Source organism: Brevibacillus parabrevis (assembly GCF_003710905.1).
In the GTDB taxonomy this organism is placed as follows: Bacteria; Bacillota; Bacilli; order Brevibacillales; family Brevibacillaceae; genus Brevibacillus; species Brevibacillus parabrevis.
Map to the genome: position 1 here is coordinate 57,672 of NZ_RHHV01000016.1, position 55,587 is coordinate 113,258.

51 protein-coding genes (1 of these 51 cut by a window edge) are annotated in these 55,587 nt (G+C 53.4%); 6 read left to right on the forward strand and 45 right to left on the reverse strand.

Annotated features, from left to right (window positions below; all coding sequences use genetic code 11):
• The 3 genes in view from fdrA to EDM60_RS22390 are tightly spaced (at most 8 nt apart) and all read right to left on the reverse strand, a layout consistent with a single transcriptional unit that may run on beyond the window.
• Positions 1 to 422 carry the 5' end (the start) of an acyl-CoA synthetase FdrA gene (gene fdrA / locus EDM60_RS22380; protein ID WP_122965950.1) on the reverse strand. Its footprint begins 1,126 nt before the window's first position, so only the first 422 of its 1,548 coding nucleotides appear in the window; its start codon is at positions 420 to 422; its stop codon lies beyond the left edge, outside the window.
• Positions 404 to 1,306: an oxamate carbamoyltransferase subunit AllH family protein gene (locus EDM60_RS22385; protein ID WP_122965951.1), complete on the reverse strand. Its 903-nt coding sequence runs from the start codon at positions 1,304 to 1,306 to the stop codon at positions 404 to 406. Before EDM60_RS22385 ends, fdrA begins: the two co-directional genes overlap by 19 nt.
• A gap of 8 nt (positions 1,307 to 1,314) precedes the next feature.
• The gene (locus EDM60_RS22390) at positions 1,315 to 1,923 is read right to left on the reverse strand and encodes an ankyrin repeat domain-containing protein (protein ID WP_122965952.1); all 609 of its coding nucleotides are present in this window, start codon (positions 1,921 to 1,923) and stop codon (positions 1,315 to 1,317) included.
• Positions 1,924 to 2,115: 192 nt separating this feature from the next.
• Between EDM60_RS22390 and EDM60_RS22395 the strand changes: the two genes are divergently transcribed.
• Positions 2,116 to 3,810 (forward strand): PucR family transcriptional regulator, encoded by a 1,695-nt coding sequence (locus tag EDM60_RS22395; protein WP_122965953.1) that lies wholly within the window; start codon positions 2,116 to 2,118, stop codon positions 3,808 to 3,810.
• A 139-nt stretch (positions 3,811 to 3,949) separates the two neighbouring features.
• Here EDM60_RS22395 and EDM60_RS22400 read toward each other — a convergent pair whose 3' ends face one another.
• From EDM60_RS22400 to EDM60_RS22420, 5 genes are all read right to left on the reverse strand, one after another.
• The gene (locus tag EDM60_RS22400) at positions 3,950 to 4,555 is read right to left on the reverse strand and encodes a stalk domain-containing protein (RefSeq protein ID WP_122965954.1); all 606 of its coding nucleotides are present in this window, start codon (positions 4,553 to 4,555) and stop codon (positions 3,950 to 3,952) included.
• A 67-nt stretch (positions 4,556 to 4,622) separates the two neighbouring features.
• Complete coding sequence (locus tag EDM60_RS22405) at positions 4,623 to 5,252, reverse strand: hypothetical protein (protein ID WP_122965955.1); 630 nt, start codon at positions 5,250 to 5,252, stop codon at positions 4,623 to 4,625.
• An 18-nt stretch (positions 5,253 to 5,270) separates the two neighbouring features.
• Positions 5,271 to 5,879: a zinc metalloprotease gene (locus tag EDM60_RS22410; protein ID WP_122965956.1), complete on the reverse strand. Its 609-nt coding sequence runs from the start codon at positions 5,877 to 5,879 to the stop codon at positions 5,271 to 5,273.
• Positions 5,880 to 6,141: 262 nt separating this feature from the next.
• Positions 6,142 to 6,699: a nitroreductase family protein gene (locus tag EDM60_RS22415; protein WP_122965957.1), complete on the reverse strand. Its 558-nt coding sequence runs from the start codon at positions 6,697 to 6,699 to the stop codon at positions 6,142 to 6,144.
• A gap of 114 nt (positions 6,700 to 6,813) precedes the next feature.
• A complete protein-coding gene (locus EDM60_RS22420) occupies positions 6,814 to 7,071 on the reverse strand; it encodes a hypothetical protein (protein ID WP_122965958.1) in 258 nt (85 codons plus the stop codon).
• Between the two features lie 213 nt (positions 7,072 to 7,284).
• Here EDM60_RS22420 and EDM60_RS22425 point away from each other — a divergent pair, with 213 nt between their 5' ends.
• On the forward strand, positions 7,285 to 8,223 hold the full coding sequence (locus EDM60_RS22425; protein ID WP_167470364.1) for an alpha/beta hydrolase: 939 nt from the start codon (positions 7,285 to 7,287) through the stop codon (positions 8,221 to 8,223).
• A gap of 126 nt (positions 8,224 to 8,349) precedes the next feature.
• On the opposite strand, the gene EDM60_RS22430 is transcribed toward EDM60_RS22425, so the two are convergent.
• From EDM60_RS22430 to EDM60_RS22580, 29 genes are all read right to left on the reverse strand, one after another.
• Positions 8,350 to 9,090, reverse strand: coding sequence for a GntR family transcriptional regulator (locus EDM60_RS22430; protein WP_122965960.1), 741 nt, complete (start codon positions 9,088 to 9,090; stop codon positions 8,350 to 8,352).
• A 187-nt stretch (positions 9,091 to 9,277) separates the two neighbouring features.
• Positions 9,278 to 10,015, reverse strand: coding sequence for a PIG-L deacetylase family protein (locus EDM60_RS22435; RefSeq protein WP_122965998.1), 738 nt, complete (start codon positions 10,013 to 10,015; stop codon positions 9,278 to 9,280).
• A 10-nt stretch (positions 10,016 to 10,025) separates the two neighbouring features.
• Positions 10,026 to 11,036 carry an N-acetylglucosamine kinase gene (locus tag EDM60_RS22440; protein ID WP_122965961.1) on the reverse strand — a complete coding sequence of 337 codons (1,011 nt, stop codon included), beginning with the start codon at positions 11,034 to 11,036 and terminating at the stop codon, positions 10,026 to 10,028.
• Complete coding sequence (argH, locus tag EDM60_RS22445) at positions 11,036 to 12,544, reverse strand: argininosuccinate lyase (protein ID WP_122965962.1); 1,509 nt, start codon at positions 12,542 to 12,544, stop codon at positions 11,036 to 11,038. The genes EDM60_RS22440 and argH overlap by 1 nt, the downstream gene beginning before the upstream one ends.
• Positions 12,545 to 12,763: 219 nt before the next feature.
• Positions 12,764 to 15,295: an NEW3 domain-containing protein gene (locus EDM60_RS22450; RefSeq protein WP_122965963.1), complete on the reverse strand. Its 2,532-nt coding sequence runs from the start codon at positions 15,293 to 15,295 to the stop codon at positions 12,764 to 12,766.
• Between the two features lie 134 nt (positions 15,296 to 15,429).
• The gene (locus EDM60_RS22455; RefSeq protein ID WP_122965964.1) at positions 15,430 to 17,967 is read right to left on the reverse strand and encodes an NEW3 domain-containing protein; all 2,538 of its coding nucleotides are present in this window, start codon (positions 17,965 to 17,967) and stop codon (positions 15,430 to 15,432) included.
• A 91-nt stretch (positions 17,968 to 18,058) separates the two neighbouring features.
• Positions 18,059 to 19,786, reverse strand: coding sequence for an ABC transporter permease (locus tag EDM60_RS22460; RefSeq protein WP_063227864.1), 1,728 nt, complete (start codon positions 19,784 to 19,786; stop codon positions 18,059 to 18,061).
• Between the two features lie 14 nt (positions 19,787 to 19,800).
• Positions 19,801 to 20,877: an ABC transporter ATP-binding protein gene (locus EDM60_RS22465; protein ID WP_122965965.1), complete on the reverse strand. Its 1,077-nt coding sequence runs from the start codon at positions 20,875 to 20,877 to the stop codon at positions 19,801 to 19,803.
• A 107-nt stretch (positions 20,878 to 20,984) separates the two neighbouring features.
• A complete protein-coding gene (locus EDM60_RS22470; RefSeq protein WP_122965966.1) occupies positions 20,985 to 22,115 on the reverse strand; it encodes an extracellular solute-binding protein in 1,131 nt (376 codons plus the stop codon).
• A gap of 22 nt (positions 22,116 to 22,137) precedes the next feature.
• Positions 22,138 to 23,316, reverse strand: a complete 1,179-nt coding sequence (locus tag EDM60_RS22475; RefSeq protein ID WP_122965967.1) for an ROK family protein — start codon at positions 23,314 to 23,316, stop codon at positions 22,138 to 22,140.
• Between the two features lie 266 nt (positions 23,317 to 23,582).
• Entirely contained in the window at positions 23,583 to 24,743 is a 1,161-nt protein-coding gene (locus tag EDM60_RS22480) for a cytochrome P450 (protein WP_122965999.1), read from the reverse strand.
• Between the two features lie 150 nt (positions 24,744 to 24,893).
• Positions 24,894 to 25,775 carry a LysR family transcriptional regulator gene (locus EDM60_RS22485; RefSeq protein ID WP_122965968.1) on the reverse strand — a complete coding sequence of 294 codons (882 nt, stop codon included), beginning with the start codon at positions 25,773 to 25,775 and terminating at the stop codon, positions 24,894 to 24,896.
• Positions 25,776 to 25,972: 197 nt separating this feature from the next.
• Positions 25,973 to 27,094 carry an aminotransferase gene (locus EDM60_RS22490; protein WP_122965969.1) on the reverse strand — a complete coding sequence of 374 codons (1,122 nt, stop codon included), beginning with the start codon at positions 27,092 to 27,094 and terminating at the stop codon, positions 25,973 to 25,975.
• Positions 27,095 to 27,153: 59 nt separating this feature from the next.
• A complete protein-coding gene (locus EDM60_RS22495) occupies positions 27,154 to 28,203 on the reverse strand; it encodes an ornithine cyclodeaminase family protein (RefSeq protein ID WP_122965970.1) in 1,050 nt (349 codons plus the stop codon).
• A gap of 131 nt (positions 28,204 to 28,334) precedes the next feature.
• Entirely contained in the window at positions 28,335 to 29,066 is a 732-nt protein-coding gene (locus EDM60_RS22500; RefSeq protein ID WP_063227860.1) for an IclR family transcriptional regulator, read from the reverse strand.
• A gap of 27 nt (positions 29,067 to 29,093) precedes the next feature.
• A complete protein-coding gene (locus EDM60_RS22505) occupies positions 29,094 to 29,780 on the reverse strand; it encodes an amino acid ABC transporter permease (protein WP_122965971.1) in 687 nt (228 codons plus the stop codon).
• Positions 29,781 to 29,845: 65 nt separating this feature from the next.
• Entirely contained in the window at positions 29,846 to 30,661 is an 816-nt protein-coding gene (locus EDM60_RS22510) for a transporter substrate-binding domain-containing protein (RefSeq protein ID WP_122965972.1), read from the reverse strand.
• A gap of 27 nt (positions 30,662 to 30,688) precedes the next feature.
• Positions 30,689 to 31,411: an amino acid ABC transporter ATP-binding protein gene (locus EDM60_RS22515; protein WP_063227857.1), complete on the reverse strand. Its 723-nt coding sequence runs from the start codon at positions 31,409 to 31,411 to the stop codon at positions 30,689 to 30,691.
• A 315-nt stretch (positions 31,412 to 31,726) separates the two neighbouring features.
• Entirely contained in the window at positions 31,727 to 32,734 is a 1,008-nt protein-coding gene (locus EDM60_RS22525; RefSeq protein ID WP_279635109.1) for an aromatic acid exporter family protein, read from the reverse strand.
• Between the two features lie 94 nt (positions 32,735 to 32,828).
• The gene (locus EDM60_RS22530; RefSeq protein ID WP_173599586.1) at positions 32,829 to 33,236 is read right to left on the reverse strand and encodes a zinc ribbon domain-containing protein; all 408 of its coding nucleotides are present in this window, start codon (positions 33,234 to 33,236) and stop codon (positions 32,829 to 32,831) included.
• Between the two features lie 221 nt (positions 33,237 to 33,457).
• Complete coding sequence (gene hemQ, locus EDM60_RS22535; protein WP_122965975.1) at positions 33,458 to 34,210, reverse strand: hydrogen peroxide-dependent heme synthase; 753 nt, start codon at positions 34,208 to 34,210, stop codon at positions 33,458 to 33,460.
• 125 nt (positions 34,211 to 34,335) lie between these two features.
• Positions 34,336 to 35,094 (reverse strand): glucosamine-6-phosphate deaminase, encoded by a 759-nt coding sequence (gene nagB, locus EDM60_RS22540; RefSeq protein ID WP_122965976.1) that lies wholly within the window; start codon positions 35,092 to 35,094, stop codon positions 34,336 to 34,338.
• Between the two features lie 15 nt (positions 35,095 to 35,109).
• Positions 35,110 to 35,991, reverse strand: coding sequence for a MurR/RpiR family transcriptional regulator (locus EDM60_RS22545; protein ID WP_122965977.1), 882 nt, complete (start codon positions 35,989 to 35,991; stop codon positions 35,110 to 35,112).
• Between the two features lie 296 nt (positions 35,992 to 36,287).
• A complete protein-coding gene (locus EDM60_RS22555; protein ID WP_122965979.1) occupies positions 36,288 to 36,653 on the reverse strand; it encodes a YisL family protein in 366 nt (121 codons plus the stop codon).
• Between the two features lie 157 nt (positions 36,654 to 36,810).
• Positions 36,811 to 37,815 (reverse strand): proline racemase family protein, encoded by a 1,005-nt coding sequence (locus tag EDM60_RS22560; protein WP_122965980.1) that lies wholly within the window; start codon positions 37,813 to 37,815, stop codon positions 36,811 to 36,813.
• A gap of 36 nt (positions 37,816 to 37,851) precedes the next feature.
• Positions 37,852 to 39,291 (reverse strand): aldehyde dehydrogenase family protein, encoded by a 1,440-nt coding sequence (locus tag EDM60_RS22565; RefSeq protein ID WP_122965981.1) that lies wholly within the window; start codon positions 39,289 to 39,291, stop codon positions 37,852 to 37,854.
• A gap of 15 nt (positions 39,292 to 39,306) precedes the next feature.
• Entirely contained in the window at positions 39,307 to 40,191 is an 885-nt protein-coding gene (locus EDM60_RS22570) for a dihydrodipicolinate synthase family protein (RefSeq protein ID WP_122965982.1), read from the reverse strand.
• Between the two features lie 28 nt (positions 40,192 to 40,219).
• Entirely contained in the window at positions 40,220 to 41,245 is a 1,026-nt protein-coding gene (locus EDM60_RS22575) for a proline racemase family protein (protein ID WP_122965983.1), read from the reverse strand.
• Positions 41,242 to 42,435: an NAD(P)/FAD-dependent oxidoreductase gene (locus tag EDM60_RS22580; RefSeq protein WP_122965984.1), complete on the reverse strand. Its 1,194-nt coding sequence runs from the start codon at positions 42,433 to 42,435 to the stop codon at positions 41,242 to 41,244. The genes EDM60_RS22575 and EDM60_RS22580 overlap by 4 nt, the downstream gene beginning before the upstream one ends.
• Positions 42,436 to 42,624: 189 nt before the next feature.
• Here EDM60_RS22580 and EDM60_RS22585 point away from each other — a divergent pair, with 189 nt between their 5' ends.
• On the forward strand, positions 42,625 to 44,334 hold the full coding sequence (locus EDM60_RS22585; RefSeq protein ID WP_122965985.1) for a sigma-54 interaction domain-containing protein: 1,710 nt from the start codon (positions 42,625 to 42,627) through the stop codon (positions 44,332 to 44,334).
• Between the two features lie 403 nt (positions 44,335 to 44,737).
• Here the strand turns inward: EDM60_RS22585 and EDM60_RS22590 are convergent, their stop codons facing one another.
• The 7 genes from EDM60_RS22590 to EDM60_RS22620 all read right to left on the reverse strand — a co-directional run bounded on the left by EDM60_RS22590 (position 44,738) and on the right by EDM60_RS22620 (position 52,323).
• Positions 44,738 to 45,454: an ABC transporter ATP-binding protein gene (locus EDM60_RS22590; RefSeq protein ID WP_122965986.1), complete on the reverse strand. Its 717-nt coding sequence runs from the start codon at positions 45,452 to 45,454 to the stop codon at positions 44,738 to 44,740.
• The gene (locus EDM60_RS22595; RefSeq protein ID WP_122965987.1) at positions 45,451 to 46,221 is read right to left on the reverse strand and encodes an ABC transporter ATP-binding protein; all 771 of its coding nucleotides are present in this window, start codon (positions 46,219 to 46,221) and stop codon (positions 45,451 to 45,453) included. Before EDM60_RS22595 ends, EDM60_RS22590 begins: the two co-directional genes overlap by 4 nt.
• Entirely contained in the window at positions 46,187 to 47,191 is a 1,005-nt protein-coding gene (locus tag EDM60_RS22600) for a branched-chain amino acid ABC transporter permease (protein WP_122965988.1), read from the reverse strand. The genes EDM60_RS22595 and EDM60_RS22600 overlap by 35 nt, the downstream gene beginning before the upstream one ends.
• Before the next feature lie 3 nt (positions 47,192 to 47,194).
• Complete coding sequence (locus EDM60_RS22605; RefSeq protein ID WP_122965989.1) at positions 47,195 to 48,097, reverse strand: branched-chain amino acid ABC transporter permease; 903 nt, start codon at positions 48,095 to 48,097, stop codon at positions 47,195 to 47,197.
• Between the two features lie 49 nt (positions 48,098 to 48,146).
• A complete protein-coding gene (locus EDM60_RS22610) occupies positions 48,147 to 49,286 on the reverse strand; it encodes a branched-chain amino acid ABC transporter substrate-binding protein (RefSeq protein ID WP_122965990.1) in 1,140 nt (379 codons plus the stop codon).
• A gap of 21 nt (positions 49,287 to 49,307) precedes the next feature.
• Positions 49,308 to 50,972, reverse strand: a complete 1,665-nt coding sequence (locus EDM60_RS22615; RefSeq protein WP_122965991.1) for a peptide ABC transporter substrate-binding protein — start codon at positions 50,970 to 50,972, stop codon at positions 49,308 to 49,310.
• Positions 50,973 to 51,255: 283 nt separating this feature from the next.
• The gene (locus EDM60_RS22620) at positions 51,256 to 52,323 is read right to left on the reverse strand and encodes a M24 family metallopeptidase (protein ID WP_122965992.1); all 1,068 of its coding nucleotides are present in this window, start codon (positions 52,321 to 52,323) and stop codon (positions 51,256 to 51,258) included.
• 192 nt (positions 52,324 to 52,515) lie between these two features.
• On the opposite strand from EDM60_RS22620, the gene EDM60_RS22625 reads away from it, so the two are divergent.
• Genes EDM60_RS22625 through EDM60_RS22635 form a run of 3 tightly spaced genes read left to right on the forward strand, consistent with a single transcriptional unit; the run spans position 52,516 to position 54,322 of the window.
• Positions 52,516 to 52,788 (forward strand): (2Fe-2S)-binding protein, encoded by a 273-nt coding sequence (locus EDM60_RS22625; RefSeq protein ID WP_063227839.1) that lies wholly within the window; start codon positions 52,516 to 52,518, stop codon positions 52,786 to 52,788.
• Positions 52,785 to 53,120 (forward strand): (2Fe-2S)-binding protein, encoded by a 336-nt coding sequence (locus EDM60_RS22630; protein WP_122965993.1) that lies wholly within the window; start codon positions 52,785 to 52,787, stop codon positions 53,118 to 53,120. The genes EDM60_RS22625 and EDM60_RS22630 overlap by 4 nt, the downstream gene beginning before the upstream one ends.
• On the forward strand, positions 53,117 to 54,322 hold the full coding sequence (locus tag EDM60_RS22635) for an NAD(P)/FAD-dependent oxidoreductase (protein WP_122965994.1): 1,206 nt from the start codon (positions 53,117 to 53,119) through the stop codon (positions 54,320 to 54,322). Before EDM60_RS22630 ends, EDM60_RS22635 begins: the two co-directional genes overlap by 4 nt.
• Positions 54,323 to 54,643: 321 nt before the next feature.
• On the opposite strand, the gene EDM60_RS22640 is transcribed toward EDM60_RS22635, so the two are convergent.
• Positions 54,644 to 55,465 (reverse strand): DUF2161 domain-containing phosphodiesterase, encoded by an 822-nt coding sequence (locus EDM60_RS22640; RefSeq protein ID WP_122965995.1) that lies wholly within the window; start codon positions 55,463 to 55,465, stop codon positions 54,644 to 54,646.
• Between the last annotated feature and the right edge of the window lie 122 nt (positions 55,466 to 55,587).

Sequence of the window (55,587 nt, forward strand, 5' to 3'; positions counted from 1 at the left end):
TGCAGATCGTTTTCCAACGCTTTTCTCGCTTCTCTCGCCGCGAAAGCGCCATTGACGGAAATGATGGCGAGATTCGCTTCGGGGATGCTCGCCGCAGCAGAATCGATAGTCGGGTACTTGATCTCGCTCGCGCCTTTGCTGCCGCCTTTTTTCTTGGTGAACAGCTCTTCGATTTGCACATACGCGCTCTCGGCCAGCTCTTCTGTCGCCGCCTTGACGACGATCATCAGGTCGCTGCTTTTCGCCGCTTCCAGCTCCGGCGTGAGTAAGCCGACGTTTTTCAGCACTTCCTTGTTCATCTCCGTACCCATGGCAATCACTGCCTGTTCCACGCCCTCAATCTGATTCGCTTTGGTGGACAAAGACATCAGCGACACGGAATCAAAATACGTGCTTTGCTTGATTACAACTTTGGTAGACATACATTCCCTCCGGCTTCTAGATTTCGTTCCAAACCGCAAATCAGTCCCAGGGCCATATCGGTGCCTGAAGAAGAACCGATGCCCACGACTTTTTCTAGGGCTGGCAGCAGCTCTTCGCGCGAACCTTGCGTCAAGCAGCGAAGCAAGTCGACCAGCGACTCCCTCACTTTTCCGCTCGCTGCCTTTTTTAGCGTGATGGAACTGATTTCATTCGTCAGCTCTCTGGACGACTCGACCACTTTTTCAAAAAAACGGCATGACAAACAGCAGGGAATGTTCTGCATCTTGTATACAATGCACAATCCCACCAAAAAATCGTCTCCCGATGGCGTCAGCCCCGGCCCCAGTCCGACAAGCCGGACAGCCTGCTCGCTGGCTGACTCGCTGTTGCCCTTCGCCAGCTCGATTGACAGCGCCTCGGCACGCTCATTCAGCATGCGGGACGTCTCCCTTTCGAACAAACTGGCAGGGCGGGAAGACATTTTCATGCCTCCCGTTTTTCCCTTCGCGTCCACATACTGCTTCATGAACGCTACATTTTCGCGCAAAACGTCTATGTCACAAGGATAGGAAGGCAAGTGCGCTTCCCACTTTGTTGCTTGCCTCATGCAGATGAAGACGCCCGATCCGACAATCAGCTCGTCGCCTTTCCCGTAAACAGGATCGCCTTCCGCCACCTCCATGCCAGAGAGGGAAGGCAGATCGATCACCAGTGTGTTAGGACCGTTGTCCAGCTTGTTGCAGGCAATCGTGTACAGCTCATTGTCGTCGAGACATTTCAGATTGATCGTTCGCTCAAAAACACTGTGCACGAACCCGTGAAACGAGGAGCTTGCCAGCTTCTTGCAAAAATCCGCATCGCCAGACAATGCCTGAATGCGCATAGCTTGTGTTACTTCGCTCCTGCTGCGAGCAAAATTTGTTCGATTTCGGTGTAGCCTTTTCTTCTGGCAAGCTCAAGCGGTGTGACCCCGTATTTATCCACCATTTGCACGTTGACGCCATGCTCGATCAAGAGCTTGATGATCGTCTGCTGTTTTTCGCCGCCATCGCCCAAAATGATCGCTTCGATGAGCGGTGTCCAGCCGACGAAGTTCGTATGGTTTACATTGATATCTGTCGTGGTAAGCAGCTCGCGCACGATGTCTACATGGCCTTTTTCGCAAGCTGGCGTCAGGCCGACACCGCCAAAACGCGTCAAAAGTTCCAGGTTTGTGCCCGCTTTTACCATCATTTGCACAAGCTCCAGCTTGTTGTGAATGCAAGCGTACAAAAACGGGTTGAAGCATGTTTCATCCTGCAAATCGATATCCGCACCAGCTTCGATCAAAAATGAAACCGCATCCAAATGATCGTGCATCGCAGCCGTCAAAATAGCGGTACGCTTCTGTCTGTTTCGCGCATTGATGTCGACGCCTTGCTCCAGGTGCTGTTTCAGCGCCTCGATGTTTCCCTCTGCGGCAGCTTCGAGAAAAGCCTGCACTACGCTTTGGTCTGTCATGGTCGCCCTCCCATTTTCTCGTGGTGTTCACCGTTTTTTCTCGCAAAAAAATTGGACAAGCCTTCTGTCTTACAGCATTATTTTAGACAGGGGGCATGAAAACGTCATTGTGTATCGAAACTAAAAAAACGCGAAGGTCATTGTGCACATTGCATAAATAGCTTCTGTCCCGACACGAAGGAGTGATCCCGGATGTTGACCATAAAAGATTTGCTCCAGATCAAATCCATCGAAGGCATCAAGATCATTGCCGGAGAACAAGGCATCGACAATGTCATATCCATCGTCAACATCATAGAGAACCCTGATGCCTTCGACTGGCTGTCTTCCAACGAGCTTTTGCTGTCTACCGGGTACATTTTCAAGGACAATCCCGAACTGCAAAACAAAATCATCAAGGAACTGGCAGAAATCAACTGCTCGGGGCTGTGCATCAAAATGCAGCGTTACTTTGATCAAATCCCGCAAAACATGATCGACCTCGCCAACCAATACGGCCTGCCGCTTTTGGCGCTGCCTTTTGAATACACGCTGTCCAAAGTAATCGCCATCATCAACGAAAAAGCATCGGGACGTTACGATTTGCTGAACCGCAAGACGCTGGACATGCACAACGCGCTGTTTCGGATCGCGCTGGAAGGCGGCGGCCTGGACCGCATCTCCTCCGAGCTGTCCGAGACGATCAACAATCCGGTTCTGTTCCTGGATCGGGACTGGCATCTGCTGCAAGCGACAGAAGTCGCCGAGAATCCGATACCGCTCGCCTCCTGCCTGACGCTGAACAAGAACAGGCCCGTTTTTACCCGAGAGTTTACCGATTCTGTCCCGAAAAATATCAGCCAGATCAAAAAATCGATCAAGCGGATTTACCACGCGAAAAACCAGGACGTCAAATGCCGAATCTTGCCTGTCGCCGTCGCCAACTACATATATGGCTACATCGTTGTCTGGCAAACGGTTCGCGAGCTGAATGAATTTGACTACATCGTGCTGGAGCAAGCTTCTACCATCGTAGCGCTGGAGCGGATCAAGGCGCGGGAAATCGAGGAAGTGAAGCTGAAGATCAGGCAGGACTTTTTCGACGATCTTTTGACGGGCAAAATCACCTCGGCTGAATCGATCCAGACATTGTGCGATCTGCACGGACTCAATTCGGCTTACACGTACTTCTGCATGGTCATCAACATCGAGCCTGTCGAGCTGGAAGAGATGGCCGATATGGTCGATCGCAAATACGAGCTGGACCGGATCGCCAAAAAATGCGTGGATCTGGTCTACGACTACTCAAGCAAAGCGCCTGGAGAGGTCACTTGCTTTTACCGCAACAACCGGATCATCATTTTGCTCGGGCAGCATGAGCATCGCCCGCTGATTTCCGTCAGCGAAGCCAAGCAGTTTGCTGGCGAGCTGTACAGCGCTCTTGCGGAGAAAATCAAGAAGACCTTGTTTTTCATCGGCATCGGCCGATCCTACAAGACGATTGCTTCCTTGCACAAAAGCTTTTCCGAAGCGCACGAAGCGATCCGGCTCATGCAGCGCTTCAACAGCAAAGGCGATGTCTCGCATTTTGAAGACTACTCGGTCTATCATTTTCTCGATTCCAACATCAAGGACAGCGAGTTGGAGGACTTTTTCCTCAAGCGGCTCGGCAAGCTGTACGAGCACGATCAACAGTTCGGCACGAGCTTCATGGTGACGCTGGACCAATACTTTTTGCATAACCAAAATGTCAGCGAAGCGGCAAAAGCGATGTTCATCCATCGCAACACGTTTATTTACCGGATTGAAAAGATTAAGGAACTGCTGAACATGGATTTGAAAAATTCGGAGGAGCTGTTGCAAATTCAGCTTGCTTTGAAAATCGGGAAGCTGCTGCATAAAGACTGAAAAAGCTCTCTGCTCACACAAGAAACAGCAGCAAAAGAAACAGGCGAACAGAAACGGGAAAAAGCTATCTCCCAGGTCAGATTACCTGTAGGAGATAGCCCTATCGCTTGTCGCTTACGGATTAAGCGCTCTTGAGTAGTTAACTTTTCTTATCTTTTAGCTTTGCTATTGCTGCGTCTACTTTTTTATGCAAATTTAATTCTGTGTTAAAAGGCACATAAAAGATCAAGGCATTATCAACCTCATAAATAAACGGAACGATCATATCTGTCCTCTCTCTTATTACTTCAAATTCCAACCGCCCTCTTACTCGCTCTTCATAAGATTCATAAACGTATATATGAAGATGCTCCATCTCACCAATTTGATAACTCTCCGGTGTTTTTTTATTCAATGGAAAGTACGATAGTTTTGCAGGATTTAACGGTAACCCGTTGTCTTTAAATGCCTGTTTAATTTCCTCTGAACTAAGCAACCTTGTAATCTTTGCTTTCATTACTTCTACATTTTGCTTTTCGGGATTCCATTTCGTTGTGTAGCCTAAACTTTCAGCGAGTGGCCTCAATGGAACATAAGTTGTCCCTTTATAATTTAATGCTTGCTTTGCAAGAGGAAGCTTTTGACCGTCAACTATTACATCCTTAATATTAAAGCTGACAGCAATTTGATGTAGAGGTTCAGCAAAAACACTTATGGAAGTAAATAGCACACCTCCGACAATAAAGCCTGATAAAAATTTTCTCATATGGTATTTCACCTCTTTACGATAATCAAAATACGTTGGAGTACATAGCCAACGGATTATTTTTTATTTATTCCCAATTATACTTCTGAACTACTTTATCTTTTAATTTTTGAAAATGATTCAAATTATCCCCAATAATTTCTTCATTTGCTACATCATCATATGTTGCATCTTCAAAATCTGTTATAAACGTACGATTTTTAACATTATCGTTAATTGAGTGATCGTACTTTCCTTGATACATTCCGACAATTTGGTAGGAGTTTTCTTTTGGAGTATCTCGTAAGAACAACGTGTACTCTCCTTCTTCATTCATTAAATTATAACCTTCAACCGTAACAAACTCATTTTTCTCGCTATCTATTGCAGCTGGCTCGAAGACCAGCACATTGTCCTCTTTCTCAAGATCGCCTTTGATAACTTTAATAATCTTAACTTTTGATTTCGAAAAAGGTACAAAATCGGTGACAGAATCTCCGAGAATCGTTTCTCTTTCTCCGGTAAATTTGGCATTTACAATTATTGGGGATTGATTCTCTAATTCTTCAATATCTTCATAAACTTTATAATCGGCATGGTAAGAAAATATTTTCATTCCTTCCGTTTTCGCCATAAGCGTACCAGATGTGTAATTAATGCCAACAATTGCTGCAGCCATTGCAATTATTCCAATAGTTAGTTTAGTCCTTTTATTCATTTTATTATATCCTCCTCATTAATACTTCCATTGAAGGTTCGATATATCTAATTGCTGAAGGTCAGGATAGCTGATTTGTCCTGAAACCATGACTGATTTTACACCATCATACTGATGCTCCATTGCAAAGGCATGACCAATTTCATGAATAGTAGTTTTATTGCGCTCATCCGAAGTAAATTTGTGCTGTTTCATCATATAATCATTCAACCAAATTTTTGCATAAGCCCATGTTTCATAATTAGATGCGCGCTCATAGCTAGTAGTTTTGGGATCAATTTTAAACGGGATCATAATCCCGAATGCATCTCTTGCATACTCACTAGAATTTTTTTCATCTATCACTATGCTTAACATTTCACCATCACCACTTGATAATTTCCTAAATCCAATATTTGCATCACTAATTGAATCAAATTCATTTATAGCATCATCGACATATCTAGAGTACCCAAGTCTATCTACAGCGTTACTAGTTGAATATGTTAATTTTGAATACTTATTATTGAGAAATCCACCTCCTGGCCAAAAAGCGTCAGCATTTGTTTTTCCTTGAAATCCAGATACTGGAATCGAAAAGACACTTGCCACAAAAAGAAAGGCAACTAGCGATGTCATTTTCCTCATAAAAACATACACCCCATTTTTTGTAAAATTTTACTTTTAATATAACCAAGTATATTCACTTTCTGCAACTACTGTATATTTACAAAATTCGACATTACTATTTGTATAAATACAAGTTTCTATCGTCATTTCGATATTCTTCACCATTATTTCGTTGTACTTTCTTAATAAGGTAAAAACTGAGATTGGCCCCTTTTCAAAGCCTAAATAAAAAACCTCAAAAGCTGCTTTACAGGCAACTTTTCAGGTTTTTAAACTATCGTTACAGCCAAGTCGTCTTCTCTTCCGCAGCCACACGGTTTGTCACAGGCGCATCCGCTTCCGGGTAGCCGATGAACAGCGTGCCTACAACCTTTTTGTTTTCCGGCGAGCCGAGAAATTCCAGCAAGCGCTCGTCGCGCACCAAGCCGATTCCTCTCGTGCGCCAAACCATGCCAAGTCCAAGCTCCTTCGCCGCGAGCCACATGGAGTGAATCGCGCAGCATACAGCGTATTCGTTGTCTTCCGATGAAGCCTCGTCGCCCGGAATTACATCCGATGTGACGACGATGACCAGCGGTGTTTTTTCCAAAACAGCCAAAGAGTCCTGGACGAGATTCGGCTTGGTCGGAAAACGCTCCAGCAAAAACGCCTTGGCGATTTCCTCAAACCGTTGCTTTGCCTCTCCTCTGATAACGTAAAAATGCCACGGCTGGCGCAAACGGTCATTCGGGGCCAAAACGGCGCAATCGAGCAGCGCCTGGATTTTCTCTGTTTCGACTTCTTTCGGAATATAGTTGCGGACGGCTCTTCTCTCTTTCAATGTTTCGACTACGGACACGACTGTTACCTCCTCGCTTTCTTTCCATTCATAAATTTCCCATTTCATTATATCGAATGGCAAATCGGTTCGTATAGAGCGGCCGGAAGATTACGCTCCGAACCCCGTTTTTTTTCATTTAGAATGAATCGCCATATGCGCCGTGTGCTCGTCTTCTTTTTTCACGTAAATATCGTACTGGGTACGATCCTCGCGCGGAAACATCCCTGCGCTGTCTGCTCCCAAGTGACTCCGACCATATGAGTACGAACGAGTCCGAAACTTCACCCCGTGGGCGGACAACTTGTGGACGATTTGCAAATATCGCTCGTGACCGAACGCCGTATAAACTAGGCACTTGTATTTGGAAAAGAGCGTGAGAAAAAAGTTCATGAACGCACCTCCCTCCCTTTCATCTGGCACATGCCAAACAATGGCTGAATCAAAATTAATAATTGACAGAAAATTATCCACTCGTTACTATGAATTATACAACTAACCATACAACTATACGTGTATTAGTCTTCTTGTTGTATGAACTTTGGAAAAGGAGGTTGCGATGCACAAGCCGTCAACACGTCAAAACGTCAAATCCAAGGAGGACTTATGAACAAGCCAAAATATGTCTCTGCCAACATCCTACTCGCTCTCATTCTGCTTTTTGCGGGCTTCCAGCAAAGTACATTCGCCCAGGACAAGATTTCTGCAAACCAAACAGCTGCGATTACAGCAACAGAAAGTCCCGTCTCCATCGCCAACAAGTCGTACGTCGTTCCCGGAATTTTGACAGTGCCTTCCACAGCAACAAAAGAACATCCAGCTCCTGCTGTGCTGCTCTTGCATGGCACGGGCGGAAACAAAAACGAGCTGGGGGATATTTACAAAAAACTGGCAGCCAAGCTGGCCGCAAACGGGTACGCATCTTTGCGCATCGATTTTGTCGGCGGTGGCGACAGCAAGGTCCCTTATGTCTACAACAACTTTGACGATTCCGTGCTCGATGCCAATCAAGCTATCGCTTTTCTCGCAAACAACCCGCTGGTCGACAAAACAAGAATCGGCGTTCTCGGCTGGAGTCAAGGTGGCCGGATTGCGCAAGTAGTGGCAGCGAGAAACGAATCGGTCAAAGCGCTCGTGACGTGGGCATCTGCTTCTTCCAACGGCGCGACAGACTTCGAAGATATGTTCAAGTATGAGGAGCAGGCAATAAAAAATGGCTACTACGATTTCGTATTGCCATGGGGCAGCAAGCTTCGCCTTGGCAAGCAGTGGTTTGTGGCGATGAAAAATTCAAAAGCAATGGAAGAAATCAAACAGTACACAGGCCCGCTGTTAGCCATTCACGGCTCTTTGGATGTCATTGTGGCTCCTGCCAAGTCACGCGAATTGCTGAAAAACGCAGGCAGCAACGATGCGACTTTGCGCATTTTGGACAAGGCAGATCACGGATTTCTCCTTGTCAAAGGCGACAGCCTCAATCCTGACCAGTCCACACCGGAAGAACTGCTCAAAATAACGGTCGATTGGCTTGCCGAAAAATTATAGCAACCTCTCTCTAACGATAGCGAAAATCCCATCAGCGCACCTTCTGATGGGATTTCTGTCATATGCCGCAAGTATAGGGCAGACAGGCAGGCGAAACACATTCGCTGGCTGCTGTTTACCGCTTTCCTAATACGTGCAGATCGTTAGCTGCGCGTCCTCTTCCGGAACAAAAAATTTATTGTGCATCAGGATGTTCCCCGTCTTATCGTAAATCACTTCCAGAATCAAGACGAACCAATTGTTTTGGGAAGGCATTTTATGCGTTTTAATGAGGTCGTTGCCTTTGACAAACTTGATTTCGAGCTTCGTGCTGTGCGCGTATTCATAGATTTGCTCGTCTACAAACGCCGCGAGCTGCGCTTCTTCGGCGTAGTTGATTGAGTATGCCTCAAAAGTGTCGTAGGGAATCATCGTGAATCCGTAAGCTCTCGCCCGTTTTTCATGTTCATAGAGCCGATCAACGCCCATAACCCAAGGGACGATTTTTCCAAGCGTATTGATCACATAATCATTCGGCACATCGATCCGATAGCTGATCGTTGCCAGCTCAATCTCGTACTGTGAGCACTTATAAACGGGATTCGTCTTTTTTTCCAACCCGGCATGGTTCACGTTAGGTGTCTTGCTGACATAGCTGCCTGAGCCGTGACGCATGACGATAAATCCGTCTTCCTGGAGCAGTAAAAGCGCCTGCCGCAAAGTCATCCGGCTGATCCCGAGCATCTGGGACAAGTCTGTCTCGGATGGAAGTTTGCTATTTTCGGGATACAGACCGCTCTGGATCATGTGCAAAATTTCGTTGTACGCCTTAATATATCTCAGAACTTTGCTATCGTTTTGCCCTTTTTTCGGATTTGTGATAAACACTCACCTCTTCTCTTCCCCTTCCTCTCATTATATGCCCGCCGGAAGCGGTCTATCAAACAGACGATGTATGCACCGTGGCAGACATGGTTGAAAAAAGCGGCTGCTCTCCGCGCAAAAACGCCGGATCGCAGCCGCCACGCCAAATAACAGGCATATTTTCATTGCTACTGAACGGGCCAAAGACACCCTACAACTCCATCACCGGAATCCCTTTCGGCGCTCGCAGCGGCTCAATCGGCTTGCCCGCCGATCGCACCAGCGTGTAGTATTCATAGCAGCCAATCACGGTAAAGTCGCCATCAATGACGCCCGGATAAGCGCGGTTGACGGAATACACCTGGCTCTGGTGGGCGCGCAGCGCTTCGCCTTTTTGTGTCCGGTAGTCTGTGATGTCTACCTTGCCTGTAATCGGAACCGCAGGCTGCGGGCCACTGTCCGGGCAATGGTCGTAGTAATGCGGGATCGACACGTAGTACAAATCCGGATATTCATCCGCCGCAAGCTGCGCTTCTGCTTGCTCGACCGCAAGCGTGGTCGCTTTGCAGGTGACGATATGATCGGGGTGTCCGGTCACGCCGTCTGGCGGAAACGTGATGACGACATCCGGCTTCCACTCCACGATCGCCTCGCGTATTTTGGCTGTCAGCTCAGCCAGATCGGCATGCTGCAAAGATCCGTCCGCATAGCGGAACAAATCCAGCCGCTTGATGCCGAGCACTTCCGCGGCTTTTGTCAGCTCCTGCTCCCTGTGGCGAGCCAGCTTTTCCCGGCAATCGATCTCAAATGGTCCGGATCGCCCTTTGCAACCAGATGTGATGCACAAGTAGCAAGTCTCTTTGCCCTCTGCCTTGCATTTGGCCAGGGTGCCGCCGCAAGCGAAGGACTCGTCATCCGGGTGGGGGAATACTACCATCAGTTTTTTCATCTCGGGCACCTCACTTGCCGCCTGACTGCCGCTCCAAATACGCCAGTCCTTTTGCTATGACACCGTAGATCGGGTCGTTTTGCGCCTTCTCGATGACCACCTGGGCAGCATACTGCTGGACACGCTCGACGACGATTGTTCGCACCCGATCGTCGTTTTGCAAGACGCCGCCCTGCATGATCATTTGAAACGGTTTTTCCTTCATATCCAGAGCGTCGATCACGGCACGAACGGCCGCAAACAGCTCTTCTCCGGCAACTTGCAAAATCCGGGTCGCTACCTGATCGCCCGCCAGTGCGGCCTGGCTGACCAGCGGAGACAGCTCCCCAACTTTTTCCACGGAATAAAAGTCGCTGTACGTCCAGTTGAACAGTTCATCGACACGCTCCAGTCCGGCATGCGGAAGCAGCAAATTTTGCAAAAGCGTCGGCTCGCCGCGACCGTCTGCCGCCCGCAGGACAGCCATGATCGCCTGCTTGCCGATCCAGTATCCGCTCCCCTCGTCACCGACCCGATGGCCCCAGCCTCCAGAACGCGCTGTTTCTTGCGCGTCGTTTACTCCGAAGGCGATGGAGCCGGTCCCGGCGATGACGAGAATGCCCGGCTTGCCGCCCGTCGCTCCGAGCAAGGCGGCAAACCCGTCGTTTTCCACGATCAAATGCTGGACGCGGATGCCAAGCTGATACAGCACCTTGCTCACCATCCGCGAGATCACCCGCCGATCATGCTCTGTATCCAGACCTGCAATCCCGATCACGGCGCATTCGATTTCCCATTCCAGCTCGCCCGCTGCCTGTTCCAGGCCAAGCTCTTTCCCTGCTCCACGGCTGACCGCATCGGCCATCGCTTGCCGAATGGCTGCGATCAATTCGCGGGCGGCCGCTTCCTCGCCGATTCCTTGATAGTTGCAAGAGCCGGAACGGCCTTGGCCGACTTCTCTTGCGGCTCGGTCCACGAGCACCGCCAAGCATTTGGTGCCCCCTCCGTCCACTGCCAGAAGAGGTATCCGCACCACTGCCATTACCCCACGCTCCATTCAGCTATCATCTGATCCAGCCTGTTCATGCCAACTGCAATGGCTTGTTGTTTCTTTGCGACCCACGCACTTTCCTGCCCGAGAACAGCTCGGCGCTCGGTGATCATCCGGTTGATTTCTTGCGGATTCGGTCCGCCTGGCAGCTTGCGGATCATGACAAAATGCACAGGATCAAGCGCCAAGCGCAGCTCTTCTTCCGTGATCGACAATTCGCGGCCGATCACTTCGACTGCGGCGCGATTGACCAGCTCCAGACTGATCTGGTTAGCCGCCAGCTCGGCGCTCATCGCTTCTTTTACGACCCGGCTTACGATGTGGTGCGATTTGCGGAACGAGAGGCGATCCGTGCGCACCAGCGTATCGGCAAGCTCTGTTACCGTAGCGAAGCTCGCTTTTGCCCGCTCCAGCAAGACGTCCTTGTTAACATCCATCGTCCCGACGACGCAAGCCATCAGGCGGTACATCTGCTCCAGCACAGCCATGCTCTTCCAAGCGTAAGGCTGCATGTCATCTTCTGTATCGACAATATCACCAAACGGCGTATTGTGCATCATCGTCAAAACAGTCGTGGCATTTCCAGCGCTGCTGGACAAAAGCGAGCGCATGTGTTCGAACGATACCGGATTGCGCTTTTGCGGCATGATCGAGCTGATCTGAACGTAGGGACTGGCGACTTTCAGGGCGCCAAATTCCTGCGTGCACCACAACAGCATATCTTGTACCGTGCGCCCCAAATCGATCGCTGCCAGTTGTACGGCAGTCGCTACCTCGCCCAAATAGTCGGCACCGCAGACGGCGTCGTATGAATTTTCCACCAGTTCGTCAAATCCGAGCAATTCGCGCATCCGCTCCCGGCTGATGCCAAAACCGGATGTAGTCAGAGCTGCTGCTCCCATCGGGGAACGGTTGCACGTCTGATACGCTTGGATGAGTCGCTTGATGTCGCGGCTCAAAAGATCAGCTGCTGCCATCATGTAATGGGCCATCGTCGTTGGCTGCGCCTGCTGGGTATGCGTATAGCCGATCATGACTGTCTCGGCGTGCTCTTGCGCAAAGAGGAGCAATTGCTCTTTCAGATAGAGGGCAGATGCGATCGTCACCAGCAACTTTTCGCGCAGCACCATGCGATAGATGGTGATTCCCATGTCATTGCGGCTGCGTGCCAAGTGCAAATTGCCTGCAACATCTGGCGCTAATTCCAGCAAACGGCTCTCTACCTGAAAGAACAAATCTTCAAACTGCCCGGTGTAAGTAGCGCGGCGCAGCTCTTCCATCTCGATCCCGCAAAGGGCGCGGGCAATCTCTTTGGCTTCGCCGTCCGTAATCAATTCCTGTTCGCGCAGCATGATCAAATGCGCTTTGTTGATTGCCATCATCGGCTTTAGCAGGTGGTGCTTCGCCTCATTAAATGCCGGCTCCAGCACAGCCTCTACGTATGTCTTTCCCGGGAAACTGGCTCCCTCCTGCGAAAATATGCGTTCCCTGTAGTCCATCCTACTCGCATCTCCTTTTTACGCCGAATCGTCAGCTACACATGTTTCAGCGATGGTTTCGTGATTGTTTGCTTCGTTTGTTTTCGTCCAGGCGTTGGCAGAGTCAAAATAACTCCCGGGACAAAGGAGGCGACCCAAACGAACAAGATCGCCTCGCTTCGCTCCCAGGCAAAACGTGAGCCGTCGCGTCGGGCAAGCCCTGCGACCGGTCCGGCTTTTCTACTGCTTCAAGCTGACCATGTTGACAAACATTCTGATCGCGCCAGGCACGAGCGCCGGAATTTCCCGGTACCAGACCAGCGAGCTGTACGTGTACGTTCCTTTGCCATACTTGGCGGAGAGGAATGTACCTGTGAACTCTTTTTCACCCGGATCGCCATTGGAAATCAGTGTGGTATACTCTTTGCCCCACTCTGCCGGATTGTAGGCGGAGCGGTCCTGAATCCAGTTGTTCCAGTCTTCCTCGGTAATTTTGTTCGGTGCGTTGAACAGAGGGTGATCCGGTGCGAGCATGGTCACTTTCGAATCTTCATCGGTGACGCGCCATTGGATCAGCGGCGTGCCGATTTTGATCGGATAAGGAGCCAGCTCGCTCTTCCAGTTATCCTCCGGTTTGTGGTATTGCACGACGAGATTGCCGCCGTTCTCCACGTATTTCAGCAGACGGGCATTGCTTTGGGTAAGCTCCGGCCGGAAACCGTAGGCGCGAATGCCGAGAACAATCGTGTCGTACTGGCCGAGATCGCCCGACTCGATGTCTTTTGCCGTCAAGTTGGTCACATTGACGCCAAGCTGGGTCAAATATTGATCGATGTTGTCAAAGCCGCTGGACACGTAGCCCACCTTCAAACCTTCCGGCACCTTCAGGTCAAACGCCTGGACAGCAAGACTTGCAGGCTGCACGAAATACGTTGTGCCGATGTGCGGATAGCGAATGACTTGCGCGCCATGGCGGCTTTCTTTTCCGTCACCGGACGCCACTGCCGTAATCGTGTACGGTGCAGGCTTGACGGAAGCCGACGCTTTCACCGTAAAGGCTACCGACTTCGTTTCTCCCTTGGCGGCAAAAGCAAGCGGCGCTGCTTTCGGTTCCACCGACCAGCCTTCCGGCACCTGCAAGGACACGTTTGTCTTCGCTGCACCCGGATTGTAGTTTTTCACAGTGACTTTGACAGGGATCGGTTCTTGCGACTTCAGCGTGTTCAACACCGTTGCGCTTGGAGCAAGCGACATCGAGAACGCCGGAAGCACCGCAACAGCATCTGCCGGCGTGACATGGCTGGTTGCTTTTGATCCGGCAAAACTGTAGCTGACGTCAGCCGTGATCGCCGGAGCAGCATACGGTTGGAACAGACTTGCATCAGACGGAACCGTTACTTCAAAAGTAGTCTTGACTGTCTGATTGTAGGACAGGGAAGAGAAGCTCGTCGTGGACAGGGCTTTGGCCTGCCAGCCTTTCGGAACGTTCAGCGCCAGATTCACGCCGCTCACCTTGGCTTGACCGCCGTTGTACGCGCTCACCGTGACCTTCGTGGTTTGGCCTGCGACCAGCTCGTTTGTTTCCGGTTTGACTTTTGTCACCAGAGACAGTGCCTCCGCGCTGGCTTTGTTCAACTGCGCTTGCTTCACATCCAGGCGATGGAGCAAATCGGTTTTGCTTGCTTCGGGAAGCGAAGACGATTGGACGTCTTTTTGCGCTTTCTGCACGTCAGCGAGCATCTCGTGCGCTTCCTTGGCTACAGCGGCAAAGCTCGGATAGGCGGCAACCACTTCTTCCGCATCCTTTTGCAGCTTCTTCAATTCGCTTGCTACTTTTTCGCCGCCAGACTGGCTTGCCGTTTCTTTGGCCAGGTCGTCAAAAGTGAAGGCGATGCCTTCAAAAAAGTCAGCTTCCTTGGCTTTCGTCTGGACGATCGACTGATCGAGCTTGTAGTAGCCAAAGCTCGGCCCTTCGTCATAGTGGCGGCCCATCCCTTGGCTTTTGTGCATGAAGCGGGATTCTTCTCCCAGTTGCACATACGAAGCGCCGTAAATCTCGTCATACGCTCCGACAGGAACACTGACGGAGTAATCTTTTTCCTGGGCAGGCAAATACAGCTTTTTCACCTGCCACGGGGACAGCCCTTCTTTCAACTGCTCGGGGAAAACGTTTGGATCAGCGGCATCCTTGAATGCCCGGACAGTAATGACATTAATAGCGCGATGATGGCCGTGAGTCGAAGGTTCGTTCAAAAATGCGGGAATCACTACATCCGGTCTGATTGTGCGGATTTTGCGGATCAGCCTTTCGTAGGCTATATCCTCGCCCCACTTCTGCAAAGTTTCGTCCGGACTTTTGGAAAAGCCGAAGTCGAAAATGGGGTCATCAATCTTCTGGCTGAGATTCTCCAGATGGATGTTCGTGATCTTGGAAGCCTCCTGCAATTCGCGGGTACGGATAATGCCCAGCGCGTTGCCCAGCTCGCTGCCAATCTCGTTTTGTCCTCCCTCGCCGCGATTGGCAATGACGCTGGACGTGTCTACCCCTCTGCCGAGCGACAAATAGGCGAGCATGGAACTGTGCTCGTCATCCGGATGGGCTCCGGTATTCATCGCGCTGGCAATCGTCGTGAGCGGCTTGATCGCTTTCCACAAATCGACGACTCCCCGATCGGCGTGCGCCGTTTGTGGCGCCAACGGGATGACCAGAGTCGTGGCAAGCGCGGCCGCGGCCGCAATGGTGTAAAGCTTGGCAAGTTTCCCCTTCCTCAATGAACTCTCCTCCATTCGCTTTTACGATTGATGTCTATATCAATCATGGCGCTATGTATGCGAGTGTTTCGTTGCTGCTGCCATGGATCGACCCACGTTAGATCAGAGCTTTTTCAAGTGAATGGTCTTGATCGTTACTGTTTCTGGCTGATCATGTTGACAAACAGGCGGAAGGCCCCGGGCACAAGCTGCGGAATCTCGCGGAACCAGGCGAGCGAGCTGTACGTGTACGTCCCTTTGCCATAACGGGCCGTCAGAAAAATTCCGCGAAACTCCGGCTCCCCCGGATCACTGGTGGCAATCAGCTCGGTATATTCGCTGCCCCAGCGTGAAGGGTTGTAGATCGAGCGCTCCTGCACCCAACCGTCCCAGTCTGCCTGGGTGATCGGGTTAGGCTCGGAAAACATCGGATGCTCGGGTGCGAGCATGCGCACGTCTGACTGCTCATTCGTGACGCGCCAGTCAATCAGCGACTCACCGATGAAGATCGGGTACGGCGCGAGCTGCGGCTTCCACTTGTCCTCCGGTTTGTGGTACTGAACGACGAGATTGCCGCCGTTTTCCACGTATTGCAGCAGACGCTGGTTGCACTCGATCAGCTCTCTGCGGAATCCGTATGCGCGGATGCCGAGCACGATCGTATCGTAGCGGGACAAATCGCCTGACTGGATCTCGTCTGCGTCGAGGTTGAGGCAATGCACGCCTACCGCGCGCAAATATTTGTCCAGGCTGTCAAAGCCGCTGGCGACGTAGCCGATTCGCCGATTTTCGGGAATCGCCAAATCGAATGCCTGAACGGTGAGCTTGGCAGGGCGGATGAAATACGTCCGTCCGACGTGCGGATACTCGATCACCTGCACATCCTGGCCGCTCTCTGCCACTCCATCGGCGCGGGTTACTTGCGCCTTGACCTCGTACTTCCCGTTTTCCACCTGCGGCCCTGTATGCACCGTGAAGGCAATCGTTCTCGTCTCTCCGCGAAAAGCAAACGGCACATCGATAAACGCAGGTTCCGCCGTCCAGCCTTCGGGCACAGCGAGGGACACTCTTGCTGTCGTGCTGCCCGGCCGATATTGCTTCACTGTTACTTTTACCGGGATGGGCTGCTCTGTATGCAGCGTGTTCCGCACAACGGCAGACGGCGTCAAGGTCAATGAATAAGGCGGCAGCACGGCGACGCTGTCATCCGGCACTACCCGGATGGTGCTTGCTATATCAAAGGCGAAGTACAATGCCTCGACTTCCAAAATCGGCGGCCGGTACGGGTGAAAAAAGGCAGCCGCAGCCGGGACGGACACTTCGTATACGGTGCAAACGGTCTGGTTGTAAGGAAGCCGCGGAAAAGTGGTCGGCGTAAGCGGCTTGGCTGTCCAGCCGGGCGGAACTCGCAGGCGCAGCTGCACATGTTCGACCTCGATTGCTCCGCCATTGTAGGCCGTCACCGTGACTGTCGTCGTCTGCCCGGGAACCCACTCGCCCGTCTCCGGCTTGATTTTGACCACAAGCGACAGCGCTTCGGCACTGGCGCGGTTGAGCTGCGCTTCCTTGATCCCCAGACGGAACAGCAAATCGGTCTTCGTCTCCTCGTCGAGCGAAGAGCCGGGCACCGCCAGCTGAACGGCATGCAGCAACGCCTTCATCCGGTGGACGCGGCTTGCCACCTCCGCAAAGCGCGGATACGCCGACAGCACTTCATTCGCCGCATCGTGCATCGTATCGAGGATGCGAGCCAGCTCGGATTCCCCTTTTTGGGCGACGCTTCGGGCCAGATCGGCAAACGTGAACGGCAATCCGGCAAAAAAGTCTCTCTCTTTTTCCGCCGCCGGAACGACGGACGCATCGAGACGATAGTAATTGTAGGTCGGGCCTTCATCGTAGTGGACACCCATCCCTTGGGTCTTGTGCATGAATCTCGATCGCTCGCCAAGCTGGACATAGGAGGAGCCGTAGTTTTGATCGTACTCCCCGACAGGAACAGCCACATGATAGTCTTCGTTGTCCATGACGGGCACATACAGCTTTTTCATCTGCCAGGGCAACAAGCCCTCCTGAATGTGAGCAGGAAACGTCTCAGGGTCTGCCGCACCGTGAAAAGCTCGCTGTGTCAGCAACGTAATCGCCCGATGGTGTCCGTGCGTAGTCGGCTCATTTTCAAAGCAGGCGATGACGACATCCGGGCGAAGCTCCCTGATTTTGCGGACAAGTCGCTCGTAGACGACTTCCTCGCCCCATTTGCGAAATGTTTCCTCCGCGCATTTGGAGAAGCCGAAGTCGTTGATCGGATCGTCCAGCTCTTCACTCAGGATGCCAAGCGTCACATTGCCGAGCGCAGACGCCTCTTCCAGCTCCCGCGTGCGAATGATGCCGAGCGCAATCCCTTGCTCGCAGCCGATTTCATTTTGGCCGCCCTCTCCCCTTGTCGCGATTACGCTGGACGTGTAAACGCCCCGTCCCATCGCCAGGTAGGCGAGCATCGCGCTATGTTCATCGTCGGGATGCGCTCCCGTATTCATCGCGCTGGCGATCGTCGCCAGTGGCTTGATCGCTTTCCACAAATCCAACAGCCCGTGTTCCCCCTGCATCGTCCGCGCAGAGGCGGGGATAGGTGGGCAGGGCAGCCTGGTCGGCTGCACCACCGAAGCACTTTTGTCTATCGATTCACTGCTTTCCACGTGAAGCTCCTCCTTTTGCCAATTCCCGTATGCTGCCGCAGGGCTTGCGCAAAAGCCGTTTTCCGAAGCGATCTAACCGATTGGTCGTCTGCTAGATGGCCGTTCCGGCTTTGTCCTTGGTCAGTTTGCTAGAGATGAACAACACGAGGATGATGACCACGATTTGCAAGACGCCATAGGCGCAAGCAGTTCCAAATTCAAAGCTGTACATGCGCTGGAATACCGCGACAGACAGCGGAGTCGTTCGCGGGGTAAAAATCAGGATGGAAGCGACGAACTCCCCGATACACTGTACAAACGCCAGCAACGTTCCGGCGAGAATCCCGCCAAGCGCCATCGGGAACACCACTCTCCTGAAGCTGTACCACCACGATGCGCCCAGATTGCGCGCGGCTTCCTCCACAGACGGGTCCATTTGCAGCAAGGTTGCCGATGTGGAACGGAAGACGAGCGGAAGGTGGCGCACAAAATACGCGAGCGGGATAATCCAGAATGTTCCGATCAGCACTTGCCCGAAGCTGAACGCCGTCGGCTCGCTGAACGCGGCAATCAGGTTAACCGCCACAACCGTACCAGGCAATGCCCAAGGCAGCATGATCAGCACGTCCAGAAGCGTTTTCCCGCGGAATTTGAGACGCACCATCGCATAGGCCGCCGCTACCCCGAACAGGACAATTCCGACAGAAGCAATCGCCGACAACTGCAAACTGTTCAAAATCGGACGCCATGTTTTGCTGTCCGTAAATAAGTCCATGTAATGATCCAAAGTGTATTGCGGAGGCAATATTTGCACCGTCCAGGTCCCATCCACCGAAAACGAGATGAGCACCAGCACGAGAATAGGCAGCATTAGAATGACCGTGCCGATAAACGACAGCACAATCGTTGTGTAACGGCCTGCTTTGCTCTTGATTTCCGTCCGGTGTACGCTCACGCCTTTGCTCAAGTTCTGATAATTGCGGGCGCCTTGATACCAGCGCATGATCAACAGAAACGCGATCGATACAATGGACAAAATCGTCGACTGCGCCGCCGCCATGTCGAGATCGCCATTCGTGCGGGACAAGTAAATTTGCATCGTCATCGTCCGGTCGATACCGAAGATGAGCGGTGCTGTGTACGACGCCATGGAAATCATGAAAACGAGCAGTGAGGAAGCGACCATCGCTGGCGTAAGCATCGGCAAAATGATGCGCCGCCAGACGGTAAAGCGGTTTGCCCCGAGGCTTGCTGCCGCTTCTTCCAAAGAAGGATCAAGCCCTTTGATCGCGGCTGTCGCCGTCATGAAAAAGTAGGTGTACATCGTAAACGTATGGACGACCACGACGCCCCAGATGCCTTTCAATGAAAACGGCACTTGGGCCAAGCCGAGCAACTCCTTGATCGCCCGCGGAAAAATTCCGCTCTCGCCGTACAGGAACGTAAACGACAGAACGCCGATCAACGGAGGCAAAGCCATCGGCACCAGAGCCAGTACAGAAAGAATTTTGCGGCCCGGAAACTCGTACCGTTCCAACAAAAAGGCCATCGCCACCCCGACGATGCCGCAGGTGATGACACTCAGTACAGAAATATAGACGCTGGTCCACAGCGCTTCCAGATTGGCCGTATGCTCCAGGCTGAAAAAGCGCGTGTAGTTTTTCCACGTAATTTGCTCATCGACGCTGATACTGGCGACGAACGTCTGGAATAACGGATAAATGACATAAGCCAACAAAATCAAAAAGAGTGGCGATACCAGCACATAGACGAAGGCGGGTGAAGCCGTGATGGACTTTCGTCTGGCCGATGTCGGCGCTTGCTGCAATTCTGCTCTCAAAAGCTTTTTCCCCCTTATCCGGCGAAATAGATGCTCTCCTTCGGTATGTGCAGTCCGATGGCGTCGCCGCGTTGCTTGATTGGACGGCCGAGGTTGATGGACATGCTGCGCAAGTTTTCCTGACCTACTTCCGTCACGTAGTTCACGCATGCGCCAGTGAACTCGGACATGACGACCTTGCCTGTGACGATATTCGTTCCTGCTCCTTCGCTCTGCTCCTGGACGGATTCAGGACGGATGGACATGGTCACCTGCTCGCCGACTGCCAGCTTGGCGCGAGGCGACGCATTTTTGGCAAAACCGCTGAGCACTTGTCCCGAGGAGATGCGCACTTGCACTTCATCCCGGTCGATGCCGACCACAGTCCCTTCCCACAAATTCGTCTCCCCGATAAACGAAGCGACGAAACGGTTCACCGGACGATGGTAAATCTCGTGCGGAGTACCGATCTGCTGCACTTCTCCGCCCTGCATGACCATGATTCTGTCCGACATGGACATCGCTTCAGCCTGGTCATGCGTCACGTATATCGTCGTAATCCCCAACTCCAGCTGAAGCCGTTTGATTTCAAAACGCGTCTCTTCTCTCAGCTTGGCGTCCAGATTGGACAGCGGCTCATCCAACAGCAGAATCTGCGGCTCGATGACCAGCGCCCGTGCCAGCGCCACCCGTTGCTGTTGCCCACCGGAAAGCTGGTCGATGCGCCGCTCGCCATAGCCTTCCAGTCGAACCAGCTTCATGATCCGCTCCACGCGCTCTTTCGTTTCTGCCTTGTTCACAGAACGCACCTGCAAGCCGAACGCGATATTTTCAAAAACGGTCATGTGCGGGAAAAGCGCATAGTTTTGGAACACCATGCCTGTATTGCGCTTGTGGGGCGGAACGGAGGTAACCTCCTGGGAACCGAAGCGGATTTGCCCTGCTGTCGGGTAATAAAAGCCGGCAATCATCCGCAAGGTAGTCGTTTTGCCGCAACCACTCGGACCGAGAAACGTAAAAAATTCACCTGATTCGATGTGAATGTGGACGTCTTCTACCCCTTTTGCATTGCCAAACTTTTTGTGGACGTGATCAAGTGTTACGCTGCTCATCAGGTTTTGTTTCCTCCTTCATGGCCATTCCTGGCTGCTTGGCCTAAGACGTTGGCATAAGCGACTAGACGGAAAGGAACGCTCCTTCCCGTCTAGTCTGTTGCGAGTTACTTCTTGCCTTTGCCCTTGATGTTTTCATCCCAGTGCTGCATCCATTCTTTCTCTTTGGCAGCCATGACAGCCCAGTCGAGTTCGAGTGGTTTCAGCTCCAGGTTTTTCATGAAGTCTGGCAATTCATCCTTGCTGATATCCGTGCGGGCCGGGAACTGGAAGCGCTCCTTCGCCAATTGGGAAGCAATCTCAGGACTCATCAAAAATTCCATAAAGTTTTTCGCTGCATCGAGGTTTTTCGCGCCTTTGACGAGAGCGATACCGTCTACGAGGATCGGCGCTCCGCTCTTTGGATAGATGAAGTCGTACGGATGGTTGTTCTTTTTGCTTTGGAGCAGAACATCTTGCAGGTTCCACAAGGAAATGACGCCCTCTTGACGGTCAAGCTTCAGGTAGAGGTTGGTCGGGTCTTGCGTGTACTCTTTCGTGTTGGCATCCAGCTTTGTCAGCCATTCGTAGCCTTTTTCCGGCGTATCTGCACCTTGGCGGAAAATCATCGCGGAGTAGATCGTCCGCATCGTGCCGGATGGCAAAACGTTGCGGATGACGATTTTGTCCTTGAATTTCGGATCGAGCAGCTCATCCCAGTCTTGCGGAGCTTCTTCCGGCTTGAGCGCCTGCGAGTTGTACATGATGACCTCTGGCAAAAGCATCTCGCCGTACCAGCGATCTTCCTTGTCTTTGTACAGGTCAGGAATCTTGTCGGCAAAAGTCGGCTTGTACGGCTCCAGCAATCCTTCGTCGGCCGCTGTGCTCAGAGCAGACTGTGTGCCGCCCCACCAGAAGTCAGCTTGCGGGTTCGCTTTTTCCGCGCGTACGCGCTCCAAAATTTGCTGAGCGCCCATTTCGAGCGTTTCCACTTCAATATTCGGATACTTTTCCTTGAACTTTGGCAGCACGATCTCAAAGATGTTTTTATCCCGTCCGGTGTAAATAACCAGCTTTTGCGGTTCACCGGATGGAGCCGGAGTTTGCGCAGCTGGCTGCGAGCCCGTTTGGCCGCCTGCGCCGTTGTCGGCAGGCTTTGCTTCCTGTCCTCCACCTGAGCACGCGGCCACAGTCAGAGCCAAGGAGCTGGCGAATACGCCTTTCATCCATGATTTCAGCTTGTGATTGACCTTTTTCAAAACTGACTCCCCCTCTTTTTTCTCACTCTTTGTCAAGCAGTCGTGTGAACGGAAACGCTTCCAATACACTGTGGACGGCACCAATCAAACCTGCTCGCTCCCCCAGAGCAGCCTTTTCGAGACAAGGCACCTCTGGCACCCACTCGGTCAGCCAATCGTGAATTTGCTTCACCCCTTCATCATCGACGTGGACCATCTCTCCGCTCAAAATCAGGATTTCCGGGTTCAAAATGCTGATGATATTCGCCATGCCGTAAGCCCAATGCCGATACACTTCCTGCAAAAGCGCTTTCGCTTCGCTGTTTTGTTTGGCACAAAGCATGAGCTGTTCTATGACACTCGACCCTTCCTGAAGGTCAGAGAGAAATCCCTTTGCCTGCTGCGCGATTCCCGGTATGGAAAAATTCGTCTCAAACACTCCGGACGCGCCATTCGGGCGGTTATGTACCGGACCGATCATCATGAAGCCGATCTCGCCTGCTGCTTCCCGACTCCCCCGGTAAAACTGTCCATCCAGGATGATCCCCGCACCAATGCCCGTTCCCACATACATGTAGACGACGTTGGAATGGCCAGTGCCTGCTCCGCGAACGTATTCGCCCAAAGTCATCATGTTTACATCGTTGTCGATGATGACGGGCAGCCCCAGTCGCGACTCGATGGTTTGCAATATCGGCGACCCCATCCAGCCCGTACTCGGCGAAAAGCTGACCGTACCGCTTCCCCGCTGCGTGACCCCTTGCAATCCCACTCCCATGCCAAGCAGTCGCTCGCGCGGAATCCCGCTCTCGGCAAGCAAGCGATCCAAACCTGCTGCCAAATCCTCGATGACGGTCTCCCCGTTCGCCGGCTGCGCCAGTCGCTTGCGATGACGGGCGAGAAACTCCCCCTTCATATCCGCAATCGCCATGTCCAGTATCGACCCTTCGAAGATCGCTCCAGCAATCGCATAAGCCTGGTAATTGTATTCCAAAAGAATCGGCTTGCGGCCGCCTTTGGAATCCCCCATGCCGACCTCTTGCAGCAATCCTTCCTGAATCATTTCATCGACCAAAGCGGAGACGCACGGACGGCTGAGCAGTGTCTGCTTGGAAATATCGGCGCGGGAAATCTGACCGTGTTGGATGACCTGTTGCAAAACTTCTTCCTTGTTCAGTTTCTTTACGAGTTTACTGTTGCCTGTTTTTCTGGGAGCTCGCACGCCTTTACAATCACCACCACAGCAGTTAGTTAACTTTACTAACAAAGATAACCAAATTATACCTACGCCCATTCAAATAGTCAAACAATTTACATTTGTTCCTCAGATATTTTCTGGATTTTTTACTTTATATCTCCTTTTGTACATGTAACTTCAATTTCAGTGAACAAAAAGCACAAAAAAGACACCTCTGCTCTGGAGGTGTCTGCTCTTGCCCCGTTTTCTTGGCTGCCGTCCGCAAGCAAAATCGGTTTGTCTCCCACGTCTCAACGGGTTTGAAACGTCACGGGAAAACTCTCCACGCCAAAAACAATCGGACTCGGAATCGGAGTCAGCGCTGTTTTTGGCGATGCGATCTCGTGCAGCGAAGACAAAATCCTGTCCAAGGCAATCTGCCCTTCCAGCCGGGCGAGAGGCGCTCCCAGGCAAAAGTGAATGCCGAAGCCAAAGCTGAGATGGGCATTCGGCTTGCGGTCAGGCAAAAACAAATCCGGCTGCTCGAACTTGCTCTCGTCGCGATTGCCCGATACGACCCAGGAGACGACCTGCTGGCCCGCTGCGATCTTTTGTCCGCCGATTTCCACATCTTCCACTGCGCGGCGGCCGACCACAACGAACGGAGGATAGTAGCGCAGCGTCTCCTCGATCGTCGATTTGACCAGCTCCCTGTCTTGGCGCACTCGCTCCTGGATGTCCGGCTGCTCGGTCATGACGCGAATCGTGTTCGTGATCAGATTGGTCGTAGATTCGTTGCCTGCGACCAGCAGCAAAATACAGAAGCGCAATACTTCCTCTTCGTTCAGCCGCTCTCCGTCGATTTCGGCAGCGAGCAAGGCGGAGATGAGATCATCTTTTGGATCAGCCCGCCGCTCGGCCAATATCGCCCGAAAGTAGTGGAACAGCTCTGCTTCCGCTTTTTCCTTGTCCTTGTGCATCTGGATAAGAGCCTCGTCTGTATCGGCTTCCGCTCCTTTGACCATCGTATCGGACCAATCCTTGAACAATCTGCGGTCTTTTGGCGGAACGCCGAGCAGCTCGGCAATGACAATTACAGGCAGCGGATAAGCAAAATCGCGCACCAAATCCATTTCCCGCTTGTCCTTGACCATGTCGAGAAGCTCCGTGACGATCGAGTCAATGCGCGGGGTCAAATCGGAAATCGCTTTGGGCGTAAACGCCTTGTTCACGAGATTGCGCATCTGGGTATGCTTCGGCTGATCCATCGTTAGCACCGTTTCTTTTTTCGCATCCGCGATCCTTTTGGAGGAAAACGTCGTGTGATCCTTCAAAATTCGCTGAATGTCGTCGTAGCGAAACACATCCCACGTCTGGCGGTTTTCATCGTAGCGGACAGGAGTTTCTGCGCGCAGGCGGCGAAAAATCGGGAACGGATGAAGCCGATCCTCTTCGCGCACCAGCTCCTTCATGTAAATGCTGTTGGCATAGCGCACAGGCGCTTGATCCTTGTTCGTAACAATCAGCTCCTTGCTGTTTCTGGTTCTGCTGCAACACAAGCTCCCAGAAATTATGCCCGTTGCCAATTCAAAACATGTAAAGGCGTCCGCCACTCATCCGGCCTACTCTTCCCGCACCGAAAGCCACACGTCTTTTACCAGCTCCATGAACGTTTGAATCGCTGGTTCGTCGCGCCGCCGCTCCAGACAGACGAGCGAAGTTTCCGCCTTTTTGGAAAAACGGTACAACTCGACAAGCTCGCCCGTTCGCAGCTCCCCCTCCACCAGCGCCGTACTGAGCAAGGCGACGCCCGTCTGATTGAGCACAGAGCGCTTGATCGTCTCCTCGCTGCTGCACTTGATGACAGAGGGCGGGACGTAGCTGATCTCCAGCAGACACTCCGTAATGAAGCCATCGAGATTACACCCTTCCTGATAGGACAAAAACGGGAATTGCGTCAGCGTTTCCGTCATCGAACGGCCCTGCACCATATCCGGCGCAGCAACGAGAGCAAATTCCTCTAAATCGACGACCATGGAATAAATCCCCTGCTGCGTACTGGTTCCGGCAATAATCCCGATGTCCGCTGCGTGGGCGCGAATTTTTTTCAACGCTTCCTGACTCGTGCACGAGATGACCTGCAAGTTCACTTGGGGATGTGTCTCCACATAAGCCTTGAGCATTTGCGGCATGTACTGGGTACAGTAAAATTCGGGCGCGGCCACCACGAGCGGGCCGACAGGCAGATGCAGGTGGTTCAGCCCCTCCTCCATGCGCAACAGGACAGAAAAAAGCTGATCGGTATGCTGCTTCACCAGCTTCCCTGCCGGGGTCAAAAAGGTGCGCTTGCCGACGCGGTTCAAAAGCGGATGCCCCAGCTCCCGCTCCAGTGCCTGAATCTGCAAAGTAATCGTCGGCTGGCTGTACCCGAGCAGCTCGGCAGCCTTCGTCAAGTTCAAATGCTCCGCTACGACCTGAAACGTTTTCAAATTCCGCAGCTCCATGCCTTGCACCACTCTCCCCCGCTTCTTCGTCTATACGGAAAAGTGTAGCCGAGAGTGGACGTGAAGTTCAACCTGCACAGTGCACAGAGCACTACTATGAATAACGGGATACGCTCCCCGCCAGCTTGGCGGCGTCCCCATTGCTGCCGCTTGCAATCGTCAGCACCTTTTTTCCAGGCAAGCAATCCGCTTATCGCCTAGCTTCTCTCCCGCAAAAACTTCGAGACTTGCGCCAAACCCGCCTGGAGCACCTCTGTGTCGCAAGCGTACCCGATCCGCACCCAGCCTTCCATGTCAAAGCAGCTTCCCGGCGTCAAAAACGCGCCTGTCGCACGGAACAGCTCGATGCAAAACGCTTCCGACGGCATATCCAGCTCGTATTTGAGCATGGCGGTCGTTCCCGCTTTTGGCTTGACGTAAGAGATGAGCGGTTCCGCCGCCACCCACTCGTCCAAAATTTGCAGGTTGTCCCGCACGATTTTCAGATTGCGCTCCATGATCTTGTCCCTGTTTTTCAGCGCATGAACCGCCAGCATGTCGTCGAGCATCCCGCAGCTGATCGTCGTGTAATCGCGGTGCGAGAAGCAGTTTTTGATGACGTCGAGGGGCGCGGCGATCCAGCCCAGGCGCAAGCCGGCCAGCGAAAATACTTTTGACATGCTGCTCGTCGCAATCCCTTTTTCATACAAATCTACGATAGACGGAACCTCGATCTCCGGGTCCTGATGCAAATGGCGATACACCTCGTCACACAACACGTAAGCGTCGACCGAACGGGCAATCTCCACAATTTCGCGCAACGTCACCTCATCCATCAGCGCACCGGACGGGTTGTTCGGATTGTTGATGCAAATCAGCTTGGTCTTGTCTGTGACAAGCGTGCGCAGTTCATCCAGGTCAGGCAAAAACTGCTTCTCCGGCACCAGTCGCAGCAGCTTCACCTCAGCGCCGAACGACGCAGGCACTTCGTAAATCTGCTGATAAGTCGGGTGGACAGAGACGACTTCATCGCCAGGGCCGACCAGCGAAAACAGCGCAAGAAAATTGGCTCCGATCGCTCCGTTCATCACCAAAATATTGTCCGGCGTCAGCGTCTTGTACATGCCCGCGACGAGACTGCGGAACTCAGGCGAGCCTTCGATGTGGCCGTACGTCAGCTTCTTTTGCGCCATCTCGGCAAAAAAATCGGCCGGCTCTGCCGACAGGCGAATCAGCTCTTCCACGGTCAGGGAGTCCACACACGTTTCCGCGATGTTGTAGACCGCTTCCAGCTCGTAGGCATTCATCCATTCTTCTACTTTAAACGGGGCAATTCTCATCTTTGACCTCTCCTTCGGTTGTTCCGTGCATTTCCGTGTGTATGGATCGCAAGCTGCTACTACAGATCGACGACAGCTCCTGCGCCGCTCGCTTGCGCCTTTTGCAAAATGTGGTGCGCTGTCAGCAAATCTTGCAGCGCAATGCCTGTGCTGTCAAAAATCGTAATTTCCTCCGCCGAGCGGCGTCCCGCTGCCTGTCCGAGAATGACGCTGCCGATTTCCGCGACAATGTCCGCCTGCGAAATCAGCCCTTTTTTCAGCGGAATCTCGGTTTCTCCCACGCTCACAGCCTGCCCGATGTCATCCACGAAGACCCGTCCCATGGCGAAAAGTCGCTCGTCGATTTCCTGCTTGCCCGCCATGTCGGCTCCGATGCACGTAATGTGCGTCCCTGGCTTGACCCATTCGCTCTGAATCAGCGGCGTCCGGGAAGGGGTTGCCGTGATGATCACGTCCGCTTCTCCGACCGTCTTTTCCAGGCTTTCGACCGCGATAAACTCAACCTCGCATTTACGTGCGTAGCGCTCGTAGTCTTCTCCTTCGTATTTCGCTACGAACGCCGTGAGCAGTCTGTCTTTGATCGTTGCCGCGAACTTTTGCGCCTTTTCGTAGGAGCGCGGATGGCTGATGTACACTCGCTTGATGTTGTCCATCGCCATCAGTGTCGCGATGATTTGAAAAGGCGCCTGGTGACCCGTCCCGATCATCAGCAGATTTTCCGCTTCCGGTCGAGCCAAATACTTGGCCCCGATCCCGCCAGCAGCCCCCGTTCGCATGCATGTAATATGCTCGCCGCTCAACAGCCCCAGCGGAACGCCTGTCCGGCTGTCCAGCACCATCACGGTTCCGATCAGCTGCGGCAATCCTTTTTGCTCGTTTTCGCCAAACCAGGAGACGAGCTTGAGTCCGAATATATCCGCTCTGGGCAAATGGCCCGACTTGATATCCATATCCGCTTTGCCTGCCGCAAATTCATGAAAAATCAGCGGAAACAGCGTCGCTTGCTGACTCGATTTTATCTGGTAGGCTTGCTCCACCACTTCGATGACACTCGCCATGTCCAGCAGCTGTTCCGTTGTTGGTTGATTGATAACCCGAAATGGAAACATGTCTTGTGCTCCTCCTCTCGATTTCCTCCACACTAACACAGATTTTTCGGGCAAAAAAATTGAAAGTTCCAATAGTAAGCATTAAAAAACAAAAACCTCCATCCGATGACGTTCGGAAATGGAGGTTGCGATTAAGCGCCGCCGATTCTTGCAGATATGGCGGTTGCTTGCTGCTTTACTTTTTCGATGAGCTGCGGCAGCCGTTCATCCGGGACGCGGAAGATCGGTGCATTGATGGAAATCGCAGCCACGAGCTGATTGCCGTAGCCAAAGATCGGGGCTGCGACTGCCATCGTCCCTTCCGTTTTTTCGCCGTAGCTGATGGCATATCCGCCTTTTTTGGCGGCCGCAAGCTGTTCCAGAAACGCTTCGTGCGAAGGCGCTGGCAGCTGCTCGGAAATAATTTTTTCGATCTCGGCTGCCTTGGAATGGGCCAAAATCATTTTGCTGGGGGCACCGATCGTCAGTGGAATCCGTTCCCCCAAGTTCTCGTCAATGCGAATTTTCAGCGGACTCTCGACCTTTTCAATCGGCATCGAGTCCTTGCCTGCCAGTACGTTCAGGAAAATGCTCTCTTCGACCTCGTTGGCCAGCTCCTCCATGAATGGTCGAGCCACGGAACGCAAATTCAGCTTCTCGTGCAAAATAAAGCCGATTTCCATCCACGTATAACCGGGTTTGTAATGCTTGGTGACAGGCTCCTGCTCAACCAATCCGAACTGGATCATCGATTCGAGGAAACGGTGGAGCGTGCTGATCGGCAGGCCGGTCGCTTCTGCTAACTCCGATATGGGCCAGGCGTGTTTTTCGTCTGATATCAGCACTCTGATGATTTTCATCGTCCGTTCGATTGATTGAACCATAGTTCCTTCGTCCTCCATAAACGTGCCTTATGCTGCGACACTCGTATCCTTGGCCTGCTTTCGCAGTGTTTTTCCCTTGGCAAGCCTCGTCTCCAGTCTGTTGACAAAATAGGTGAACAGCATAATCAGCACGAGATAGTACAAGCCGACGACCATGTATGTCTCCAGCTGTTTGTAGTTGGAAGCCGCCTCGCCGAGACCAGTTCCCCACAAATCTTGCATCCCTACGTACGCTACCAGCGACGAGTCCTTCAACCCGATGATGAACTGGTTGCCGAGTGACGGGATCGCCCGGCGAAACGCCTGCGGCAAAATGATGCGGCGCATGGCCAGCGGGTACGACATCCCGAGAGAGCGGGACGCTTCCATCTGCCCGCGATCAATCGATTGGATCGAGCCGCGGAAAATCTCGGCAATATAAGCTCCGTTATGAACGGCGAGCGCGATTGCCCCTGCCCAAAACTGGGAAAGCGTCACCATGTTCGCCAACCCGAAGTACAAAATACAAATTTGCACGATCAAAGGCGTACCGCGAATGACGGTAATGTACAAGTGCGCGAAATAGTTAAGCGGCTTGGAATTGGAAATGCGGAAAAACGCAATGATCAGTCCGACGATGCAACCGAGCAAGAGAGCGACTGCCGTGAGCTGAACGGTCAACCAGGTCGCTTTCAGGAAAAGGGGATAGCTGTTCAGAAAAATATCGATGATCATAGGAAATCCTCCTCACATGAAGCGGAAAAAGGGGGGCGTCCAAACCGGACACCCCGTTGCCCACTTTATTGTTTTTGCAGGATATTGCGGCCAAACCATTTTTGGCTGATTTTTTCGTAGGTGCCGTCTTTGATGATTTCATCCAGCGCTTTGTTGATTCGGTCTACCGATTCCTGATCGCCCAGTCGCACAGCAATTGCCTGTTCGTCGAAGCTGAGTGGCTCACCCACGTCGATGACTTTTCCGCCACCCTCTTTAATAAAGCGCAAGCCTACTACCTGGTCGGTAATGACCGCGTCCAGACGTCCTGTCGGCAAGTCGAGCAGCGCCGTGATATCGCTGTCGTATTGGGTGATTTTATCTTCATCTGTCAGTTTTTTCGCCCAGTCCAAGTAGTTGGAAGCTTTGACGACCCCGATCTTTTTGCCTTTCAGATCGTCCTTGCCCTTGATTGTCGTGTTGCCTTCCTGCACGAAAATCTGCGAGCCGGAGCGATAGTACGGATTCGTGAAGGAAACCGCTTTTTGACGCTCGGGAGTCACCGTCAAGCTGCCGATGATCGAGTCGTATTTTTTCGCATCCAGACCAGGAATGATCGTCTCAAACGGGTTCGTGATCGGAACGGCGTTCATCCCCATTTTTTCCGCCAGCGCTTGTCCGATTTCTACGTCAAAGCCTGTCAGCTGCCCGTTTTCTTTAAAGCTGAACGGCTTGTACACTCCGCTCATCGCGTAAGTAAAATCTTTTTTGCCTTCGCCGCCCGCTGCTTGTCCGCCTCCTGCCGGCGCGCTGCTCTCTTGAGAGCCACATGCCGAGAGCAGAAGCGAGCCCAACAGAACGGTAGACAACAAAACTCCGGACCATTTTGCACGTTTTTTCATCTGAAATTCCCCCTGTTTTCTCTGTTTTTAACGAATGCTGCGCAAAAACTGCTTGGTTCTTTCGTGTTGCGGATTTTCAAAGAACGCACTAGGCGGCCCTTGCTCCAGGATTTGACCATCGTGCATGAACACGGCGCGATCTGCGACTTCGCGGGCAAAGCCCATTTCATGGGTGACGACGATCATGGTCATGCCTTCTTTTGCCAGTTGCTTCATTACCTGCAACACTTCGCCGACCAGCTCAGGGTCAAGTGCGGAGGTAGGTTCATCGAAAAGCATGATTTTCGGCTTCATCGCAAGCGCTCGCGCAATCGCCACGCGCTGCTTCTGTCCACCCGAGAGCATGTCCGGGTACACATCCGCCTTATCCTGCATGTTTACTTTTTTCAACAGTTCGTTGGCCAGCTCTTTCGCCTCGGCGACTTTCATTCCCTTGACGTGCACCGGAGCCTCGATCACATTTTCCAGTACCGTCTTGTGCGGGAACAGATTGAAGTGCTGGAATACCATCCCAACCTCTGCCCGAAAATGGTTCAGATTGGTCTTGTGCGGGTCAACCTTCTCCCCGCTGATCCAAATCTCGCCAGCTTCATGAAATTCCAAAAAATTCAAACATCGAAGCAAAGTGCTTTTGCCTGAACCGCTGGCACCGAGCAAGACGACGACTTCTTTCTCCTCTACCGAGAGGGTGACACCTTTCAGCACGGTGAGTGATCCGAAAGACTTGACTAGCTGCTTAACCTCAATCATCCTGCTATCCCCCTATCTATCTGTTGCCGGATGGATGGCCCTTTTCACTTTTTCCGAATATCGGAAATGATTTCTGATTTAAATTATAATTGTATATTTTCAGACATTCAAGAAAAATAAAATTTACTGAATAAATATGCATGCCTGAAAGGGCAGAAGCTGGCAGTGCCAAGCTTTCACGCCTTTTTCAGCAAAAAGTCGGGATGTTGTTTGGGACACAAAAAGCGCCTTCTTCCGGTTTTGCTCAGAAGAAAGCGCCTTTGTTCTTTGGCGTTTTTGCCGTTTTGCCGTTTTGCCGTTTTGCCACACGAAGCGTTACTTGCCCGGTGTTGGCTCCGCTACGGCTGCTGGTTTTTTGTCCTCACTGCTTTTGCCCAGCTCATGCTTGATGAATAAATAATTCTCGATCTCGCGCAACAAGTAAAACAGCGACGCTCTCGTCTCAAATTCCTCGCGCGTGCGCGGCAGCTCCGACTCCTTGATCTCCTCGCGCATTTGGCGAAGCTGATCGATAAAGCGGTACGCCGTATTGCCCGGGTGCACCGAGTCGCTGATCCGTTCGAGAAAATCAGCGATCCAATGGCTCTGCGGCACCTGCGTGTCGAGTGACGAAACGATCGGCATCATCCGCTCCAACAGTTCATACTGCTTTTCTCGCATGACAAAGTATTGGTAGTACGAGTCATCGCGCCGCCCCAGACGGTTATCGATGTCGCGCGACGCAAGCCTGAGCGCTTTTTCCAAAAGACCCGGCGCCTCGATCATCTCTTTCCCGTCCCAATCGCTCTCGCCATGCCGCAAGTAGTAGCAAAACTCCCGCAAAATTTGCCTGAACAGCTGCTCGATCTGCTTTTGCATCGCCCGCAGTTCCTTGTCTAGGCTCGGCATGTACAAGTTCACGAGCAGCGCGACCCCGACGCCGATCACCAGCAGTCCCGCTTCGTTCAGCAATAACGGGAAATCCATTCTTTGCGCCGAGTACAGGTGCATGAGCACGACCATGCTGCTGACGAAGCCCTCCTGGATGCCAAACCGCACAGCGAGCGGCAAAAACAGCAGGATGGCGAGCAAAATGGCAACAGGCGAATACCCGAGCAAATAAAACAGCGCCATCCCGATGCCAAGCCCGAGAAAGCTGGACATGATCCGGTTCCACGCTGTGCGGAACGACTGCTTGACCGTTACTTGTATGCAAAGAATCGTAATGATGCCCGCAGATGCGGGGTACAGCAGATCAAGCTGTTGAGCCAAAAAGATCGAGATCGCTGTCCCGATCGCCGTTTTTAAAGTGCGATAGCCGATTTTCAGCTTTAGAAAGCCCAGTCTTGTTCCCCTCCGCTCTGATGTCGCTTTCCTCTTTACTGTATCAAAAAGTTTCCGGGAACCAAAGCCAAGACTTTGTTAAGAAACCGTGTCCTTACACCTTTTTCCCGCAGCCCGGACAGTATTGGTAGCCAGCCTTTACGCGCTGCCCGCAGTACGGACAAAAAGCTTTTTCGCCTGTCGTCTCTGTGTCCGCTTCCGCTTCTCTCTCCTTGCCGAATCGGCGGTTCAACGGGTCGCCTTCCTCGCTGGCGTCCGTAATATCGTACAGCGACATCCGCTCTCTGCCTGTAGCGTTTTTATAGTGATAAACAGCCTGAACGATCCCGATAATGATAAACAAGACCCCAAACAAAGGAAAAATCGTGCCGACCACGGGAAACGGCGAATCTTGCGTGATGAAAAATGCCATAATCGTCCAAAATACTCCGAAAACAATAGCAACGACACTTCCCGCCGCGCCCATTGCCGACGGGCCTCTTCCTGGCTTGATGCTTTTCATTGCAATCCCCTCTCCTTCCGGCTTAATCGCTTCCCAGCGCAGCCTCTCTCTGTTCTTCACATTTCTCCCATCCTATTACATCTACGTTCCGAGCACAAATCGGTTTCCTGCGGCTGGCAGGCTCGACGCCTAAAAAAGACCGAGCCAGAGCCGATCCCCCGGGCAAAAAAAATCTGCCGATGCGACAACTAGCAGCCGCACAGCAGATTTTTGACAGATGATTACACTTCCAGTTTTTTCGCGAGCGTTTCCTGATTCAGCACGTTACCGACCAGGAAGTTGCCGAACTCGCCAAAACGGGCACTCACTTCATCAAAGCGCATTTCGTAGACGATGTGCTTGAACTCCAGCGGATCGTTGGCGAACAGCGTCACGCCCCACTCCCAATCGTCGAAACCGACGGAGCCGCCGATGATTTGTTTGACGCGTCCAGCGTAGGAGCGGCCGATCATGCCGTGGGAGCGCATCATTTCTTGACGCTCCTGCATGCTCAGCATGTACCAGTTGTCTTGCAAATCGCGTTTTTTGTTCATTGGGTAGAAGCAAATGTGCTCCCATTTTGGCAGGATCGGATACAGGCGATCGCGCACGTGCGGATTTGCCTTCGGATCTTCGCCCGGGTTATGTACATAGTTGCTCAACTCGACAACGGAGACGTAGGAGTACGGAGCATCTGTAAAGGCAGCAAAGCGGGTTTTATTGAAAGCCGTCTTGATTTCTTCGAGTTCTTGCATGGTCGGGCGCAGGAACATGAACACGAGGTCTGCTTTGTGTCCAAGAATCGAATAGAAAGCCGTGCTTCCTTGGTTTTCCGCTTCGTTCGCTTCCCAAGTGCGGATCAGCCCGTTCAGCTCGTCCAACGCTGCTTGGCGCTCCTCGGCGGAAGCCGCTTTCCACTTTTCCCAATTGATCGTGCGGAAATTATGATACGTATACCAACCTTCTAATGTAAGCAACGCTTCGTTTGCGCTCATCGAAAATCAGCTCCTTAGAAAAATCTGGTGAACCTTCGTGACAACACTCCCAGTATAGCATAAGGGACAGACAGATATTCGGAACAGATTGGTGAACAACAAAAGAAACAAGCGGCGCCAGACGGCTACCGCTTGTTTTCCACACTTGTCGCAGCGACAGTCAGCTGGCTCGCCGCCGCCTCGTCCACGATGACCGTTACATCCGGGTGAAGTTGCAGCAAGGACGCTGGCACATCCGCTGTCGGCTCGCCCTCCACCATCAGGCGCACAGCCTGTGCTTTTGCCTCTCCGCTTGCCAACAGCACGACCTTTTTCGCTCCGAGAATCGTCTTGATCCCCATGGAAACCGCTTGCGTAGGCACTTCCTCCACGCTGGCAAAATAACGGGCGTTCGCCTCAATCGTGCTCTCGGTCAGTTGCACCACCCGCGTCGTCGACTCCGCGGAAGATCCCGGTTCGTTGAATCCGATGTGACCGTTGTTGCCGATGCCAAGCACTTGAATATCGATACCGCCCGCTTCGCGAATCGCTTCCTCATAGCGCGCGCACTCCTTGTCCAGATCGACCGCATCTCCTGTTGGGACGTGTGTTTTGTCTGCTGGCAAGTTGATGTGCTGGAACAAATTTTCCTGCATATAGGCGCGATAGCTTTGCGGATGCGCCGAAGACAGCCCGACATATTCATCCAGATTAAAGCTCTGCGCCTGCGAAAAATCGATCCCTTCGTCTTCGTGCAGCTTGATCAGCTCCCGGTACATGCCTACCGGAGTGCCGCCCGTTGCCAGACCCAGGACGGTCTGCGGGTGCTGCTTCACCTCAGAGGCAAGCAATTCGGCCGCTTTGCGGCTCATTTCCTGATAATCCTTGACTATGACAAGTTTCAATTCCTCTCACCTCAATCAATATTTTCGTTCCAATACGGCTTTCGCTGTCCGTTCCTTGTATGTGAGCGCCTTTTCCTTGTTGCGCAGCGTAATGGTCGTGCAGATGACGTCCAGCACGTGCAACTGGGCGATTTTCGCAGCCAGAGAACCTCCCTGCAACGGGCCTTCCTGTGCGGCGGTCAACAGCGTCATATCCGCGACACCCGTAATCGGCGAGCGGCGGTAATGCGTAATGCAAATCGTCGTGGCTCCCGCCTCTTTCGCGACCTTGAGCGAATCGATCGTATCCTTCGTGCTCCCGGAAACAGACAGCCCGATCGCTACATCCCCCGGCCCGAGCGTAGCTGCCGCCATCGCCTGAAGGTGCGATTCACTCATGGCATCCACGCGCAGTCCGATCCGCAAAAACGCGTACTTCGCATCCTGCGCCGTCACAGCCGATGTTCCTACTCCGTAAAAGTGAATCGTCCCTGCCTGCTGCAAAAGCTGGACACAACGCTCGATCTGCTCCAGATCGAACAGGGCAGATGTATCGGCAATCGCCTGTTGATTCGTCGCGGTTATTTTTTGCGCCATCGTCTCCAGCGAATCTTCCTCGCCTACTTCGCCGTGCAAATTTTTCGCAGGTGCAACCAGCTCCTGCGCGAGCGCCAGCTTGAACTCCTGATAGCCGCGAAAACCGATTTTCCGGCAAAAGCGCAGCACCGTCGTTTCGCCGACGCCAGCCTTTTCAGCCAGGTCGATCACAGAAGAATAAATGACGCTGTCTGTCTGCTGCAAAACGATGCTCGCTACCTTTTGCTCCGATTTCGTGAAGGAGGGCAAAAGACTCTGGATGTGCAAAAGGGTGTTTGTCTTGACTCCGGCAACGGTCAACTCCTCTGTATGTCCTGCCATGCTGCGCCTCCTTTTGAAAAGTGACTCCGTTTGGTCGTGCTTACCGTCATTATATCAAAAAAGGAGTTATCCGCCATTACTTTTATATAAAGTGGAGTGTTTCTCCAAAATTTCCGCTCCCGTCCCGCGATCAACGCCCGACCGCCTCAACGTCAGCCCCGGCCAGGCAACAAAACAGTCATGACCTTTTGGTTGACCGCAAGCAGCCATATCCCGTTTCATGAAAAAAAGCCTTCCCCTGCAAGCGTGCAACTTGCAAAAGAAAGCTCTATGCATACATTTCCGTTTCCAGACGACTAGGCGAATACACGGTAGCCGAGCATGATGACTACGACCAGCACGATCAAACAGCCGATGAAAAAGCCGATGCTGCCTTCCTGTCTTTTCGCCCGTCCCAGCGACATCTCGATCAAGCCGAAAGCGACAATCGCGAGCAGACCTTTCACGTAGAAATACACTTCGCTGGCGTGCACGGTAAACAGCATCCACGCTCCGGATACGAGAATAATGACCATCATGAGTCTGAGCAGCATATGTACGATCTTGCCCGCTTTTTCCTTGCCCGCACGATAGAGGAAGTACGCTACGATCAACAGGACAATCGCGACTTCCCAACCACCCACGTGGGACTCCAGCAACGCTTTATACGGCACAAAATTCAACCCCTTTTTCCCTTGTTTATACTTGTCCCAGCCATTATAACAGAAGTGTCGGAAAAAAGCAGATGCCTGGATGCGTGGCAGTATTGTGACACCGTTATATGCATGAAAAAGAGGCCGCCCAGATCATGCAGCCCCTTTTTCCCCACTCCTGCCATGCCTAGCGCAGCAAAAAGCCGTCCTTTAACGGATCAGTCGGATCGACGACAAACTGGTGCAAACCTGTGATAAAAGCCCGGCCTTCAATGGACGGAATGACCGCCGGGTAGTCGCCTACCTGCGTCGTTTCCAGTACGGTACCGACGAATTGGCTGCCCACGATCCCTTCGTGCACAAACCGCTCCCCGACAGCCAGCTTGCCTCTGGCAAAAAGCGTCGCCACCCGCGCAGCCGTACCTGTGCCGCACGGCGAGCGGTCAATCTGCTTGTCGGCGAAAACAGTCACGTTGCGCAAGTGTGAGCCTTGCACACGCGGCTCATCCGAGATAATCACCCCGTAAATGCCAGCCAGCTCAGGCTCGAACGGATGAACGACCGCAAGCTTCGCTTCAATCTGCTGCTTGATCCGGCTGCCCCACTCCTGCAAAGTCGCCAGCTGCTCGATTTCGACCTGGACACCGATGTCCTTGGCTTGCACGACCGCGTAAAAAGCTCCGCCAAAGGCGATATCGACGGAAAACAGCTTTCCTTCCCACTCGATCGGCACATCCTTGGCGAACACAAAAGACGGGACGTTCTCAAAAGCGACCGACTGGACGTGCGCTCCATCCGTGTGGGCACGCGCGATGATCCGGCCCGCCGGACTGTCGATCACAATCCGCTCATCCGGATCAGCCACGCGAAGCATCCCTGTCTCGATCGCCGCTGTCACGACCGCGATGATCCCGTGGCCGCACATCGTACTGTAGCCTTCGTTGTGCATGAACAGGACGCCAAAGGCCGCATCCGGGCTGACGGGAGCCGTCATGACGCAACCGTACATCCCGTGGTGTCCGCGCGGTTCGTACATCAGCACCCGCCGGATATGATCCAGCTCCTGGCGAAAATAACGGCGCTTCTCCAAAATCGTTTCGCCTTTGAGAGGCGGGATGCCGCCCGTGATGATCCGCAGCGGCTCCCCTCCTGTATGGGCGTCAATGGTCGTAAACAACTGCTGGATGTTCATAGTCCTCCCACACCTTTACCTGCCAGGTTTCGCTGTTTACCAGGCGTATTTGATCGCGCATGTCTTCGTGGCACTGTAAAAGTCCAGCGCCGCTTGCCCTTGCTCCCGCGTATGCGAGCTGGACTGCTTCATGCCGCCAAACGGAGCCTGGTACTCCACCCCGGCCGTCTCCTGATTGACGCGCACCATCCCGGCCTGCGCCAAGTCCAAAAAGCGGTGGGCACTCGCCAGATCACGGGTAAACAGCGAAGCGCTCAGCCCGTACACAGACTGGTTGCACAGCTCGATTGCCTCGTCGAACCCATCTGCCGTCAAAAGCACAGCCAGCGGCCCGAACACTTCCTCCTGAACCAAAGCGTGGTCGGCCGCTACTCCTTCCACGATTTGCGGACGGATAAAGTAGCCGTGCTCCGCTCCCGCATAAGCCGGACTTTGGGCAATCAACCGGGCCTCAGACTGGGCGATAGACACGTATTGCCCGACTGTCTCGTACTGCGCCGCAGAAGCGACCGGACCCAAGTAAGCATCCAGATCGGAAGCATCCCCGACCTTGCACAGCGAGATAGCTGTCTGCAACCGCTCGACCAATGGCTCGTAAGCCGCCTTTTCCACAATAATCCGGCTCGTCGCCGTACATTTTTGCCCAGCAGAGCGGAATGCCCCGCTGAGCAAGATCGGCACCGTTTTGTCCAGATCCGCGTCAGCGAGGACAACCGCCGCATTTTTTCCGCCCATCTCGGTCTGGCATTTGATGTTGCGTCCCGCGCAAGCAATCGCGATCTGCCTGCCTGTCGCGGACGAGCCAGTAAAGCTGACCGCGTCCACCGCAGCTTCCTCAATCAAAGTCGTTCCGATTTCCCGTCCTTTTCCGATCACCAGATTGAGCACTCCTGGCGGCAGCTTCGTCTCGGCAAAAATTTCTGCCAGACGCGTCGCGGTCAAAGAACCGTTTTCCGCCGGCTTCCAGATGACGGCATTGCCGCAGATCAACGCGGGAGCGATCTTCCAAATCGGAATCGCGACAGGGAAATTCCACGGTGTAATGACAGCCACGACGCCGAGCGGCACTCGACGGCTGTACTGCAAAACATCCGTATCCGCAGACGGGATCAAATTGCCGTTGGCCCGCATTCCTTCGCCGGCATAATAGCGCAACAAACTGATGCCCCGCGCCACCTCGCCGCGCATTTCGCCCAGCTGCTTGCCCATCTCCTGGCTCGCGAGTCTGGCGAGACTGTCTGCATGAGCCTCCAGAGCGGAAGCCATCTGATACAACACCTCGCCGCGAGCAGCACCTGTCTTCCTCGCCCACTCGGCTTGCGCCACACGTGCGGCATCTGCTGCTGCGAATACGTGAGAACGATCCGACATATGCAACACGCCCACTTCCTCGGTAAAGCGCGACGGGTTTTTGACCGTCACTTCGGCTCCGTGCGGCGTGATCCATTCGCCGCCGATCCAGTTTTTGCTGTGCATGCCTGCCCTTCCCCCTTATCGTCCGCTGGCTGCGCCGACTGCGTAGTCAAACGCCTTTTTAATCCCAGCGTAGTAGTCGTCTGCCAGCGGGAGGCGCGGTGGGCGAGTCGGACCTACAGGGAAGCCAGCCAGCTCCATCATGTACTTGATCGACTGCACGAGCTGCGGACTTGCGTCGTAATGGAACAGCGGCAGCAGTCGGCGGTACAGAGCCTGAGCCTCCGCAAGCTTGCCTGCGCGCGCGAGTCGGAACAGCTCCACGCCTTCTTTTGGCAAAGCATTCGGCACGCCGGCGATCCAGCCCGTCGCTCCGATCAAGCCGCCCTCCATCACCAAATCGTCCACGCCGACCATCACTTCCAGGTCTGTCTGGGCGAGAATGTCCTGCATGCGACGCACATCCCCGGAAAACTCTTTGACAGCTACCACGTTTTCAAACTTCGCCAGCCGCGCCAAAATATCCGGGGTCAGGTCGATCTTGTAATCGTGCGGGTTGTTGTAAGCGATAATCGGCAATCCGACCGTGTTCAGCGCTTCGTAATGCGCGAACACTTCGTTTTCCAGCGGCTTGTAGTTGATCGGCGGCAAAGCCATCACCCCGGCTGCGCCTGCGTCTTTGGAAAATTGCACCCACTCCACTGCCTGACGGGTCGACGGCGCTGCCGAGCCGACTACGACCGGAACGCGGCCTTTTGCTGCTGCAATCACCGTATGGATGACTTTGGCCCGCTCCTCGCCTGTCATCGTGGCGTATTCACCCAAGGAACCGGACGGCACCAAACCGTTGACTCCTTCCTGAATCAGCCAGTCGCACAGCTCTGTCAGCCGCTTGTAATCCACCTCGTAATCGCTAGTAAATGGCGTGACAATCGCTACGTATACCCCTTCAAATCTTCCCATCGTTCATTCTCCTCTCAACTTTTTGTATTTAATGGTCTGTGGCCGCCGGAATCAGCAAAAAGCCGTTTGCCAGCTCATCTTCAGGATTGTAAAAAATCGTGTGCTTGCCCATCAGCCAGGCGCTGCCAGCAATGGTTGTCACGACAGCGGGAAGTCCGCCTTCCTCCGCAACCGCCAGCACTTTTCCTGTAAACAGCGAGCCGACGATGCTCTCATGGACAAATGGTTCGTCCAGCCCGATCTCGCCTTTGGCAAACAGCGTAGCCAGCTTCGCGGATGTGCCTGTGCCGCACGGAGAACGGTCAATTCCACCTGGCGGCACGACGACCGTGTTTTTGACATCTGCTTCCGGCGCGCTCGGGTCCGTGTAAAACTCCACGTGCGTCAAGCCGCGGATGAACGGCTTCGCCGGATGGACGACTTCCAGGGACTGGTTGATCGCTTTGCGAATGCGCACAGCCGTGTCGACGATCACAGAGGCATTTCCCGGAGCCAGTTCGAGTCCCAGCGCCCGCGCGTCCGTAATCGCGTAAAAATTGCCACCGTAGGCGATGTCGCATGTAACCGTACCGATCCCTTCCACTGTGACGCTGACATCTTGCTTGTAGAGAAAGGCAGGAATGTTCGTAAACGACACCTGCTTCGCCTTTCCCCCCTCAACCTGGATTTCCACCTCGACCAAGCCTGCTGGCGTATCCAGTTTCAATCTCGTCAGCGGCTCGCTTACCGGAATCATTCCGGTTTCCACCAACGCTGTGCAAAGCCCGATTGTGTCATGCCCGCACATCGGCAAGTAACCGCCCGTCTCGATGTAGATCACCCCCACGTCCGCTTCCGGGTGGCACGGCTCCACCACGAGAGCGCCAGACATGACGTCATGGCCGCGCGGCTCGTACATCAGCAGGGTGCGAATCCAGTCGTACTCTTTTTGCATGTGCAGCATTTTGTCCGCCATCGTCTCCCCCTGGAGCTTCGGCAGACCGCTGATGACCGTGCGGGTCGGATTGCCGCCCGTATGCGTGTCCACAGTCGTAAACACTCTGGCTGCTTTCATGGATGCAGCACCTCTTTCTTCGTGAATCGGTCGTGGCGAAGCGGTTCGGTGGGGATGATCGTGTCCGACTGTCCCTGTAGCATTTCGGACATCAGCTTGCCTGTGACCGCCGCCAGGCTGATCCCATCCCCTTCATGTCCAGCCGCGATAAAAAAGCCGGGCACTTCCTCGACGCGCGAGATGATCGGCAAATGATCCTCCGTCCACGGGCGCAACCCGCAATACGTACGGATCATGGCAAAGTCAGCGATTTTCGGATAAAAGCGCAGCGCCCTTCTCGCCATGCAGCGCACCACGTTCAGATCGATTCGCGTGTCAAAGCCGACGAACTGGCGGCTCGATCCGATCAAAAAGTTTTGACTCTCTGTCGGCTCGAACACCAGCGCAACCCCGTATTTTTCCGTCTCGGCATCGACCTGGCGCACTCCGCCGAATTTGGAGATCAAGTAGCCAAACTCCATCACCTTGCGCATCCCGACCGGAAGCTGTCTGGACGCGACGATCAAGTGTCCTTTTCGCGGCACGACCGGAATGTCGACTCCGACCATCTGCCCGATGAAAGGCGCCCACACTCCCGCTGCATTGACCACCTGCTGCGCTGTCATCGCGCCCGTATTCAGTTCGAGCTGAAACGTTCCCGTCGCCTGATCGCGGCGCAGCGCCTTGACCTCGGTACGCCGCATGATTTTTGCCCCGTGCTTTTTCGCGCCTTCAAACAGCGCAAAGGTCAGCATGTACGGATTCACAGTAGAGTCGGTCGCGCACTCCAAACCTCCCAGCAAGTCGTCGGCAAAGTAAGGCGACTCCTGGCGAATGTCCTGGCGATCCAGCATCCGAAAAGGCAGCCCGGCTTCCTTTTGCCGTCGCACCCACTGCGCTGCTGCTTCCATTTCCGCCTCTGACTCGCAGACGAGAATGCTGCCCAAAGCCCGATATTCAAACGAATGCTCCAGCTCCCGGGTCAGCTGGTCGACGAGCATCTGGCTTTGCAAGGACATCTGGCTGTCGAAGCCGGGGTCTTTGTCGATCGCCAAAATGTTGCCGTCGCAGCGCGAGGACGTCCCTGACGCCAGCTCGCCTTTTTCCAGCACGACCACATCCAGTCCAGCCTTGGCTGTGTAGTAGGCAATCGCCGCCCCGATAATGCCGCCGCCGATTACCGCAATCTGCGCATGGGTTTGTCTTGTCATGGCTGATTCTCCTCAAAAGCTTTTCGTAAAATCGTTGCACTTGTTTATTTTTGCAAATGCCGTGCCAACCAAAAGGAGCGAACATCCGCAAAATTTTTGTCTAAATTCTTTTACAACTCAACAAGCGAATGTATAATATTCGAGAAAGTGTTTACATTTTTATACACTCTTCCAAAAGGAATGATCGGGATGAACCATAAGCTGCCTGGCATTGCCGAGCTGATCCAGACGAACATGCAGATTTACCGGGAGCAACCGCTTTCTTTGCTGCCCTCGAAAGGAACCGTACCGATTGCGTTTGCCCCGCTATCTTCCGGCTGGCACGCCTGTACGCTCGCGTCTACGGACGCCGACATTTTTGCCGACGAAAGCAAGCCGCCAGCCGCATGGGAACAGGTCGGCGTCCTGACTGTTGCTGCTCCGCTTCCTGCTGCGATCCAACTGCTCGGCACCCACAGCTATGTGCTCGTCACCGATGACCAAGGGGAACCTGTCGGATATCTCGACCGCCCGACTGTTCTCCGTGCCGTTTTTACCTCTTATGAAATTTTGGAGGCTTATTTTGAGACGATGATCCAGACGATGGACGCCTCGATCTCCGTCATCGACGAAAAAGCTCGCGTCATGGTCTGGACGGAAGGTGCGGAGCGCATTTTTTCGCTGAAGGCCAAAGACATCGTCGGGCGGCCGATCACGGACTTTTTCCCGCTCGACATGCTGGAGACGCTCAAATCGCTGCATAACGGGCAATCGCTCTACCGCCATCAGCATCAGCCGCGAGAAGACCTCGTCGTCCTCATCAATACGAAACCGATTTATTTGCACGATACAATCATCGGCGCTGTTGCCGCTGAGACCGATATTACCAGCCAGGTTCGCCTGAATCAGGAACTGTTGAAGGCGAACAAAAAAGTGAATCATTTGCAGCAGGAAATGGCGAAGCTCAGCTCCACTCCCGATCCGTTCCAGCACATCAAAGGAACCAGCCTCGCCATCCGCCAGATCAAGTCGATGATCCAAAAGCTCGGCTCGACCCAGGCGACCGTGCTGATTATCGGGGAGAGCGGCGTCGGCAAAGAGCTGTTCGCCAAGGCGGTGCACGATGTGCGCGAAGGCGCAAACGCTCCTTTTATCGCGATCAACTGCGGAGCGATCTCCCCCACCCTTTTTGAGAGCGAGCTGTTCGGCTATGAAAAGGGAGCTTTCTCCGGCGCTGATCAAAAAGGCAAAAAAGGGATGATTGAGCTGGCCCGCGGCGGAACGCTGTTTCTCGACGAAGTGGGCGAAATGCCGCTCGACATGCAAGTCAAGCTGCTCCGCGTCCTCCAGGAGAAAAAGTATTACCCTGTGGGAGGAACGAAGCAGATCGAAGCCGATTTTCGCATAGTGGCCGCCACCAACAAAAACTTGGAGGAAATGATCCGTGAAGGAAAGTTTCGCGAGGACTTGTATTATCGGCTCAATGTCGTCACCCTCGCCATCCCGCCTTTGCGGCAGCGGATCGAAGACACAGTCGAGCTGGCCCACTTTTTTCTCTACGAGTTTTCCTTGCGCTACAATCGGCCGATCCACGCCATCTCGCAAAACGTCATGCAAAATTTGCTGCAATACGACTGGCCGGGCAATATTCGCGAACTGCGCAATGCCATCGAGCGGCTGGTCGTTTTTGCTACGGACGGAACGATCCGCGAGGAAGACTTGCCGTACTCTGTGCAAAGCCAGGCCAAGCAGTTGCCCGTCGAGCTGCCGGACGACCTGTTTTCTTTGCAGGAAGAACTGGAAGCGCATGAACGGCGCGTCATCCTGCGCGCGATCGAGCTGGAAAACGGCAACAAGCAGGCCGCTGCCAAAAGACTCGGCATTTCCCGCGCGACTTTGTACAACAAGCTGAACAAATAATCCGGCGCCAAAAACGAGCCGTGCCCCACTGCAAGGGGCCGCACCGCTCTCCGCTCTCCCTGGCAACAAGCTGAACAAATAATCCAGCGCGAAAGGCGAAGCTCGCTCGCACCTCGTCTTGTGAAAATCAACCTCCCGTCTCACTTTGCCGTGTGAAACGGGAGGTTGGTTTTTGCGTTTTTGCGGCGTGGTTTGCAGCAGCGCGAATGCAAAACGGGCCTGCTTGGGCTAACGGCGCCTGCCCGCCTTTTTGCACTGAAAAAAACGGCGAAAACACCCGCGCAGCTCCCGGCAGCTTCGCCCCTCTTTGGGCGGCAACAACTCAGACAAAATGCGAATCAATTCCACGGTTGATTCCTCCTTTGTCGTTGGAGAACAGCCTTGTCCTGACTGCCTGACTGACTCACGCGCCCAGGTACGCCTTGACGATCGAATCGTCTGTGCGCAGCACGTCTGCCGTATTTTCCATCACAATGCGCCCCGTCTCCATCACATAGCCGCGATGGGCAAGCTTGAGCGCTGCCTTGGCATTTTGCTCGATCAATAAAATCGTCGTGCCTTGCCTGTTGATTTCCTTGATTATGTTCATGATCTCTTGCACAATAATCGGGGCCAGCCCCATCGACGGCTCATCCAGCATCAACAGCTTCGGTCGCGCCATCAAAGCGCGGCAGATCGCGAGCATTTGCTGCTCGCCGCCGCTCAGCGTTCCTCCCAGCTGTTGACTTCGCTCCTGCAAGCGGGGAAACAAGGCAAAAGCTTGCTCGATCCCTTCCTTGACGGCCGCCTTCTCTCGTCTCTTCGTAAATCCGCCAAGCTCCAGATTTTCGCGCACGGTCAGTCCGGCAAAGATCCGCCGCCCTTCCGGAACATGGATGACACCTGCTTCCACGATTTGATGCGGGGCGCAGCCGACCAGACTTTTGCCGGCCAAAGCAATCTCGCCGCTCGTCGGCCGGACAATCCCGGAAATCGCTTTCAGCGTGGTGCTTTTGCCCGCTCCGTTGCTGCCGAGAAGCGCGACGATCTCCCCCTGGTTCACTTGCAGGCTGATCCCTTTGAGCGCCGCGATTTTCCCGTAATGCGCCTGGAGGCTTTCAATCGTCAAAAGTGCCGTCACACTGCCTCCTCCTTCCCCAGGTACGCTTCGACCACCCGCGGGTTGTTCAGGACAGCTTCCGGAACGCCCTCCGCGATTTTTTGCCCATAATCCAGAACAACGACGTGATCCGATATTTTTTTGATCAAGCCCATGTCGTGCTCAATGATCAGGACGGTCAGCCCATACGTGTCGCGGATGCTGCGGATCAACCCGATCAACGCCTCTTTTTCCTCATAGTTCAGTCCAGCGGCAGGTTCGTCGAGAAGCAGAAGCTTCGGCTGCGTCGCCAGCGCGCGGGCAATTTCCAAATACCGCTGCGCTCCGTACGGCAAATTTTTCGCGATCCGCGCGCAATCTTGTTCCATGCCGACAAAGCGCAAGCAGTCCAGCGCCGTCTGCTCGATCAAGCGTTCCTCCTGACGCTGTGCCCGCGTATGCCACAGCGCTCCCCAGACCGCTTGCTTCGTGCGGCTGTGCATGCCTGCCTTGACATTGTCCAAAACCGTCAAGTTCGGAAACAGCCGCAAGTTTTGAAAAGTGCGCGCCAATCCAAGGCGAGTGATCTGGCTTGGCTTTTTCCCGACCAGATTTTGTCCGTCCAGCAAAATCTGCCCCGCTGTCGGTTTGTAAAAGCCCGTGATCATGTTGAAGACAGACGTTTTTCCCGCGCCATTCGGGCCGATCATGCTCGTGATCGAGCCTGCACCGATCTGGACTGTCAAGTCGTTGACAGCCACAAGGCCGCCGAATTTAAGCGTTACATTTTTCAGCGTCAACGTTGACATCGTCGTCCCCCCTTCCCGAAAGCGCTGCTTCTGTTTCCCCGCTGGCTGCTTGCCCTGCATCGTATCGGGCGGGCCACAGCCCTTGTGGACGAAACAGCATCATCGCCACCAGCGCGATCCCAAAGATCAGATAGCGCCAGTCTTCCACTGAGCGAAGCAGTTCAGGCAAGGTGATGACCAGCACAGCGCCCAGGACGACACCCGGGATGCTGCCCAAGCCTCCGAGCACGACCGCGAGCAAAATCATGATCGACTGCGTAAAGCTGAAACTGAGCGGGGCAATCGCACTCATTTTGACGGCGAACACAGAACCTGCCAAACTGCCGATGACCGCTCCGATGGAGTAAGCCAACAGCTTCATGTTGATCCGATTGATGCCCATGGCCTCGGCTGCGTCCTCATCCTCGCGAATGTACATCCACGCCCTGCCGATCCGCGACGTTCCCAGCCGCTTGACCGCGAGCACAGCCAAGATGGCAATGACGAGAATCAGATAGTAAAAATCAAGCTGTCCCGCAAGCACATAGCTCCCGATGGACGGTCGCGGAATGCCGTAAATGCCGGAAGCCGAACCTGTTATGCTCAAGTTGATCGCCAATAGACGAATGATTTCCCCGAAACCGAGTGTGACGATCGCCAAGTAATCGCTGCGCAGCCGCAGAGTCGGAGCGCCAATGATAACCCCGACGACAGCAGCAAGCGCAATCGACACGGGCAAAGTCAGCCAAAACGACCAGCCGTAAACCGTCATCAAGATTCCCGTCGTATAAGCTCCAACAGCGAAAAACGCCGCGTAGCCGAGGTCAAGCAGGCCGGCAAAGCCGACGACCACATTCAGCCCCTGAGCCAAAACGATGTAAAACAAGGCGAGTGTCGCCACATCGAGCCAGTAATTATTGGCGAGAAACGGCAGGATGGCGGCGACAAGCAGCAACAGGACGACAGGCAGCTTTTTGCGATATCCGTTCATCGGCTACATCCTCTCTGTCACTTTCTCGCCCATGATGCCCGTCGGCTTGAGCACCAGGATCAAGATCAGGAGCGAAAAGGCGACGACATCTTTCCACGATCCACCGAATACAAAAGTGCCCGCCGTCTCCATCAAGCCAAGCAAAAGCCCGCCGAGCATCGCTCCCGGAATGCTGCCGATCCCGCCAAGCACAGCGGCTGTAAACGCTTTAAGCCCGATGATAAAGCCCATCATGAAATTGACGGTTCCGTAATAAGCGCCAGCCATCGTCCCTGCCCCCGCCGCCAGTGAAGCTCCGATAAAAAAAGTAAGTCCGATGACTTTGTGCACGTTAATGCCCATCAGCTGACACGCCGTCTGATCGTGCGCGATGGCCCGCATCGCTTTTCCGTAAAGCGTCCGGTTGATGAACAGATGCAGCCCGAGCATCAGCAATGCCGAGATGAGCACAAGCCCGATCTGGGTATACGTGATCGTAGCCCCGAACAGGTTGATTCCGGCGTGCGACAGTTGCAACGGATACACCTGATACTGTGCGCCCCAGGCGATCATCGCGCCATTTTCCAGAAAAAGGGATACGCCAATTGCGGTAATCAGGATCGACAGTCTGGGAGCAAGGAGCAGCGGACGGTAAGCAATCCGCTCAATCCCCATCCCGGCAATGCCGACAATCACCATCGTCAACAGCAGTACGACGAGTATCCCGAACAGCCCCATGCCGGAATCGCCGCCGCCAATCATGCTGAGCAAGCTGTAGCCGACGAATGCGCCGAGCATGTACAAGTCGCCATGAGCAAAATTGAGCAGCTTGATGATGCCAAAAACCATCGTGTAGCCGAGAGCGATCAAACTGTAAAACGCGCCGATGACCAAACCGTCTGCCAGCGTTTGGACCAGAATCTCCATTCCATCACCACCCCTTTGCCTGAATGACCTCTTCCTTGCTCTGGCGGCCCTATTTCGCCAATATGAATTTGCCACCTGTCACTTTGAGCACAGCAAAGTTGGAAGTATCGAGCGTGTTTTGCGCGTTGAAAGAGATCGTTTGACCGAGAGCTTGGAAGTCTTTCGTTTCCTTGAGCGCCTTCTTGATCGCATCGCGCTCTGTCGAGTTGGCCCGTTTCAAGGCATCTGCCAGCAAATTAACCGCGTTGTAGCTGAGCGCAGAGAACGGCCCAGGAGCAAGGTTGTTGTACGTTTGCTTGTATTCGGTGGTGAAGGCTTCTGCGCCCTCGATAAATTCAGCAGTCGGCGTAGCCGTAATCAACAGCCCCTCTGCGTTGTCCGCTCCGGCGATTTTGATGACGTCCTCGCTGAACGATCCGTCGCCTACGAGGAACAGGCCCGGTACTGCTTTTTGCTTGAACTGTTTGACCAACAGCCCGCCAGCCGCATAGTAGCCGGTAAAATAGGTGGCGTCTGGCTGCAAACCTTTCAGCTTGGTGACGAGCGCGCTGAAATCTTTTTCTTCGGGATTGATCGCTTCATAGGCGATGACGGTGCCGCCGCTCTTTTCCACGGCAGCTTTGGCGAAGTCGGCGAGGTCTTTGGCATAAGCGGAGTTGTCGTGAATGAGAGCGACTTTTTTGGCCTGGTTGGCTGCCATGTAATCTGCTGCGGTTTGGGCTTGGTCTGGGGTTAGGCCATTGATCAAAAACAGGGTGTCATAACCTTGGGCTGGCAATTTTGCCGAGTTGGCTGCCGGGACGATCATCGGGATATTCGCATTTTTGAACACACCGGAAGAAGGAAGCGTAGCACCGGAGCAGTAGCCGCCCACGACTGCGACTACATTTTGCGAGACAAGCTTGTTCGCTGCGGTCGTTGCCATTTGCGGATCGCATCCGTCATCCGCGACTTCGATTTTCAGCTTTTTTCCAAGCACGCCGCCGCTGTCATTCACTTTTTTCACAGCCATTTCGATGGCGTTTTGCATGTCTTTCCCATCTGTTGCGTTGTTTCCCGTCACTGGCAAAAGCACGCCGACCAGGATTTCATTGGCGTCCGCTGCACCTTGGCCCTGGTTCGCACATCCCGCAACGGCGAGCGACAGACTAAGCAACGCTGCAACCACTACACTGCCCCATTTTTTCATAGACCTTCCCCCATTCACTTGTTATTCGATCGACGTCCATTTCCAGTCGATTGCGCCCAATCCGTCCTGGAAGACTCCTTTTACCTTGTCGTTTTTCACCCATGTATGCGTGTAAAAGTAGATCGGCATGATCGGCATTTCATCCATCATGATTTGCTCGGCTTCCCGCAAAATCGCCTTGCGTTTGTCCGGATCACCCTCTGTCGCAGACTGGTTCAGCAATTCCTTGAATTTCGGATTTTCCCAGCGCGTGTCGTTGTTTCCGCCGTCCTTTTCCTTGAACAGCTCCAGGAAGTTGATCGGATCGTTGAAATCGCCGGACCAGCCAAGGCGCCCTACTTGATAGTTTCCTTCGTGCATCGTTTCCAGGTAGACTTTCCACTCCTGGTTTTCCAGCTTCACTTCCACACCGAGATTTTTGCGCCATTGATCCTGAATGGCCTCGGCGATTTTTTTGTGACCTTCGGACGTGTTGTAAACGAGTGTTACAGGTGGGAGCTTGGACAGGCCCTGTTCTTTCATGCCCTCTTCGAGCAGCTTTTTCGCTGTCTCCAGATCGTTGTCTTTGAAGTATCCATCCGGGTTGAGGGCCATCGTTGGCGGAACGGCCCCCATGGCTGGCTGCTGGTTGGCCTGGAGAACGTTGTCGATGAGAATTTGGCGGTTGATCGCATAGGCGAACGCTTTGCGGATTTTCACGTTATGAAAAGGAGGTTGCTCTGTATTGAACTTGTACCAGTACGTCGCGCCGACTGGTTTTACTTGCAGCTTGCCGCTGTCTTTCAAGGCTGGCATGGCATCGGTCGGCAAAGAGCTAAGCGGAGCGCCTGCCCAGTCAATTTCGCCGTTCTCGAACATGGACAGCTCCGTATTCTCGTCCTCTACCATGGAAAACTCGATTTTGTCGAGCTTGACGCTGTCTTTGTCCCAATAGTTCTCGTTTTTGACCATGACCATCTTGCTCTTGTGCTCCCATGTTTCCATCTTGAACGGGCCGTTTCCGACATGCGTCTTGGCATCGCCTGCCCAGGTCGCCGATGATTCAATCACTTTTTTATTTACCGGGAAATAAGTTTGGAAGGCGGTCAGCTCCAGGAAAAACGGCGTCGGATTGGCAAGCTCCACTTGCAATGTCTTGTCATCAAGCGCTTTGACCCCGACTTCGTCCAGGCTGCCATTGCCTTTGTTCGCTTTTTCCGCGTTTTTGATGTAGTACAGCTGGTAGGCGTAATTCGAAGCTGTCTTGGGGTCGAGGGCACGTTTCCAGGCGTAGACGAAGTCATGGGCGGTTACGGGATCGCCGTTGCTCCATTTCGAGTCGCGCAGCTTGAATGTATACGTTTTCAAATCAGGAGATACTTCGATTTTTTCTGCTACTGCCTCCTCTGGCTTTCCGGAAGGCCCGATGCGGGTCAGCCCGTCAAAGAGCGCCTTCACGATTGCGGCTGATGTCGTATCCTCAGCCAGTCCCGGATCGCCTGTCGGCGGCTCGGAGTGCAAATTCCAGCGCAAGACTTGCGCCTCTTTCGGCTTTTCCGCTGGTGCAGGCTGCGCATTGCCTTGTGCTTGTCCAGATTGTGCTGGCTGGCTCGTCGGCTGGGCGGCTTGCTGCCCTCCCCCGCAACCTGCGAGTGCTACCCCCAGTACCGCGATACTGCTGACTAATGCAAACATGCTTTTTTTCACGCGATCAACCCCTCTTCTTATGAACTGTTGCAAATTTTGCAAAATACTGAAAATGCAACATGTGTGCCAAATGGAAATATGCAGGGATTTTTGACACACGGGTGAATAGTGTATAAACATTTGTACACATGGACAGATGCGCTGTTTCATTTGTTAGACACTGTTTTCTGGAATATGGCTTGGGGCAGATTTGCATAGGAAAAGACCCTCGACTTTTCGCTACAGTCGAGGGTCCTGGCTTTTGGCTTTTGGCTTTTGGCTTTTGGCTTTTGGCTTTTGGCTTTTACAAAATAATGAGTTCGCGCGGGGAATGCGTCAATACATCGTTGCCTGTATCGGTGACAACAAGGTCATCCTCGATTCGGACTCCGCCAAGCCCCGGAATATAAATACCTGGCTCGACAGTCAAAACCATGCCCGCCGCAAGAATCGCTTCGCAACGTGTCGACATGAACGGCTCCTCATGAATGTCCAGCCCTACGCCATGACCCATGCCGTGACCAAACCGTTCGCCGTATCCGTGTTGCGCGATGTAGTCGCGAGCGAGCGCATCTGCCGCTTTTCCAGACAGCCCGGGGCGAATCCCCGCTACCGCACGATTTCGCGCTTCGAGAACGATGCCGTATATTTCTTGAAGCTGTTCATGCGGCTGTCCGACGGCAACTGTACGGGTAATGTCGGAGCGATAGCCTTGGTACAGAGCGCCAAAGTCCATGGTCACCATATCGCCGCTCTCGATCTTTTTGTCGCTCGCCACCCCGTGCGGCAGAGCAGAGCGATGACCGGAGGCGATAATGATGTCAAAAGCAGAGCCTGACGCTCCTTGTTTGCGCATGAACATTTCCAGCTCATTAGACACATCCAGCTCTGTAATGCCTGGGCGCAAGAACGTCAAGATGTGAGCAAAAGCCGCATCCGCTATCTGTGCGGCTGTCTTGATCTTGTCCAGCTCGTCTGCGCTCTTGATCATGCGCAGCCCCTCGACTACGCCAGCAACCGGCAGCAAACGTGCTTGAATCGCATCCGCATACTTTTGATGCAAAGCATACGTCACGTTTTCTGATTCAAAACCGAGGGTCTGGATGCCCATTTCCTCTGCCTGGCGAGCGACTTCGCTGTAAACGGATTCTTTTGTCGGCAAAAATACAATCTCAAAATCGACAGCCTGGGCTTTGGCCTGCTCCGTATAACGGAAGTCAGTGAACAGCTTTGCCTCGTTCCGCGATACAAGCACCACTCCGTATGTACCTGTAAACCCGGTCAAATAGCGGCGGTTTTGCCCGTTTGTAACGAGCATTCCATCCATTCCCAAAGCATCGAATTGTGTGCGCAGACGTGTCAATTTGTCCATGTGGTCATCCCTCTTCGCTTCTGTGATTTTCGTTCTTTTTCTATAAGCTCTATAAGCAATCCTCGTGCCAAGCTTCCTTGCCCATTTGCGCTTTCTGCGGGGGTTTGTCTGTTGTTTTTATTGTAACACTCGCTGCTTCTGGCACGACACTTGCATTTTGCTATCTGACAACAACGAAGGGAGGCTTTTTGCATGGACGCACAGCAGGTGATCATTTGTCGCTGCGAGGAAGTATCTCTGGAAGAGCTGCTGAGCACTGCCCGCGAGTACCAGTGCACCGCTCGCGAATTGAAGCTGCGGACCAGAGCTGGCATGGGCTGCTGCGGTGGCAGAACGTGCCGGATTTTGATCGAGCAAATCGTTGAACAAGCAACAGGCCAAGTGCCTACGCATACAGTTTCGCTTGGATATCAGCCGCCTGTACGGCCCATTTCGTTTCAAACGCTTGGAGGAAAAAGCTCATGAGTCAACGCATCTTCCATCATCCTGTGCTTGGTTCTATGGAAGAAAGAACCGCTCTCCAGTTTCAGTTCAACGGCGCTGTTTATACCGCTTACGAAGGGGAAACCATTGCCGGCGCGCTTTTGGCTGCTGGCGTGCGCACGCTTCGGGTTCATGAAGAAACAGGGGCTCCGCGGGGCATTTACTGTAACATTGGCCATTGCTACGAATGCCGTGTGCATGTGGACGGCATCCCGACTGTGCGAGCGTGTATGACTCTTGTTACAGAAGGAATGTGCGTAACAGCAGGCTCCGTTCTGCCGACTCCGCTGAAAAAAGGAGGGCACGCAAAATGAACGATGTTCTGGTCATCGGAGCTGGCCCTGCTGGCTTATCTGCTGCCATTGCCGCCGCCCGGCAAGGATTGTCTGTGAAAATCGTCGATGAGTTTTATCGGCCGGGCGGCAGACTGCTCGGACAGTTGCACGAAGAACCGGACGGGGTATGGTGGAACGGCTTGGCTGAAGCCGCCCGCCTGGATCAGGAAGCCAGAGCACTTGGGGTCAACATCTCCTGTGGTGTTTCGGTGTACGATATTGCCCGCTGCGACGACCGCTGGCGGATTTCCACGACAGAAGGCGAGTGGGAGTCTTCGCTGCTGCTGATTGCTACCGGGGCGTCCGAAGCTGCGGTTCCCGTTCCCGGCTGGACATTGCCCGGTGTGATGTCGATTGGAGCCGCACAAGTTATGACAAATGTGCAGCGTGTTCGCGTAGGCAAAAAAGGCGTGGTGATCGGCGTCAATATTTTGTCTGTCGCGATTGCCAGAGAGTTGCAGCTGGCTGGCGTGCATGTCGAGCAGTTGATTTTGCCTCCCCTGTCTGAGGTGAGCGGAAAGGCAGGACGGCCCCATGAAATTATGCGCTCGTTGCTGCGGGTCGCCCATCTCGCCCCCTCGCCTGTCATTCGCCTCGGAAGCAAGCTGATGGGCAGCGCGTGGATGCAGCGGTTGGCGGTTGCTTTTTTTCCGTCCAAAGGTGTGCGCATGTGGGATATGCCGATCCATTTGCGCACAGCCGCATTGGAGATCGTCGGAACTTCACAGGTGGAGGGAGTCAGGACTGCCCGCGTCACGCCGGAAGGATTGCCGATTCCCGGGACAGAACAACTCATTCCGGCTGACTTTGTTTGCATTGCGGGCGGGTTGAGTCCACTCGCAGAGCTGGCGGCCATTGCCGGATGTCCTTTTGCCTATGTTCCCGCCCTCGGAGGACACGTCCCTTTGCACGATGAATACATGAAAACGCCTTTGCCGGGACTGTACGTTGCAGGCAATATTACGGGAATCGAAAGCGCCAGGGTTGCGATGAGCCAAGGGACGGTCGCGGGTCTGAGCATGGCGCAAGCATCCGGATTGCTTGCAGATGATTCATTACTGTCGCAAGCGCAGCTCCAGGTCAAACGCGTGCGGCAAAACGCAACGATCCAGTTTCACCCCGATATTGCGGCTGGGCGAGAGCTTGTCGGGCAAATGGCCGCTGCGTGGACAGCCAGATAAGGGGCTTTTTAGGTAGAGAGGCATGTCTGGGGCTTCCTGATAAGCGGGCTTTTCAGGCAGATTGACCGTTGCGGCGGTATCCCGATAGTGACTTTTCAGATAGAGGGACACTGTCTGGGGCTTCCTGATAAGCGGGCTTTTCAGGCAGATTGACCGTTACGGCGGTATCCCGATAGTGACTTTTCAGATAGAGGGACACTGTCTGGGGCTTCCTGATAAGCGAGTTTTTCAAGCAGATAACCATTGCAGCGGTATCCAGATAAGTGGTTTTTCAGATTTTTTCAACGAAAACGAGCAGATGGTTTCCTCCTGGTTCGGGAATCAATCTGCTCCTTCTGTGTTGTTCAGCGTATTTATACTGTTCGTAGTATTCGCAGCATGTCCGGGCGGAATTGCTTCTCCAGCGATGTCGGAAATCGCGCCTTCTGCTACGCTTATGTAATGAGCAACAAGCTCCGGGTAATCAGCCAGCTCCTTTTCTCCCGAAGCGGTTAGCGCGTACACCCCTCGCTTGACTCTCGTGAACCAGCCGTAAAAATTTTTGCTGAGAATCGAAGCGGTCTTCTCCTGCGCCCCTTTTTCCTTTAACGCCTTTGGCGATAACGGGCCAAAATGCTGAAGCAGGGCGGCGATCTGGATGCAGCCTTGCTTGTACGCTGTCATGATCTTCGTCTGATTGCTGCCGCCTACATTGTAATCTCCGTACCTGCCGCGCATTTCTTTGATGATTCGCTCTCGTTTCTTCTTGTTAAACTTTTGGCTTTTGCCCCGGTCAAATGGTGCCGGAGAAATGCTCAGCTCCATAGTCGCGCCTTTTTTCGGAAACGACACAATGATCAAGCCCAGTTCCAGCCTTCTGATGAGATATACGACGTCTTGCCACTTTTTTGAATACATTTTGTATTTCGGCTTGGGAATCGCGACGTACACATGATCGGTATATCTTTGGCGCTTGGCTGCCTGAATCAGCAAGTCGACACTGAGATTGCGCTTGAACTCGACAATGATCAGCTCGTCTTCCTTGATGGCCGTCAAATCGCAATGATTGACCTCTCCAAATACTTCATACCCTCTGCCGACAAAATAGTCACGAATAGGGGCGTACATATCCACTTCATACGGTTTGGCTGATTTTGGCTTCATGCGTTTCTCCTTTCTTGCATCAATCGTCTCATTATTTGACGCTGAAAATGCAAAAAAAGCCACGCAATGGGGCTTGCACGGCTTTTCACGGAATTGTTTCGTTCATTCCCTGAAAACTGAAT

Excerpts from the sequence above, each read along its gene's own strand:
- EDM60_RS22560 (WP_122965980.1), bottom strand. The coding sequence starts at position 37,815 with ATGAACATCCAGCAGTTGTTTACGACCATTGACGCCCATACAGGAGGG.
- EDM60_RS22480 (WP_122965999.1), bottom strand. The coding sequence starts at position 24,743 with ATGAAGGAGCTGGTGCGCGAAGAGGATCGGCTTCATCCGTTCCCGATT.
- EDM60_RS22635 (WP_122965994.1), top strand. The coding sequence starts at position 53,117 with ATGAACGATGTTCTGGTCATCGGAGCTGGCCCTGCTGGCTTATCTGCT.
- EDM60_RS22620 (WP_122965992.1), bottom strand. The coding sequence starts at position 52,323 with ATGGACAAATTGACACGTCTGCGCACACAATTCGATGCTTTGGGAATG.
- argH (WP_122965962.1), bottom strand. The coding sequence starts at position 12,544 with ATGGACTACAGGGAACGCATATTTTCGCAGGAGGGAGCCAGTTTCCCG.
- EDM60_RS22465 (WP_122965965.1), bottom strand. The coding sequence starts at position 20,877 with ATGAGCAGCGTAACACTTGATCACGTCCACAAAAAGTTTGGCAATGCA.
- EDM60_RS22505 (WP_122965971.1), bottom strand. The coding sequence starts at position 29,780 with ATGATCATCGATATTTTTCTGAACAGCTATCCCCTTTTCCTGAAAGCG.
- EDM60_RS22385 (WP_122965951.1), bottom strand. The coding sequence starts at position 1,306 with ATGCGCATTCAGGCATTGTCTGGCGATGCGGATTTTTGCAAGAAGCTG.
- EDM60_RS22485 (WP_122965968.1), bottom strand. The coding sequence starts at position 25,775 with ATGGAGCTGCGGAATTTGAAAACGTTTCAGGTCGTAGCGGAGCATTTG.
- EDM60_RS22515 (WP_063227857.1), bottom strand. The coding sequence starts at position 31,411 with ATGATTGAGGTTAAGCAGCTAGTCAAGTCTTTCGGATCACTCACCGTG.
- EDM60_RS22580 (WP_122965984.1), bottom strand. The coding sequence starts at position 42,435 with ATGACAAGACAAACCCATGCGCAGATTGCGGTAATCGGCGGCGGCATT.
- EDM60_RS22600 (WP_122965988.1), bottom strand. The coding sequence starts at position 47,191 with ATGAACGGATATCGCAAAAAGCTGCCTGTCGTCCTGTTGCTGCTTGTC.
- EDM60_RS22625 (WP_063227839.1), top strand. The coding sequence starts at position 52,516 with ATGGACGCACAGCAGGTGATCATTTGTCGCTGCGAGGAAGTATCTCTG.
- EDM60_RS22425 (WP_167470364.1), top strand. The coding sequence starts at position 7,285 with ATGAACAAGCCAAAATATGTCTCTGCCAACATCCTACTCGCTCTCATT.
- EDM60_RS22575 (WP_122965983.1), bottom strand. The coding sequence starts at position 41,245 with ATGAAAGCAGCCAGAGTGTTTACGACTGTGGACACGCATACGGGCGGC.
- EDM60_RS22490 (WP_122965969.1), bottom strand. The coding sequence starts at position 27,094 with ATGAGAATTGCCCCGTTTAAAGTAGAAGAATGGATGAATGCCTACGAG.
- EDM60_RS22585 (WP_122965985.1), top strand. The coding sequence starts at position 42,625 with ATGAACCATAAGCTGCCTGGCATTGCCGAGCTGATCCAGACGAACATG.
- EDM60_RS22565 (WP_122965981.1), bottom strand. The coding sequence starts at position 39,291 with ATGCACAGCAAAAACTGGATCGGCGGCGAATGGATCACGCCGCACGGA.
- EDM60_RS22510 (WP_122965972.1), bottom strand. The coding sequence starts at position 30,661 with ATGAAAAAACGTGCAAAATGGTCCGGAGTTTTGTTGTCTACCGTTCTG.
- EDM60_RS22500 (WP_063227860.1), bottom strand. The coding sequence starts at position 29,066 with ATGGTTCAATCAATCGAACGGACGATGAAAATCATCAGAGTGCTGATA.
- EDM60_RS22495 (WP_122965970.1), bottom strand. The coding sequence starts at position 28,203 with ATGTTTCCATTTCGGGTTATCAATCAACCAACAACGGAACAGCTGCTG.
- EDM60_RS22605 (WP_122965989.1), bottom strand. The coding sequence starts at position 48,097 with ATGGAGATTCTGGTCCAAACGCTGGCAGACGGTTTGGTCATCGGCGCG.
- EDM60_RS22395 (WP_122965953.1), top strand. The coding sequence starts at position 2,116 with ATGTTGACCATAAAAGATTTGCTCCAGATCAAATCCATCGAAGGCATC.
- EDM60_RS22595 (WP_122965987.1), bottom strand. The coding sequence starts at position 46,221 with ATGTCAACGTTGACGCTGAAAAATGTAACGCTTAAATTCGGCGGCCTT.
- hemQ (WP_122965975.1), bottom strand. The coding sequence starts at position 34,210 with ATGAGCGCAAACGAAGCGTTGCTTACATTAGAAGGTTGGTATACGTAT.
- EDM60_RS22410 (WP_122965956.1), bottom strand. The coding sequence starts at position 5,879 with ATGAGGAAAATGACATCGCTAGTTGCCTTTCTTTTTGTGGCAAGTGTC.
- EDM60_RS22400 (WP_122965954.1), bottom strand. The coding sequence starts at position 4,555 with ATGAGAAAATTTTTATCAGGCTTTATTGTCGGAGGTGTGCTATTTACT.
- EDM60_RS22420 (WP_122965958.1), bottom strand. The coding sequence starts at position 7,071 with ATGAACTTTTTTCTCACGCTCTTTTCCAAATACAAGTGCCTAGTTTAT.
- EDM60_RS22640 (WP_122965995.1), bottom strand. The coding sequence starts at position 55,465 with ATGAAGCCAAAATCAGCCAAACCGTATGAAGTGGATATGTACGCCCCT.
- EDM60_RS22435 (WP_122965998.1), bottom strand. The coding sequence starts at position 10,015 with ATGAAAAAACTGATGGTAGTATTCCCCCACCCGGATGACGAGTCCTTC.
- EDM60_RS22570 (WP_122965982.1), bottom strand. The coding sequence starts at position 40,191 with ATGGGAAGATTTGAAGGGGTATACGTAGCGATTGTCACGCCATTTACT.
- EDM60_RS22630 (WP_122965993.1), top strand. The coding sequence starts at position 52,785 with ATGAGTCAACGCATCTTCCATCATCCTGTGCTTGGTTCTATGGAAGAA.
- EDM60_RS22610 (WP_122965990.1), bottom strand. The coding sequence starts at position 49,286 with ATGAAAAAATGGGGCAGTGTAGTGGTTGCAGCGTTGCTTAGTCTGTCG.
- EDM60_RS22545 (WP_122965977.1), bottom strand. The coding sequence starts at position 35,991 with ATGGCAGGACATACAGAGGAGTTGACCGTTGCCGGAGTCAAGACAAAC.
- EDM60_RS22530 (WP_173599586.1), bottom strand. The coding sequence starts at position 33,236 with ATGAAAAGCATCAAGCCAGGAAGAGGCCCGTCGGCAATGGGCGCGGCG.
- EDM60_RS22405 (WP_122965955.1), bottom strand. The coding sequence starts at position 5,252 with ATGAATAAAAGGACTAAACTAACTATTGGAATAATTGCAATGGCTGCA.
- EDM60_RS22390 (WP_122965952.1), bottom strand. The coding sequence starts at position 1,923 with ATGACAGACCAAAGCGTAGTGCAGGCTTTTCTCGAAGCTGCCGCAGAG.
- EDM60_RS22440 (WP_122965961.1), bottom strand. The coding sequence starts at position 11,036 with ATGGCAGTGGTGCGGATACCTCTTCTGGCAGTGGACGGAGGGGGCACC.